This window comes from Hahella sp. HN01 (assembly GCF_018986435.1).
In the GTDB taxonomy this organism is placed as follows: domain Bacteria; phylum Pseudomonadota; class Gammaproteobacteria; order Pseudomonadales; family Oleiphilaceae; genus Hahella.
The window spans coordinates 1-57,671 of the sequence record NZ_JAHMIN010000032.1 but is presented as its reverse complement, the minus strand read 5'-3'; the positions used below and the strand labels follow the sequence as shown (position 1 = coordinate 57,671).

46 protein-coding genes and 1 pseudogene (1 of these 47 running past the window's edge) are annotated in these 57,671 nt (G+C 54.3%); 22 read left to right on the top strand and 25 right to left on the bottom strand.

Translation table 11 applies throughout. The features are described 5' to 3' along the window. The 3 genes from KP814_RS24950 to KP814_RS24940 form a co-directional block, all read right to left on the bottom strand. Positions 1 to 422: the 5' portion of a GNAT family N-acetyltransferase gene (locus tag KP814_RS24950; RefSeq protein ID WP_216739328.1), read on the bottom strand. 67 nt of this gene lie to the left of the window's left edge; 422 of the gene's 489 nt are visible here — the first part of the coding sequence; it begins with the start codon at positions 420 to 422; its stop codon lies beyond the left edge, outside the window. Between the two features lie 163 nt (positions 423 to 585). After that, positions 586 to 1,071 (bottom strand): hypothetical protein, encoded by a 486-nt coding sequence (locus KP814_RS24945; RefSeq protein WP_216739327.1) that lies wholly within the window; start codon positions 1,069 to 1,071, stop codon positions 586 to 588. Positions 1,072 to 1,423: 352 nt separating this feature from the next. Then, complete coding sequence (locus KP814_RS24940; protein WP_216739326.1) at positions 1,424 to 2,443, bottom strand: zinc-binding alcohol dehydrogenase family protein; 1,020 nt, start codon at positions 2,441 to 2,443, stop codon at positions 1,424 to 1,426. A gap of 118 nt (positions 2,444 to 2,561) precedes the next feature. Between KP814_RS24940 and KP814_RS24935 the strand changes: the two genes are divergently transcribed. Then, positions 2,562 to 3,467 (top strand): LysR family transcriptional regulator, encoded by a 906-nt coding sequence (locus KP814_RS24935; protein WP_216739325.1) that lies wholly within the window; start codon positions 2,562 to 2,564, stop codon positions 3,465 to 3,467. Positions 3,468 to 3,812: 345 nt separating this feature from the next. After that, on the top strand, positions 3,813 to 5,543 hold the full coding sequence (locus tag KP814_RS24930; RefSeq protein ID WP_216739324.1) for a BamA/TamA family outer membrane protein: 1,731 nt from the start codon (positions 3,813 to 3,815) through the stop codon (positions 5,541 to 5,543). Positions 5,544 to 5,549: 6 nt separating this feature from the next. On the opposite strand, the gene KP814_RS24925 is transcribed toward KP814_RS24930, so the two are convergent. Next, positions 5,550 to 7,520: a PhoX family phosphatase gene (locus tag KP814_RS24925; RefSeq protein WP_216739323.1), complete on the bottom strand. Its 1,971-nt coding sequence runs from the start codon at positions 7,518 to 7,520 to the stop codon at positions 5,550 to 5,552. Between the two features lie 374 nt (positions 7,521 to 7,894). Between KP814_RS24925 and KP814_RS24920 the strand changes: the two genes are divergently transcribed. Further along, a complete protein-coding gene (locus KP814_RS24920; protein WP_253938622.1) occupies positions 7,895 to 8,734 on the top strand; it encodes a type IV toxin-antitoxin system AbiEi family antitoxin in 840 nt (279 codons plus the stop codon). 8 nt (positions 8,735 to 8,742) lie between these two features. Then, positions 8,743 to 9,657: pseudogene (locus KP814_RS24915) on the top strand (nucleotidyl transferase AbiEii/AbiGii toxin family protein). 136 nt (positions 9,658 to 9,793) lie between these two features. Here the strand turns inward: KP814_RS24915 and KP814_RS24910 are convergent. Then, a complete protein-coding gene (locus KP814_RS24910) occupies positions 9,794 to 10,570 on the bottom strand; it encodes a lipopolysaccharide assembly protein LapB (RefSeq protein ID WP_216739322.1) in 777 nt (258 codons plus the stop codon). 469 nt (positions 10,571 to 11,039) lie between these two features. Here KP814_RS24910 and KP814_RS24905 point away from each other — a divergent pair, with 469 nt between their 5' ends. Then, entirely contained in the window at positions 11,040 to 11,540 is a 501-nt protein-coding gene (locus tag KP814_RS24905; RefSeq protein WP_216739321.1) for a hypothetical protein, read from the top strand. 118 nt (positions 11,541 to 11,658) lie between these two features. On the opposite strand, the gene KP814_RS24900 is transcribed toward KP814_RS24905, so the two are convergent. Beyond that, a complete protein-coding gene (locus KP814_RS24900; protein ID WP_216739320.1) occupies positions 11,659 to 12,315 on the bottom strand; it encodes an SGNH/GDSL hydrolase family protein in 657 nt (218 codons plus the stop codon). A gap of 269 nt (positions 12,316 to 12,584) precedes the next feature. On the opposite strand from KP814_RS24900, the gene KP814_RS24895 reads away from it, so the two are divergent. Continuing rightward, positions 12,585 to 13,061, top strand: a complete 477-nt coding sequence (locus tag KP814_RS24895) for a hypothetical protein (protein WP_216739319.1) — start codon at positions 12,585 to 12,587, stop codon at positions 13,059 to 13,061. A 46-nt stretch (positions 13,062 to 13,107) separates the two neighbouring features. Here KP814_RS24895 and KP814_RS24890 read toward each other — a convergent pair whose 3' ends face one another. The 9 genes from KP814_RS24890 to KP814_RS24850 are packed head-to-tail and all read right to left on the bottom strand — an operon-like array spanning position 13,108 to position 20,266. After that, positions 13,108 to 14,025 carry a leucine-rich repeat domain-containing protein gene (locus tag KP814_RS24890; RefSeq protein ID WP_216739318.1) on the bottom strand — a complete coding sequence of 306 codons (918 nt, stop codon included), beginning with the start codon at positions 14,023 to 14,025 and terminating at the stop codon, positions 13,108 to 13,110. Next, positions 14,018 to 14,506 (bottom strand): CYTH domain-containing protein, encoded by a 489-nt coding sequence (locus tag KP814_RS24885; protein ID WP_216739317.1) that lies wholly within the window; start codon positions 14,504 to 14,506, stop codon positions 14,018 to 14,020. The genes KP814_RS24890 and KP814_RS24885 overlap by 8 nt, the downstream gene beginning before the upstream one ends. Before the next feature lie 2 nt (positions 14,507 to 14,508). Further along, on the bottom strand, positions 14,509 to 15,693 hold the full coding sequence (locus KP814_RS24880) for an MFS transporter (protein WP_216739316.1): 1,185 nt from the start codon (positions 15,691 to 15,693) through the stop codon (positions 14,509 to 14,511). A 16-nt stretch (positions 15,694 to 15,709) separates the two neighbouring features. Continuing rightward, positions 15,710 to 16,423: a TSUP family transporter gene (locus tag KP814_RS24875; RefSeq protein ID WP_216739315.1), complete on the bottom strand. Its 714-nt coding sequence runs from the start codon at positions 16,421 to 16,423 to the stop codon at positions 15,710 to 15,712. Between the two features lie 23 nt (positions 16,424 to 16,446). Next, positions 16,447 to 17,268, bottom strand: a complete 822-nt coding sequence (locus KP814_RS24870) for a symmetrical bis(5'-nucleosyl)-tetraphosphatase (RefSeq protein ID WP_216739314.1) — start codon at positions 17,266 to 17,268, stop codon at positions 16,447 to 16,449. Continuing rightward, entirely contained in the window at positions 17,265 to 18,080 is an 816-nt protein-coding gene (locus KP814_RS24865) for a nucleoside-diphosphate kinase (RefSeq protein WP_216739313.1), read from the bottom strand. The genes KP814_RS24870 and KP814_RS24865 overlap by 4 nt, the downstream gene beginning before the upstream one ends. 5 nt (positions 18,081 to 18,085) lie before the next feature. After that, positions 18,086 to 18,652: a histidine phosphatase family protein gene (locus tag KP814_RS24860; RefSeq protein WP_216739312.1), complete on the bottom strand. Its 567-nt coding sequence runs from the start codon at positions 18,650 to 18,652 to the stop codon at positions 18,086 to 18,088. 49 nt (positions 18,653 to 18,701) lie between these two features. Beyond that, a complete protein-coding gene (locus KP814_RS24855) occupies positions 18,702 to 19,523 on the bottom strand; it encodes a hypothetical protein (protein WP_216739311.1) in 822 nt (273 codons plus the stop codon). Then, positions 19,520 to 20,266, bottom strand: coding sequence for a hypothetical protein (locus KP814_RS24850; RefSeq protein ID WP_216739310.1), 747 nt, complete (start codon positions 20,264 to 20,266; stop codon positions 19,520 to 19,522). The genes KP814_RS24855 and KP814_RS24850 overlap by 4 nt, the downstream gene beginning before the upstream one ends. A 1,030-nt stretch (positions 20,267 to 21,296) precedes the next feature. On the opposite strand from KP814_RS24850, the gene KP814_RS24845 reads away from it, so the two are divergent. Together KP814_RS24845 and KP814_RS24840 are read left to right on the top strand one after the other, a co-directional pair. Next, positions 21,297 to 22,106, top strand: coding sequence for a hypothetical protein (locus KP814_RS24845; protein ID WP_216739309.1), 810 nt, complete (start codon positions 21,297 to 21,299; stop codon positions 22,104 to 22,106). Positions 22,107 to 22,114: 8 nt separating this feature from the next. Continuing rightward, complete coding sequence (locus tag KP814_RS24840; RefSeq protein ID WP_216739308.1) at positions 22,115 to 22,672, top strand: hypothetical protein; 558 nt, start codon at positions 22,115 to 22,117, stop codon at positions 22,670 to 22,672. Positions 22,673 to 22,871: 199 nt separating this feature from the next. On the opposite strand, the gene KP814_RS24835 is transcribed toward KP814_RS24840, so the two are convergent. Further along, positions 22,872 to 24,266, bottom strand: coding sequence for an SEL1-like repeat protein (locus tag KP814_RS24835; protein WP_216739307.1), 1,395 nt, complete (start codon positions 24,264 to 24,266; stop codon positions 22,872 to 22,874). A 1,453-nt stretch (positions 24,267 to 25,719) separates the two neighbouring features. On the opposite strand from KP814_RS24835, the gene KP814_RS24830 reads away from it, so the two are divergent. Further along, positions 25,720 to 26,049 (top strand): hypothetical protein, encoded by a 330-nt coding sequence (locus KP814_RS24830; protein WP_216739306.1) that lies wholly within the window; start codon positions 25,720 to 25,722, stop codon positions 26,047 to 26,049. A gap of 11 nt (positions 26,050 to 26,060) precedes the next feature. After that, a complete protein-coding gene (locus tag KP814_RS24825; protein ID WP_216739305.1) occupies positions 26,061 to 26,723 on the top strand; it encodes a hypothetical protein in 663 nt (220 codons plus the stop codon). A 188-nt stretch (positions 26,724 to 26,911) separates the two neighbouring features. Here the strand turns inward: KP814_RS24825 and KP814_RS24820 are convergent, their stop codons facing one another. From KP814_RS24820 to KP814_RS24790, 7 genes are all read right to left on the bottom strand, one after another. Next, positions 26,912 to 28,744, bottom strand: a complete 1,833-nt coding sequence (locus KP814_RS24820) for a retron Ec67 family RNA-directed DNA polymerase/endonuclease (protein WP_216739304.1) — start codon at positions 28,742 to 28,744, stop codon at positions 26,912 to 26,914. 251 nt (positions 28,745 to 28,995) lie between these two features. Beyond that, positions 28,996 to 32,064: a hypothetical protein gene (locus KP814_RS24815; protein ID WP_216739303.1), complete on the bottom strand. Its 3,069-nt coding sequence runs from the start codon at positions 32,062 to 32,064 to the stop codon at positions 28,996 to 28,998. 278 nt (positions 32,065 to 32,342) lie between these two features. After that, positions 32,343 to 32,900, bottom strand: coding sequence for a hypothetical protein (locus KP814_RS24810; RefSeq protein ID WP_216739302.1), 558 nt, complete (start codon positions 32,898 to 32,900; stop codon positions 32,343 to 32,345). 36 nt (positions 32,901 to 32,936) lie between these two features. After that, positions 32,937 to 33,284 carry a GFA family protein gene (locus KP814_RS24805; RefSeq protein ID WP_216739301.1) on the bottom strand — a complete coding sequence of 116 codons (348 nt, stop codon included), beginning with the start codon at positions 33,282 to 33,284 and terminating at the stop codon, positions 32,937 to 32,939. 32 nt (positions 33,285 to 33,316) lie between these two features. After that, positions 33,317 to 33,697, bottom strand: coding sequence for a hypothetical protein (locus KP814_RS24800; RefSeq protein ID WP_216739300.1), 381 nt, complete (start codon positions 33,695 to 33,697; stop codon positions 33,317 to 33,319). 130 nt (positions 33,698 to 33,827) lie between these two features. Then, positions 33,828 to 36,335 carry an ExeM/NucH family extracellular endonuclease gene (locus KP814_RS24795; RefSeq protein ID WP_216739299.1) on the bottom strand — a complete coding sequence of 836 codons (2,508 nt, stop codon included), beginning with the start codon at positions 36,333 to 36,335 and terminating at the stop codon, positions 33,828 to 33,830. Between the two features lie 376 nt (positions 36,336 to 36,711). Continuing rightward, the gene (locus KP814_RS24790; protein ID WP_216739298.1) at positions 36,712 to 37,632 is read right to left on the bottom strand and encodes a histone deacetylase; all 921 of its coding nucleotides are present in this window, start codon (positions 37,630 to 37,632) and stop codon (positions 36,712 to 36,714) included. A gap of 108 nt (positions 37,633 to 37,740) precedes the next feature. Between KP814_RS24790 and trxC the strand changes: the two genes are divergently transcribed. The 3 genes from trxC to KP814_RS24775 all read left to right on the top strand — a co-directional run bounded on the left by trxC (position 37,741) and on the right by KP814_RS24775 (position 40,174). Then, positions 37,741 to 38,175, top strand: coding sequence for a thioredoxin TrxC (trxC, locus tag KP814_RS24785; protein WP_216739297.1), 435 nt, complete (start codon positions 37,741 to 37,743; stop codon positions 38,173 to 38,175). Between the two features lie 383 nt (positions 38,176 to 38,558). Further along, positions 38,559 to 38,972 carry a carboxypeptidase-like regulatory domain-containing protein gene (locus KP814_RS24780; protein ID WP_216739296.1) on the top strand — a complete coding sequence of 138 codons (414 nt, stop codon included), beginning with the start codon at positions 38,559 to 38,561 and terminating at the stop codon, positions 38,970 to 38,972. A 44-nt stretch (positions 38,973 to 39,016) separates the two neighbouring features. After that, positions 39,017 to 40,174, top strand: coding sequence for a lipase family protein (locus tag KP814_RS24775; RefSeq protein WP_216739295.1), 1,158 nt, complete (start codon positions 39,017 to 39,019; stop codon positions 40,172 to 40,174). Here KP814_RS24775 and KP814_RS24770 read toward each other — a convergent pair. After that, positions 40,171 to 40,524, bottom strand: coding sequence for a hypothetical protein (locus KP814_RS24770; protein WP_216739294.1), 354 nt, complete (start codon positions 40,522 to 40,524; stop codon positions 40,171 to 40,173). The genes KP814_RS24775 and KP814_RS24770 overlap by 4 nt on opposite strands. 217 nt (positions 40,525 to 40,741) lie before the next feature. Here KP814_RS24770 and KP814_RS24765 point away from each other — a divergent pair, with 217 nt between their 5' ends. Next, entirely contained in the window at positions 40,742 to 41,641 is a 900-nt protein-coding gene (locus KP814_RS24765; RefSeq protein WP_216739293.1) for a carbohydrate kinase family protein, read from the top strand. Here KP814_RS24765 and KP814_RS24760 read toward each other — a convergent pair. After that, positions 41,632 to 43,659, bottom strand: a complete 2,028-nt coding sequence (locus tag KP814_RS24760; RefSeq protein WP_216739292.1) for a TonB-dependent receptor domain-containing protein — start codon at positions 43,657 to 43,659, stop codon at positions 41,632 to 41,634. The genes KP814_RS24765 and KP814_RS24760 overlap by 10 nt on opposite strands. A gap of 289 nt (positions 43,660 to 43,948) precedes the next feature. Between KP814_RS24760 and KP814_RS24755 the strand changes: the two genes are divergently transcribed. The 8 genes from KP814_RS24755 to KP814_RS24720 all read left to right on the top strand — a co-directional run bounded on the left by KP814_RS24755 (position 43,949) and on the right by KP814_RS24720 (position 57,523). Further along, positions 43,949 to 44,899, top strand: coding sequence for a hypothetical protein (locus KP814_RS24755; RefSeq protein WP_216739291.1), 951 nt, complete (start codon positions 43,949 to 43,951; stop codon positions 44,897 to 44,899). 348 nt (positions 44,900 to 45,247) lie between these two features. After that, on the top strand, positions 45,248 to 46,462 hold the full coding sequence (gene dhbC, locus KP814_RS24750) for an isochorismate synthase DhbC (RefSeq protein ID WP_216739290.1): 1,215 nt from the start codon (positions 45,248 to 45,250) through the stop codon (positions 46,460 to 46,462). Beyond that, complete coding sequence (locus KP814_RS24745; RefSeq protein ID WP_216739289.1) at positions 46,462 to 48,132, top strand: (2,3-dihydroxybenzoyl)adenylate synthase; 1,671 nt, start codon at positions 46,462 to 46,464, stop codon at positions 48,130 to 48,132. The genes dhbC and KP814_RS24745 overlap by 1 nt, the downstream gene beginning before the upstream one ends. Positions 48,133 to 48,165: 33 nt before the next feature. Then, complete coding sequence (locus KP814_RS24740; RefSeq protein WP_216739288.1) at positions 48,166 to 49,071, top strand: isochorismatase; 906 nt, start codon at positions 48,166 to 48,168, stop codon at positions 49,069 to 49,071. Positions 49,072 to 49,076: 5 nt separating this feature from the next. Beyond that, positions 49,077 to 53,399 (top strand): non-ribosomal peptide synthetase, encoded by a 4,323-nt coding sequence (locus KP814_RS24735; protein WP_216739287.1) that lies wholly within the window; start codon positions 49,077 to 49,079, stop codon positions 53,397 to 53,399. A 23-nt stretch (positions 53,400 to 53,422) separates the two neighbouring features. After that, complete coding sequence (locus KP814_RS24730; RefSeq protein ID WP_216739286.1) at positions 53,423 to 54,706, top strand: aminotransferase class III-fold pyridoxal phosphate-dependent enzyme; 1,284 nt, start codon at positions 53,423 to 53,425, stop codon at positions 54,704 to 54,706. 8 nt (positions 54,707 to 54,714) lie between these two features. Then, on the top strand, positions 54,715 to 56,277 hold the full coding sequence (locus KP814_RS24725) for an amidohydrolase family protein (RefSeq protein WP_253938621.1): 1,563 nt from the start codon (positions 54,715 to 54,717) through the stop codon (positions 56,275 to 56,277). 40 nt (positions 56,278 to 56,317) lie between these two features. Then, positions 56,318 to 57,523: an MFS transporter gene (locus KP814_RS24720; RefSeq protein ID WP_216739284.1), complete on the top strand. Its 1,206-nt coding sequence runs from the start codon at positions 56,318 to 56,320 to the stop codon at positions 57,521 to 57,523. The last annotated feature ends 148 nt before the right edge of the window (positions 57,524 to 57,671 follow it).

Sequence of the window (57,671 nt, the reverse complement as noted above, 5' to 3'; positions counted from 1 at the left end):
CCAGGGAAACGGGTGGAGTCGGAGTAGCCGATCAGAATGGCGCCAAAGGTTTCGTAGAACCCAGCGGCGTTGGGATCGCCCTGAATCATCATCAGGTGATAACCAGATTGATAGGCCCACAGCACCGCATGCTCCATCAGAGCGCGACCGACGCCCTGACGCATATAGTCCGGGCGCACGAACAACGCGTCCATCTCAGTACACACCGGGGACAGCGCGCGCAAAGAATAGAAACCGGCGATTTCGCCGCTGCGGGCGACCGCCGTATATACCGCGTGTCGGGACATGTAGTCTTCGGAATAAGTCAATTCCGCGCGGCAGGCGTCCATAAACGCCTGGGAGTAGCCCCAGACCGCCTTGCTTTCCATGGCGATCTCACTCAATACAACACACTCTTCCGAGAAGGCTCGCCTAATCTTCATTGCCGATACTTCACACCAAACCTTGGCGAATCGTTAGCAAAACAAGCCCCAAGCCGGCCCGTCCGCAGGAAGACGGAGCGGAACGGACCGGCGCAGGCAACTCTTTAATAATTCGGAATTTTTTTGAGGGGACCCTATAGTGACACATCCGGGCCCCGGAGTCTTAACAATATTTATGCTTATTTCGCAATCCTGCCGTCAGCGTGGCGAATCCGGCCAACCCCATCAGCGCCAAAGTAGATGGCTGCGGAACATAGGTCACCGGACCATTGTGATCAATCACCCACAGGTTGCCGCCCAAATGCGAGAACAACCAGCGAATAGAGGCGACGTCTGACAACAGCAATGTGAACCAATACGGTTTGACCACCGGTTCAGCGCCAATGAAACGCGGCGCCCGCGCCTCCACCTGAAACATTTCCTGCACGTAGGCGTCCAGCCAGTCATCCGCCTCTCTCGACGCTTGCGCCTGACGCGGCTCATGCGGTCGATGTTCACTCACTGCAGCGCGACCTTGCTTAGCCATTTCTCCCGCCTGGATTTGCGACGGGGTCCAAGTCGCCTCTTCCGCTTCCCCGATGACGGAAGCCTGCGTCATACCAGTCAATAACAGAGCGCCCAGAAAACCAAGAAGTGTCACCTTTCGCATTAATCGTCTCCTCTTACATTCTGCGGCGCTACAACGGTTCAACAAAAACTGCTGATAAGTTTTCAAGTTTCATACCAGAAAACCTGAATAACACGGGCAATCTGAAAAAGAAAACCAATTGAAATAATTTCTCTTTTAAAAACAATACATTAAAAGAAAATAAAAAAGATGAAACTACAATCAAAGCCAGCTTCGAGACGGGAAAATCCACGGGAAGTCCTAGGCAAGACTTACAAAACCGTTGCAATAAAGTAACTGGACTTTGCGGAAGGCCGCTGAAAACAGCGGAAACGCCCGGCTTAGCCGGGCATGGGACGGTTGCAATACGGAAACGCCGAAGGGACCAAAAGTGTCAGAATCCCTCCAACACGATCTTGCCAATGGCGGCGTCGCTCTCAATCAGGCTGTGGGCGCGCTTCAGATTCTCCGCATTGATCTTGCCCAGATTCTGCTTCAGCGTCGTGCGCACTGCGCCTTCCTCAACCAGCTCCGCCACACGATTCAACAGGCGATGCTGTTCAATCATGTCCGCGGTTTCATAGAGCGAGCGGGTAAACATCATTTCCCAATGCAGAGACAGGCTCTTGCGCTTCAGAGGCATGATATCGATCGGCGTGGAAGGATCGTCGATCAAGGCCAGACGACCCTGCGGCGCCAGCGCCTCTACAATGCTGCTGTAATGCTTTTCTGTATGAGTCAGGCTCGCCACATGAGTCACGCTGTCTATGCCGATGCGCTGTAACTCTTCGTGCAAAGGAAGGCGATGGTCGATGACATGATGCGCGCCCATGGCCAGCGCCCAATCACGGGTTTCCTGACGCGACGCCGTGCCGATGATCACTGCGTCAGTCAGTTTGCGGGCCAACTGCAGCATGATGGAGCCCACGCCGCCAGCGGCGCCGACTACCAGTAAGCGGGCAGGACCGGTTGAATCGTCCTGCTTGCCGATCTCCAGACGTTCAAACAGCATTTCCCAGGCGGTGATCGCCGTTAAAGGTAACGCTGCCGCTTCCGCAAAGCCGATATTGGACGGCTTGCGCCCGACGATGCGCTCATCGACAAGATGCAGTTCGCTGTTTGTGCCGGGACGGGCGATAGAGCCTGCGTAGTAGACTTCGTCGCCGGGCTTGAACAGGCTGACCTGATCTCCCACGGCTTTCACCACACCGGAAGCGTCCCAGCCGATCACCTTGTGAGCGTCTCCTTCCGCAGAAGAACTTCTGCGCACTTTGACGTCTACCGGGTTAACCGCCACCGCCTTGATCTCCACCAACAGGTCGCGGCCTTGAGGCTGCGGGTCAGGCAGGGTGATGTCCAACAGTGATTCCGGATGATCGATAGGCTGCGCTTGCAGATAACCAATAGCTTTCATGTTCGTGCTCCTTTGAAGGTGAATTCGGGGCCGTAATGCGGCGATGAGGCATTCTCTCTCATTGACTGTTAACGAAAAACAGCCTATTAGTTGTTTCTTTTTCAAATATTTTTTGAAAATGTCCTCTATCAACGACCTTACCGTTTTTCACCAGACAGCTTTGCACGGCAGCCTCACCGCCGCCGCCCGCGAGCTGGATATGACCCCCGCCGCCGCCAGCGCCGCCATCAAGCGCCTGGAGCAGAGCCTGGACACCGCCCTGTTCGTGCGCTCCACCCGCAGCCTGCGCCTTACCAGCGAGGGAGAGAGTTACCTGCTCCACTGCCGCGCAGCGCTGAACGCCCTGGATGCGGGACGCCGGGAGTTACTGGCGAAGAAAGGTGAAATCAGCGGGACTCTGCGCATCTCCGCGTCCTCAGATTTTGGGCGCAATCTGCTGATGCCCTGGCTGGACGAGTTTCAGGCGCAATACCCCAATCTCGTGCTGCGCCTGGAGCTGACGGACCGGGTGGCGGACATCAATCGGGAAAACGTGGATATCGCCCTGCGCTATGGCGCGCCGCCGGACTCCAACCATGTCGCCTTCAATATCGTGAACACCCGGCGCATCATCTGCGGTTCGCCAGCGTATTTTGAACGCCATGGCGATCCATTAACGCCGCAGGATCTGCGCCACCATAACTGCCTGCTGTACCTGGTGGATGAGCGCGCCTATGACCAGTGGGGGTTTCACGACGGCGACCAGCGTATTAGCGTCAACGTAAAGGGCGACCGCATCAGCAACGACGCCGAAGCCGTCCACCGCTGGGCCGTCGCCGGCGTCGGTCTGGCCAATAAGTCCATGCTCGACATGAGCGACGACCTGCTCCATGGCCGCGTGCGCGCCACCCTGAGCCAGTATGCCTGCGCGGAAATCAGCATGTATCTGGTGTGTCCAGGGAAGAAACAGGTGACTCCCGCCGCGCTTTTGTTGCGGGACTTTTTACGGGAGAAATGTTCTGCGGCGTTGGCGGCGGTGGAATAGGCGTGTTTCCACTCCTGATTCGGCTTTACGCTCTGGGAAGCCCTTCGACAGGCTCAGGGTGAACGGCTGATTCCGATTGTTGAGACGCAGCGGGTGCGCAGCCCTTCCGCAGGGTCAGGGTGGACGATTGATCCTGATTATTGAGACGCAGCGGGTACGCAGCTCAGGGCGAACGGAGTGGTGGCGTGAATCATACAAACGTGCAGTATTCTAAGGTGCGCTCGGTATTCAGAAGTACGCTCAGTTATCAGACGATAAAGTTGAGGCTCCATCTTGCTGCATAAACCGCTAAGCTTATAAATAAAAACTGCTTATTAATCAGGACTTCCTCTCGATGGATACGCAATGAGCCCAATCTCCCCTCGCCGACCATTCCGCTGGCTCGTCGCCCTTGCGTCGGGTTGCTGCGCCGAACTCACCTGGGCCGAGCAGGAAGCGGCGTTGAGCTGTCAGTATGCGGAAATCCAACCCGGCGAGGTGGACTTCGATAACCCTCGCGAACAACTACGGCAGGAGCTGGGGTTAGCCATTCCCGAGAATGCGCAGATTGGCGAAGTCTATGTCTTCAATCGGGAGATCTTCGACGCCACTGACCCGGAAGAAGATCACTGGATTTACCGCACCGCCAACGCCTTGCATATCCGCACCCGTGAAGAAGCCGCCCGTTACCAGCTTCTGTTCAAAAGCGGCGATCCCTACGACCCGCATGTCCTGCAGCAAAGCGAGCGTGCTCTGCGCGATAAATCCTACCTGTACAACGCCTGGGTGCGGCCCTTTCGCGTGTGCGGGCGAGTCGTGGATGTCGCCGTGGTCACCCGGGACTTATGGACGTTACTGCCTGCGCTGGGCTTCAGTCGTAGCGGCGGCGAGAACACCACCATACTGGGCCTGACCGACGAGAACTTTCTGGGGTATGGCAAGCGTCTGGCGTTCAGCCACAAGAAAGATGAATCCCGCACCGGTTTTACCGTCGATTATCAGGACCCCAACCTGCTGGGCTCCCGCTGGACGTCCCAGTTAACGCTTTCGGAAAACAGCGACGGTTACCGCCGCGCCGCCCAGTTTGTACGGCCCTTCTATAAAGTCGGGGCCAACTGGTCCGGCGGCGTCGCCTACAACCGGGAGCAACTGACGCAAAAACTTTATTACCGGGGCGATAGCGTCAGCGAGTTCAAGCAGCGCCTGGAGAGTTACGGCCTGTTCAGCGGTCATTCCATTGGCGGCGGGGCTTTCAACGACCATCGTCTGCTTTATGGCTATGAGTACGCCCATTACGACTTCTCCGAAGAAGCGGGAGAAACGCCCCCCGATCCCTTTCCTGAGGACCGTATCCTCAGCTATCCCTGGATCGGTTACCAATACAGTGAGGACCTTTACTTCCAGACCTACAACTTCAATCAGATCCAACAGATCGAGGATATTCCCACCGGCCTGCAGTTATATGCGCGACTGGGCTGGTCGTCGGAATCGTTCGGCGCCAGCGAGGATCAGTGGGTGCTGAAAAGCGGAATCAGCCGCGCGCTGCTTGCGGAACGCCTGCAATTCGCGGATATCCAGTTCGATCAGAGCGCTTATTGGAGCCCTTCCGGGGACCGGATGGAAAATATGGTCCTGGGTCTGCAAACCCGTTACCTGCGCACCGAATCCAAGCGTAAGAACAGCTGGTACGCAGCGCTTAATCTGGCTTACAGCAAAGGCCTGACTTCAGACTTGCAGCTCACTCTGGGCGGCGATAACGGCCTGCGTGGTTACCCTTTGCGTTATCAGACGGGGGATCGCAGCTTTCTGCTCACCCTGGAGCGTCGTTACTACTCCAACTGGCATCCGTTCGAATTGTTTCGCCTGGGCGGCGCGGTCTTCGTGGATATGGGACGGGCATGGTTTCCCGGCGAGGATAACGGTCCCAACAGCGGCGTCCTGCACGATGTCGGGATCGGTCTGCGTCTGACTTCCAGCCGTATCCAGGTCACACGCGTCCTGCACCTGGATATCGCCGTCCCGTTGGACCGGGACGAAGGCGGCGGAGAGGAAATCGACGGCGTCCAGTTCCTCATCCGCGGCCGGCAGACGTTCTAGCGCGGCTTAACTGCCGATTACGCCGCCGTCGTCTTTGGTGATGATGACAGTGGAAGCGCGAGGACGCGCGGAGCCGCCGTCCGGCCAGTTGCTGGTGTAGCTGCCGTCGCCGTTTTTGCTGCCCGGATGCTGGACATTGACGAACATGGTTTTCAGGTCCGGCGTCGAGGTCACGCCGGTGACTTCGCAGTCCACCACACCGGTGAAGAAGCGACGGATCTCGCGGGTGGACGGATCGGCGGCGAGCATCTGATCGTTGCCGAATTCTTCTGTGCCACCGGTGTCCGTCTGAATCCACAACACGCCGCGCTTATCGAACCACAGGCCGTCCGGGCTGTTGAACTTGTTGCTGTCGTCCAGCGTCACCAGCGCCGCGCTCTCACCCGGCGTCGCCGTGCCGGCGGGACCGCCCAGCACAAAGATATCCCACTGGAATGCCGTCACGGAATCACTGTTCTCGCGCCAGCGAATGATATGGCCGTACTGATTATTCGGGCGTGGGTTCGCCGCGTCGACCTGGTCTTCCTTACGCTTGCTGTTGTTAGTCAGCGTGAAGTACGCCTCGCCAGTCGTGGGATGCACTGCGCCCCATTCAGGACGATCCATGGGCGTGGCGCCGACTGAGTCCGCCGCGGTGCGGGCGTTGATCAGGATATCCGCCTGATCCGCGAAACCATTAGCGACAGTCAGGCCGTTTACGCCATGAGACAACTCCAGCCATTCGCCGCTGCCGTCATCGTTAAACTTCGCCACGTACAGCTTGCCGTCGTCCAGCAGCGCGCCGCTGGCGGTGTCTGCGTAATAGGCTTGATTGGACACGTACTTATAGATGTATTCGAAACGGGAGTCGTCGCCGGAATAGCAAACGATCGGCTTGCCCTCTTCCACCAGACCAAAAATGATACCTTCATGACCGAAGCGGCCCAGAGCGGTGCGCTTCTGCGGCGTGGAGGTCGGCTCGAACGGATCGATTTCCACAATCCAGCCGTAGGTGTTGGGCTCATTGCGATAGTCGTCCGCAGCGCTGGCGCCTTTGCTGGTGGCGTCGAAACGTTCGTAGACATCCACGCCCGCAACGGTGTCCCAACCATAACGGGAACGGGTTCCCACACCATAACGGGAGAGATTGCGCGGCTTGGGATCATCATCGGTTTTGAAGTAACCCGCCCAATTCTCTTCACAGGCCAGATAGGTGCCCCAGGGCGTATACCCCATGGAGCAGTTGTTCAGAGTGCCCCGCGCCAGAGTTCCCTCATTGCTGTGCTTGGTCACCGCATAGTCGGTTCCGCGCACCGGTCCGCGCAACTCCATGTCGGTAGCGCCGGTCACGCGACGGTTGTACTGGCTGCCGTGGACGATATCCCAAACGCCAGCGGTTTTCTTGATGTGAATAACGCTGACGCCATGGGCGGCCACTTCTTTATGTACTTCCGCTTCAGGACGAACGCCGCCGACTTCGGTCGGGCCGTCAGGGTGCAGGAAGTCCGGCTCGATGTATTCGTGGTTCATCACCAGCAGGCCTTCTTCGGAGTTGGAGCCGCCTTCTTTCACATCGATGGGAAAGTAGTGCATGCCGTCATGGTTCATGCCTACTTGTTGCTCCTGATCGGCGCCGGTGTTGGTTCCGTCGCCCAAATAGTCTGGCAGCGCGCCGGTCAGCGGCGTGCCCCAGGGAACAAACGGCGTCGCCGTGTAGCCTGCGGCCACTTTCACTTCATTGGCCACACTGGTGGCGATCGCGGTGAAGCCCAGCAAAGGGCCCTGGTTGTCATCAGGGTCGCCGCCGTCGTTGTCGTTGCTGCAACCGATCAGCGACATGCCCAGCATGCCCGCCAACGCGGCGCTGACGCCGCCTTTGATGACGGTGCGGCGGGCGATGCGGGTTTCAAGCACGGAAGCGAAAGGGCGGTTTCCGGAAAAGTTGGTGACTGGATCAATTCCGGAGTTGTCGAATTCGAATTTTTTTATGTCGGACATACTCAAACCTCTTCTCATCAGAGTTCACTTCAGAACGCAGTGGGCCAGAAATACCGGAAAGAGGTGACAGCATGGTTACAATTAGATTTCATTACGGGAGAGGCAGTTAGGCGTCCTTCTAGTTCGATATCGACGATACGCCGATTTTATGACGCCCGGCTTGAGTCCGGGCGACATGGAAGATCTTCACTCCGGATAGCGCTATTGCTCTAAAACCATAGAGGTTTAATATTTCATAAATTTACGGCGATAATCGCCGTAAAAGTTAATAAGGGTAAACTCTGTATAGTTGTGCCAGTTTATAAAGCATAGAATTTACGGCGAATATCGCCGTATATTTAGAAAACTATAAACCGACAAAGAGATTTTTGGGCTTGGATAAGGGTGTTACTTTAAAGGAAAGCGTAACGAAAGGCGCCTATAAGCAATTACTTAGAACGCTCCTGCCTTATGGCATGTTAGCCACCAAGAAGTGGCTAGCGGATCAAGGCTTAAGTGCTCATGCGCTAGACAACGCTGTTAAAACCGGCACTTTATTATTGTTGGCTACAGGCGTTTATAGCCAGTATTCCCGCTCTTTGAGCTGGGAAGGTGTAGTCGCCTCTATGCAGCGCATGGAAAAAAGTAAAGGGGATAACGTACCCCCTGTTGTAGTCGGTGGGCTGACAGCCCTTTCTTTGTCTGGCTTATCACAATATCTGTCATTGGGCAGTAAGCTACATATCCATTTATACGCGCCAGGTAAGTTACCAGCGTGGCTAACACGATTGTCGCTACCTGTAGAGCTTGAAGGACACAGCACCATCAAGCTATGGCCTGAAAGCCTGTTAGCCGATAAGACTTTTATCAAAGAATATGAGTGGACAGTGGAATTGCCGCCCGTATATTTCTCATGCCCAGAGAAGGCCATATTAGAGTTGTTGACGGACTTGCCAGAGGCGCTGACGTTTGAGCATGCCGATGAGCTAATGCAGGGACTAGTAAACTTATCACCCAGAAAACTCGATATACTTTTGAAAGCCTGTAAGAGCGTAAAGGTCAAGCGGCTGTTTTTCTGGCTGGCCAAACGTCAAGCCTACCCTTGGTTTAGCAAGCTGGACGTCGAAGACTACGACCTGGGATCGGGAAAGCGCGTTGTCGCTAAAGGCGGCAAACTGGATACAGATTATCTAATCACCGTACCGTCACATATGGTAACGGTAAGTAAAAGTTAGGATCAGGGATGGATAAAAACAGTAATTATTACAAACAAGTGCAGCTATTGATGCAGGTTTTGCCATTTGTCGCCAAACAAAAATGTTTTGCGCTCAAAGGAGGTACAGCAATCAACCTCTTTGTAAGAGAACTTCCGCGCTTGTCTGTTGATATTGATCTGGTCTATCTCCCCATGAAGGACCGTGATGAGGCTTAAAAGGAAATTTGTGATGCATTGGGTGCAATTAGCGCAGATCTAAAAGCAGCGTTTAAAGACATAGAACTAACAGAAGCCTATAAATCAAAACGCGATGCGCTACGTCTGATAGTTGCGCGAAATGGCGTACAAATAAAAGTCGAATTATCGCCGGTATTGCGGGGCACGGTTTACGAGCCACAACTGATGGAAGTGTGCGCTGCAGTAGAAGATGAGTTCGGCTACGTCGAAGTGCCTGTGGTGGCCCTAGCTGATCTCTATGCTGGAAAAATCTGCGCGGCATTAGACAGGCAGCACCCAAGAGATTTGTTTGATGTTAAGTGGCTCTTGGAAAATGAAGGGCTGACAGATGAAATACGAAAAGCCTTGCTTGTTTATCTATCAAGTCACAATCGACCAATAGCCGAATTGCTCAGCCCACAGTATAAGGATATATCGGCCATCTACGCAGGTGAGTTTGCAAACATGGCCGAGACGAATGTCCCTCTGGAAGAACTGCTGGCCGTTAGAGAACGCTTGGTTGAATTGATTCATCAAGGACTAACTGAAAGCGAGAAAGGCTTTCTGCTTTCGTTTAAAAACCGTCAGCCCGATTGGGGGCTACTTAACCTGAAAGGTGTGAGTGAACTTCCAGCCATTCAGTGGAAACAGATAAATCTGGCTAAAATGCCAGATAACAAACATAACCAGGCTTTAGAAAAGCTAAAAGAAGTTCTGGGCATGTGATTTGTGGCGCTAAGACATCCAAGATTTTGCTTTCCAGCAGCTTATTCATGAACGTCAAACCATCCCGAAGCTCAGGCGCAAACTCTCTATTCAGGCCTCAAAAAGCAGCATGCAACACAGAGCGCCGAGGCAAAAACTACTTAAGCCCGTATTTTTCCTGCAACGCCCGAATCGTCTCTGCAGGCAACGCGGACTTTTGGTCATTGAGATAGACAGCGGCTTTGTCGCGACGTTCCATGCCGACCAGGGCCTGCACAATGCGTTCGGACAGTTCAGGGTCTTTTTGCAGTTGCGGATCGCTTTCCTGCGCCGTCACGCCAGCCTGGACGACGGTGAGGTAGTCTTTGGTCTCCAATGCGGCCTTGCTTAGCAGCACGTAGCCTTCCAGCGTGAGTTCGATCTTCAGGGAGGTTGTCACGGCATTCACCGCGTCGTCATAGCGTCCGCTGGCGTAGTAGGACTGCGCCAGGGTCAGTGGAGGAACAGACCAGTCGGGGTAGGCGTTGATGAGTTTGTTCATCAGTGATTCCACCGCCTCGAACGCCCCCTGCTGAATGCCTATCTCGGCGATTTTTATGTAGGGCCAGCGATTGCCGGGATCGAGTTTGACGCTTTGGTTAAACGCCTGCAGCGCTGCTTCGTTTTGTTGCAAGTCCTGGTAGATTTTCCCCAGCCAGTATTCATAACGCCCGTCTGTTTCGCCCAGTTCCGGCTCCAGCGAACGCCAGTAATCCAGCGCCTGTTGCGGCGACTTGATTTCACTCAGCTTCTCCACATAGGCCAGTACTTTTTGTTGATCAACGCCTTTCTCAACGCCAAAGGTCGCCGCTGCCCACAGCAGCGCAAACAAAGCCGCTATTCCGCGCAGACAAGAGACAGCGCCGATGCGGCTCAATGTCATTCTTTTCTTCATGCACTACTCCGTTTGTAAGTTCTCCGCGTTCTGCGAGGGACGTCGCCATTCGACTGGCAACTTGATTATGGATGTGTCCCCTCACCCTTTTCCTACGAATACTATAGCCACGGTTAGAACCGCTCCCGATTATAGGTTTACCTATTCAGTTCAGGCAAAGGCGTCTGGTCTGTCGGCGGTTTCTTTGGCGCTCTGGAAGGCCCTTCGACAGGCTCAGGGCGAACGGGGGTATTTAGTGGCCCGGTGGGCGAGAGTATGTGGGGGTGGGTGTTGTATTGGATCAGTCTTTACTTAGGGTCTTTGGCGCTCTGGGAGGCCCTTCGACGGGCTCAGGGCGAGCGGGGGGTGGTTTATGTCTCCCTTTATTCGCGTTTTTTTCGTCTGGGGTCAGCTGCTGGCTATTCCCCTGCTCGAATAACTTTGGCATAAAGGCGCTGGTTTTAATGGGACAGCTTATCAGGAGTCTGACTTGCACTATGTCGATATGAGTAAAGTGGTGGAAACTTCCGCTTACTTAAAAACGCTTTCACAGGATAAAGACGACTTTTCCGAGCTTCTGCGCGCGGCGGGAGATGAACTCGCTTTCTACAATTGGTGCGAGGGGATTCTGCAGTCTTATATCGGCATGTATACGCCAGGCATTCTGGGGGTGTTTCTTTTTCAGATTCGCCCGACGCGGCCGGAGGTGGATGAATGGGTCTGGGTGATTACCGGCGATTTGCCCACGGCTTATATCACCACGGAAGACGCGCCCAATGCCGCCTGCGCTTTGGATGGCTATATCGGAGCTATGGAGGAGTGGGTGGCGGCGGTGGAGCAAGGCGAATCGGTGCAGAATCTGATTCCAGTGAATGCGCCGCCAACGCCTGAATACGCACAAGCGTTGAAGGTCAGGCTGGAGCTGCTGGACCAGCATATTCTTGCTGACTATCAGGATGATCTCGCGCAAACCGGACCGGCGGAATCATAAAGCAACGTCTGGAAGTGGGGGGAGTTGACGCTCTGGAAGGCCCTTCGACGGGCTCAGGGCGAACGGGTTTATCCCGTATACCCGCCCCGTTTTCTCGCTTGAAGCGAGGCAAGTGTGCTTAGACGTAGACTCTGCTCTCTCCGGTCCCAAACGCATGCAGCGTCACAACCCGCTGAATGACCTTGGCGATTTTCTTCCCGCCTTGGGCGGAGGGTTCAATGGGGGACTTGGCGGAGTAATCTCCCACATCCTGACAAAGGTTGCGCAGATCAATGACAGGGAGCCGTCTGGCGATGGCTTCCTCCAGAATAATCTCATTGAATAACGCCAGCCCGGCCAACGCTTCCGCCCCCAGGCCCGGGGTGTTGTTGTAAACGGTGCAGACCACCAGATTCGGGCTTTTTTCCAGCAGGGCTTCCAGCATGTTGCTGTAGTTGGAGCGAAAGGCGTCGCGCTCCCGGTCCATTGCGCGCATGGCCGCGCCGACGGTGTTGACGCGGGCGTCCAGAATGTTAATCACGCTCAGGGCGTCATTGCCGCCACAGCTCACGATGACGTGAGAGACGTCGTCAGGAAAATCCACCAGTTGCTCCGACACATCCGTGGTGACGCTGCCGTCCACCGCGATCAGGGTCACCTTCACGTCCTCCCCAACCGCCGCCTGCAATTTCTCGACAACAGAGTCGCCTTCATCAACGTAGGATGCGTTATCAAAAATGGAATCGCCGACCAGAACAATATGCACCGGCGTATTTATCGCGCTTGCTTTAGCCATAACCCTGCTCAACTCGTCTCTCAGATGCCCACTACTAAAAGTCTTTTCCTTGTTCTCTGCTAAAAACAGATAGCCCACTATTCCCGGTTTAACCAGCGGCCGGAGGATTTACCCTTCGCGAATGCAGCGTATTTCTCAGAATAAACCGCCAATCACCAAGCTGGCTTTCTATACAGCTCCGCCCTCAACATGGATAATTTTCCGCACAAAGCGAACCGCTTCAACCCGAGTATACGCCGGGAAAGTAGAACAGGAAAAAGTGAAATTTAATGACATCGCCGACGATTGCAAAGCCCATGTGGCTATCCGGAACAGAGTGTAGAGTCGGCATTCTATATCTGGTCGCTATCGCCTATCCGGCGGGGCTGGTTTATGACGCCATGTATCGCGCTTATGACCGCCAGAGCGGCCAGGCCCGATGTTGGAACGGCTTCGACTCCCCCGCCGCAGACGTGTTGGGCTACATGCCCGTCAAAGACGCCTTACAATACCTGACCGGAGCCTATTACATCGAGGAAGACTACCAGGCCGACGCGGCCATATTGCCCTGGCGCGACGGCGAACCAGACGCCAAAGCGCCCCAGATCGCCGCAGCCCCAGGCTCCTACGATATCCTGACCTGGGATGAAGAGTTCGGCTGGAGCACTCCCATCGCTTACTGTCGCGGGCATATCCAACTGGATGCATTTCTGAACACAGTCGCCAGACATATTCCGTTGACCCGCAAGACTTGCTGTCGGCCTTAAGACCCGTTAGCCAGAGTCCAATCAGAAATATTCTGGCGAGCCAGCATTAGCAGTAAACCAGACAGCCTCTTGCTCTGAGTTCGTCGAGCCATTCCGGCATTTTTAGCCGTTCTGACCAGCGCAGATCCAGTTTGCAGAGGTTCTCCAACGACAGGATTGATTCAGGCAGCGTTTCCAGACGATTTTTTCTGAGATCCAACAGACGCAGTTGTTTCAGTTCACCGATGGCGTCTGGCAGGCGCTCAATGGGGTTGTTGCGCAAATCGAGTTCTTCCAGTGACGCGCAGCCTCCAATTTCATCAGGCAAAGCCGTGATCTGATTGCCCTCCAGGAATAACTTACGCAGCTTGGTTGAACGACCAACCGTCTTCGACAGTTCAGTTAAACGATTGTTCTGGAGGTACACTTCTTTCAGCGTTCGGGACAGGAAGAAAGAATCCGGCAAGGCGGCAAGACCGCTGTTATATAGCCTGAACTCCACCAGTGACTCAAAACTGAAATCTTCCGGCAACGCCGCCAGCGGGTTATCGCTCAGGTTAAGGTAAAGCAGCTTATCCAAACGCGTCAGTGAACCCGGCAGCGCAGCAATCTTGTTGTTGCTGGCATATAAAAACTCCACGTCACGACAGTTTGCAATCGAACCCGGAATCTCGCTCAACCTGTTATGCGCGATATCGATTAACTTCAACTTGGTCAGATTGCCAATCTCACTGGAAATCGCGGCTAACTGATTCTTACTGACGTTCAAATCTTCAAGCTGAGTCAGACTCCAGATTTCAGACGCAATCTCCGCGATTTGATTATCGAAGACGCTGAATTTTTTCAGGTTAGCAGCGAGTCCAATAGCATTTGGGATTTCGCTAATCCTATTTCCGTTCAAACTAATTTCCCGTAAGGCGGAATAGTCTTCTATGACGGGAAACGATTGCAGCGATTCATTATTAACTGAAATGACGTTATTCACTTTTAGAGTTCCATGAGCTAAAAGGCGTATGGGAAAGGTAAGCGTTACGATAACGTCGGTCTTCAGTTACCTCAAGCCCCAGCCAGTCTGGGGAAATAAAGGGCTCATCAACACTATCAAGCTCTATTTCCGCCATCATTAATCCCTCATTCTCACCATGAAATACATCGACGGACCACTCTTTATCCGCTACAGACACTATATATCTGGTTTTCTCTATCAGAGAGCTATCTATAGCGGACACAAATAAGCGGTCTCCATCCGCAGCAGGAATGGCGTACTCAAACTCCTGACGTACGATGCCAGACTGATTGACTTTTATGGTGAGGTAATACTTTTCGTCTTTATTACGCAAACGCACTTCCTTAGTGTCGTCCAGAAACATATAACCCTGCCGGATTTTATGTACTGATTTGACCTGCATAAGATGCGGCTCAAAGCGCTCGACAAGAAACTTCCTTTCAATTTCCAAGTTATCCATTTTCATCCCTCCTGGGTTGCGACTTCTCTTAATTTCACTTCAAGCCTTACATACGAGAGCAGGCTGAATATCAGGGCTGCAACCGCCACCGCGGCAAAAAGATACTTTAAATTATCCCAATCGCCATTAGCGACAAACAGAGAAGCGACAATAGGGCCAAAAAACGAGCCAAAGTTGCCAGTATGAATATAGCCAGACTTAATCTCGATCATGTCATGCTCATTGAAGGCTACCAATGTCACCAGGGAGAAAACTGCGCCTTCAAACACGCCAAGAAACAGAAAATGGATGCAGTAATGGAGCGGAGATAAATTATCCGTATCAAACAGGTAGGCCGCGTTAACGCCAATAAAAACCGCCGAAATAGCGATCATCAATAGCGGAGAGACGTTCCTGCTGATCAAATAAGAAGTCACCAGGACGGAGAGAACCCCAAGGAGGGTGCATATGAAAATAATTGAGGTCGCATAATCAATGCCTTCCGAGGCGTTCTCGGAAAGGAAAGAAGTAATCATGGACACACTTGAGATGTACATCAGCGTAAAGCACAGAAACACTATCATGATGAGCTGATAAGGTCTGTGCGTCAGCAGCCTCTTGTATATGGACAGTCCAAAACCGTCCGTATTCGCCTGGACGGGCGCAGCCTCGGCAGGTTTGTGGTAAACGCTCAGGTAGGCCGCCAGTAAGCAAAGGAGCATGAGTGAGTGCGCCAGGAACACGGCATCCCATGAAAAAATCGAGATAATATAAGGAAAAATAACGTTGGCGGCGGCGAAACCGACCCCAAACACAGCCCCCCATAACGCCATCACGACATTGGTGTTGTTCTTACACACTTTGAACAGGAGCGTAGGAATGGCGATCATCATCAGGATATTAGTGATCCCCTCAACTACCCTCAGAAAAACGAAAGCATATGATTCTGTTGTGAAGTACATCGCCAACGAAGCCAGAGACGCGACCACCAGAGACCGGGTCACAATGACTTCTACGCTTAGTTTTTTAACAAGACTCGCCAGATAAGCTCCAAAGAAAATGCCTATAAAGCTGATCATAGAAAGAATTGAGTTGGCTTCGACGATAGTCATTCCCATGTCTGATGAAAGATAGGGAACAATAATTGGGAACTTCGAGTATTGAAATACAACAACCACTCCCAACAAGAACAAAAAGGCAACCTTCACAAAAGAAACTCCTTTTCTACTTAGTAAACAGTAGGACTAACCCATACGCCATGCACAAACCAGTCACCAAATGATTGTATAGGCCGCTCTTTATATTATTATAAATCAGCTTTCCTACGCTMAAATAAACAGCAACCGCCATGACTGGATAATAGTAATTTAGAGAGCGAATATCCTCGCCCAGGATAGTGAAGATAACAGTTAGCTGCGCTATAGCAAAGATCAAATATCCATACGCTATATTGCTACGCACTTTTCCCTTATCACTGTATAGATTTGAAGCAAGTATGGTAAGCAAAGCGCCTCCCATATTAGTCAATCCATGTATCAGCCCCATAATTGGAATATATGAGAAGAGAAAACGCGAAGCAAGACGGCCCATGAAAGCAGATGCTTTAACAGATAATCTCGAAATAGCCGTCAACACCATTCCCACACCAATCAGCGAGTATAGTACACTGGGCCCATCAAAACTAGCGGAAAAATATATCCCAATAGCAATGGTGGGAATAGATAATAATGGAAGGGTTAATTTCAGTTTATCGATCTGACGCCATGAAGTGCTTACTTGCACCGCACTGATGACTAAAGAGCAAGGTAAAAGTATAATTAACGTCTCTATAAATCCATAGCCCAGCATGAGTAGCGTAGGCGTCCCAAAAACTAACAAACCAACGCCCAATATAGATTGCACGATAGAAAATATTAAAACAACAATAACAATATCCATAACCACACTCCTTTATTTTACATCTATGCATCCGCTTTATAGTCACTCGCCACTTTGGTGACACTTAAATCATCCAAGTTAATTGCGCATAGATTTCCTCCCCAAACACAACCGTCGTCACAACATATGTAATAATCACCAATGGTCAAACCCAGCGCCGCCCAGTGACCAAATACAATCTTGTATCCTGCGTTTCTCTTCACATCTCTACACGCATACCAAGGGTAGAGATAATTGGGTTGAGATCCTGGCGCACTATTGAATAGGGTATTCATTTGGCCATTTTCATCTACAAACTTGACCCTGGTTAGCGCCTGTGCGGTATATATAAGATTTGATTCAAAGTCATTGTTCAGATGATCAGGCAACCCAATGCTATACATCTTGCGGAGAAGCCATTCATACCCATGCTCCGCTACGGATTTCTCCAGTAACATCACCTTTTTCCTGAGCTGACTGACCGGCCAGTTAAGCGGTACGCCCGCGTGCACCACAATGACGGCGCAGCCCTCATCCCAATGAGTAAATTTGGAGTCCTCAAGCCAGGCGACATAGTCCTTAACTCTATGGCTGCGCAACAGCCTCTCCGTGTTATCCAGCTTCTTCGGTGGAGCCAACCCATAGTGCGTCGCCAGAAATTTCAAGTCATGGTTGCCAAGCACCTTAACCACTGCATCGCCATACTCCATAAGCCGTTCTATTACTTCTTCGGAGTCGGGACCTCTACCAACCAGGTCTCCAGTAAGAATGAGCTTGTCGTGGAGTCGGTTGAACTTAATTTCACGGAGCAAACGGTCCAACTCATTCGCACACCCATGAATGTCTCCGATGATATAAGTGCTCATGATTCCCTAACTTCCACTGTACTCCAGACTTTTAACTCTCTCATTAAATCTACCTCCCTGATCCCTTCCTGCTCACAGCCAGACAGATGTATGGCGTTTCTTGATATATTTATATCAATCCCGAATTTATCTTTATTTCTATACAGAAATCCTCTTAAGGAGTCTGGGTGACTTTCTTCCGGGTTCGTACTTCCTTGAAGAAAAAACTTCAATATTTCAAAGGGCGAATCCGAATGAAAAGTAAAGAAGATAGAGCGGCTTTTATCCGATATAAAATGACTAAGCTGAAGCGGGTAAAATCCATTGGCCAGAACTATTCTTCTTCCATCCAGGTCTGCTTCAACAACATAAAGTCCCTCTTCAATACGAACGGCTGGCTCACCACAACGCCAAAGCGCCATTATGTGTTGGCTAGAGTAGCCTAAACTTTGTAACGACAGACTTCCGTATACCTCGCACTCGGAGCCGGATAGCGCAACAATGCGCGTGTACAGCTCTTGATTTGCAGCGAACACATTGGGGGACATGGATGCGTATACATAGGCTTTCTCATATACGCCATTTATCAAGTTATGTTCTTTTAAATATCTGCCTGGGAGAATATGACAGCTGTCAATGCAAACACTGTATTTATCACAAAGCAGGTGGAAGTATGAAAATACCGCTTCGGTATTAATCAAACTATTCGCCAATTCCGGCTTCAAAATTATCAATCCATTTGAATCATCGAAGCCTGATTTTTTGTGTAAATGAGATTTATGCTTGCACTTTATCTCCCTGAAACAACTCTGCAAAAATCCATTTTCACTCATAAAATTTAAGTCACCATTTCCAATGGAAGATGATTACACTCATTAAGCGCATCCATGTGCCATCTAGAGCGACGCCATGTAAGTGTTGTTAATGAGCAATTGTTTATCTTGTAGCAAACGGTGTCTGTACTATGAATCACTCTCAGAATAGTTTTAATCACTCCTCCATGAGTAAATAGAAAGACATCCTTACTTTCATTATTCGTAAGCTGTTTGAACACATCTTCAACAGTGCGCCTGAAATACAGATATTTTTGGCTATCGGAAAGTAACCGCTCATGTTCCGCCGGATGTGCGAAACCTGGCAGCTCGCTCGCCACATGAAAACTTGCTTCCTTCAATCCGGTAGCAATCGAGTAATTAACGCCAGCCGCGTTTATTGTCTGCACAGACCGAATCAACGGACTGCTATAAAACACGTTCTCCGTTTGGTTATCGTTAACGATTGCGGACAGCCTTCCCCCGAGCAGCAGCGATTGCCTGACGCCGAGTTCAGTAAGGGCGCTATCCTTACTGGCGCTCTCTCCTGTTTGCCACTTGGATTGACCATGCCTGATAAGATGTATTTTCATTATCTTCCCAAAGGTCAGCCGGACACGCATCGTGTCCGGCTATCGCCAGTTACTCTATTCCTAACGCTTCAGCCGCGCGCTGATACTTGATGTCATAGATAACCTTTGTTGAGAAACGCTGCTTCAAGCTATCCACCAGATAGTCAATCAGCTCGATAATGCGCACATCTTCAGAGATTTCTTTTTTGATTCTTGGGTATATGGAGATTTCCACTTCCTGGAAGAAAGCCTTTCGTTCTCCATTAATATCCTTTCTGTAATCCATGACTCTGGATCGATCCAATGAGCAACGGAGTACGTCATACTCGTCAATTCGAACAAAGAACGTAGAACGGTTACCAAAGAGAACAACAGCTGGCTCCAGCTCATCGCCAGCGATATTAAACTCTCTGAACAAATACTTACCTGGCTGATCAAGCTCTTGATCCTTGAGTAAGTCTTTTACAATTTTGACGGACTCAGGACTGTATGGAGCCTCCTGAATTTGCTTTTTCTTCTCGTCCTGAAAAACATGACGCCGATCCAGCCTGTTACCATGCTCATTTTCCGGCATTTTAAAAGCGCAGAAAGCATGAGTGACTTTATTGCATGAAGTCCGTAAAAGCGCACCTGTCGGCAAGAGCTTATAATCTTTGGTGTCGTAGTAGACGGCGGTATTTAGAGGCGGATTCTCCCTGACGCCTTCCTTTTCCAGAAAGCGCACGCCGTTGATGTGTTTCGCCGCATCTTCAGCCACGAAGTCCAGCCATTCAAAATACTGCTCATCCGTCACGCCGTTCATATCAACTTTTACAGCAAGTTGATTAAATACGTTATGGCCCTTTTTTACTTCAAATACTGGTTGAGAGTTATCTATCTTCAGACTTTTCATGCTGATTCCAAAATCCTTCTTAGTTTATTTTCCAATTGCGCCGGGCTCATCATAGGAGTGTTATGCTCCTTGCCACGATCGGGGTAGAACGTGTTATAGGTATTTGTGAACTCCCTTTCTCTTGGGCCGCGCAGCACAAAGGTGCATAACGCTTCACCTTTTTCAGGAAAATTAACTCTGTGTGTAACGAGGTAATTCAGATAGTAGGTTTGTCCCTTAACATATTCCGTTTTAGCGATCTTGTTCAGTTGGGCTTCGCTTTCAAAATCACAGGTATGAATATTTCCTGTCTTTGAAGGCATATACTTATATTTACGGAATGTTTTCAGCTCTACTGACTCTTCATCCGCCTCAATGAAATTATCAGAAGAGAGTTTTCCTCTGAAAATATGAGACCAAAAGCTGAATCGATGATTATGAACCAACTCTTCATGCCTTTTAGAGTCGTCCAGATTTGGGTTCCAATTGTGTAGGGTCAACCTGTACCCTCTTGGGTCAGGGTTATCTACTAGTACTATTTTGTCGAAGTGATTGACGTGCTCGTATGAACGGCCCGCGATTTTCTCCAACAATTCTTCAGAGTCCAGAATCTCCAGCAGCATACGCTCTGGGATATTTTCTTTAACAAGCCCCTTCATAAAATCCAGGTTAGACTTTATGGCCTCGTCATTACTCACATCCTTTGGTAGGTCAAGTAGTCTTTCGGCTACTTCATCTATAATTGATAGCTCTGTTAACTGCACAATATTCCCTTAACTTAACATTGGCGCTTTATTATTTAAAAAAATAAAACGCTAGCTTACCTACATCCATATTCAAAAATATGGCGTCCATAGATATCCGCATCAGCAGCGGACGGAGTGTATTAGATATAAATTCCTTATATAAAAAGGAATTCAATATGTATTATTATCATCTCCTTCGTGAAGCGTAATGTCCCTGCTTCGTCAATGAGTGCATTATATAAAAGCGTAACGACACATCAGTGCAATGACGCTAAATTTATGTGATTTTTGTTATTATTTTTTATGCATCTTTATGCCTTCATCTATATAAATGAAGGCAAGCATTCGAGATGTACAGGATTTGGAAGGAGCAGCACAAAACTTGCCCAAGCTTGTTGCTTCCTCAAGGAGGAACCAGCAAAAAGGCTAGAACGACTTATTAGAATTAAGCACTGAGTCTGTCAGCCACGTGACGATGTTTTTCAGGCGAACGTCACCCCGGAACGAATCTTAGTAAAATCTCTCCAACTTTCCCGATGCAGCGCAAATCAAAGCGTGGACTTCACTCGCTGACGGCCGATGCGTGTAGCCAATACCTATCAAGAGCAGAACCGAAGACGCTGACATCAATACCGTCAGCCCAGCTCCTACGCCAAAGAGAGCAACCAATGTTCCCGCCAGTATTGGAACTGCCATAGTTCCAAACGTATTAATCCGTTGAATGAGACTGTTAGCACGAGAAAAAAAACGCAAGAACAATAAGCCGCAACATGCTGGTGTTAACCGGCATCCGAATTATTTCTTCAGACAATCAATCTATTACTTTCACCAAACATGCCCCCATCTCCTTTCATCACCCACAGATTTAAATACCACAACAATATATCCGCACAGAGATTCGATAATAAATTACTGAATAGTTCAAAAGCTGGCTTTCTATACATTGTATTTTAAAGGCAACATAATAGGGCTTTCCATTTATGATAAGCCCAATGAATATCGATGCGATGGGCTCCGAAAATACTATGAAGCGTTACCCTTTTCACTAATGAAGAATTCTTTCAGTCCAAAGTGGAAGCAAGGCGAACCTGAGCAAGGAGGGGTTTATTACGTACTCGCCGTTCAGTATCCAGCAGGCCTCGTTTACGACATTAGTTTCCGGCAGACTGACCCTGGTGGCGACAGCTATTGGGTCGGTTTCGACTCTTGCGCTGCGAGAACACTTGCCTGGATGCCCGTCGCTGAGGCTATTGCGCTGCTTACAAGCGTACTCGATCCATCAGAGAAGGAAGAAAGCCCGGGGGCTATCATCCAGTGGCGATACGGAGAGCCTGACCGTAACATCTCCTCTCTGGCGGCCCTCAGATATATGTACGATGTCATAAAATGGGATGATGATTACGGCTGGAGCGTACCCTTATCCCACTGTGACGCTCACATTCCGCTTCGGGATTTTCTCGTGGAAGTGAGTAAACACATTCCGTATAACCTGGCGGATAGTAATCATAGCGCCACCATGAAAGCCGTGTTTCTTCCCGACGAACTCATTGCACAATTAAAAGCCATCGCCGAGAGCGAAAACTATCCTGAAGTGACGCGTATTCTAAACAAGCCCCCACCCAGTGATATGGAAACGGCTGACACTATGACTGCGATTAGCCTTACCCGTGAGGAAGCTCAAGCGCTGGCAAATGTAGCGATAGTTGAGCATATGAAGGCGGAGTTGAAGTATCCCTACTGGAGTGATGACCATCCCAAGTATGATGAGGCTCATGAAAACGAGTTCTTTGAAATCCAGGCAGGCTTATTTGGGAAGCTCATTCATTACTTAAATGAATTTGGTATCAAAACAAGATAATGACATCAATGAAAGCCGTTAGTTTTTCTGTTCTCATGCTTGTTACGCCTGTCGCTTTTTGTGCTGAAGAAGCCCAGTGCCACTATAAAGCTTCGTTTGTTAAGGAGGCGGCCGTAACAGATAGCAGTGTGGCGCTTTCACACTGGAGCACAGAACGAGACAGAAAAAGTGATGAATATATAAAAAAGCTTTATCTTGTGTATAAAAATGGCGATATCGCCGTTATAGAACACAAATACTGTGACATGTATAACTTTGAGGTCAGCTATTCTTTCTCCAGCCAGAATCCAGCCCCCACAAGCCAGTCCATTGGGCAAATCATCGAAAAGCATGCTCAATACGCTCAGCTCACGCCAACCTATTCGCCCTCGCTGAGCAGCATAGTGACATCGGAGTTGGAGAAAAACGCTTTTGATGGTCAAAAGCCTCTCTCACTTGGGTTGCCTCAAGAACCACTCACCTTCGACGACTTTGTCGAATACAGCGTTTCCTTTTTGCCGAATAAAGAAAGCAACATCCTGCAATCAAGCCTGAGCTTTTATATGGGCATTGGCGGAGCTGATTAAGCCCGATTTTGGGGGTATGAAGTGGCGGCTCTGGGGCGCTGTTGGATGACGCTTTGCTTATCCAACCTACGGTGATTGGGAGTTAGAGACTACGTAGTGCTCGTCAGCGGATTGGATAAGCCCAAATAAAGAAAAACGCCCTGCCTATCGTAGAGGTTCAGGGCGTTTTCAGGATTGAGCAATGTCAGCGGCTTAGTAGTTAACTCCCGCTTGGCAGTGGGGCGCCAATGGGTTGCATGTCGAGGAGGATATTTTTTGCTTCTTCTTTCCATTGCAGAGGCAACGAATAGTTGGGGAATCTGAGCGCTAGAACCGCCCCCTCATTGAGTAGAGCGCGCACGTTTTCCGGCATTTCCTGGTCCAGTTCAGCGCAGCCTTCGGCGTTTACTAAACCACTGAAAGCAAGCGATTCAACTTCGCCCAGTGCTTTGTGCGCTTCCAAACGCCAGCTCGAATTTTCTCCGATGTTGAATTGCTCTCCATGAGGCTGACTGAATCCCAGTCCGCAGGCCTTTAGAATGATCGGCAGTGCGGGGAGAGGCTTAGCTGTTCGTTTTTGATCACGCAAGAATTTCCCCCACATCAAGCGGGCTTCAGGCGAGTTCAGCGATATGTAGTTATAATCATCCGGCTTGCGTAGGGCCTCCAGCCGTTTGAGGCCTTGTTCCAGCTTATCTATGTCGGTTTCGTATCTGAGTTCCTCTTCCAACAGACTTCTGGCGGGCTGGCGGGCCGCTTCCAGCCCTAGCAGGGCGGCTTTCTCGTAGTGAATCAACGCCTGTTCTCTATCGCGCTCTTCCTGACCCCATCCCATTTCCGCGATGCGAGCCAGATGATAGTGGGCCACCGGCTCGTCCTGCGCCGCGCTTTTGCTGAAGGCGGATTGGGCTTCCGCGTAGTTTTTCTCATCAAGCATTAGCACCCCGTAGTTGGTCCATGCCTGCCTGAGGCCTCTGTCCATCCCCTTCTGCAGCCACTCCACCGCCTGCTTTCTCAAGGCGGACGAGTCAAAACCATCACGTTCTCCCGGCAATAGATGCCTGGACATCTGGTAAGCGCGCACATATTGCCGGGAAGCTTCGAAGTCATATCCTGCGTCCGGCGTCAATTCATGCGCCTGGGCGTAGTAATCGCCGGACTTGAGAATATTGGGAAGCACGCCCGCCACGGCGTACACAGAGGTAGGATCGGGCTCGTTATACGCAGCCGCGAGGTTAATATAGGTAGGCATCTTCAACCCCCGCTCCAATGCTTCCTGCAAAAGCGGAATAGCGGCCTTGGGTCGCTTGGCGTCAATCTCCATCACGCCCAGATTATGGCTGGCTCGCGCAGAGCCTTTCTCACGAGCCTGTTGATAAAAAACACGAGCCTGCTCGCGGTCCTCCTTAACGCCTTTTCCCAAGTCGTAAGCTTTACCAAGCAAAAACAGAGCGTCTGCGTCGCCCTTGGCCGCCGCTTCATGAGCCTGAGAAAAGAATTCTTCATACTGCCCGCTCTTGAACAACTCTTCCGACGTTGCAGCTAGGGCGGAACGCCCGCCGGCGCCACTAATCAGTAATCCACACAGCAGTCCGGCCAAATAGTGTTTTTTCATATGAGGTTGTAAAAGTATTACTCGTTGAGTGATGGGAGATCAGGCTCCAGAAAATGGAGAAGCGCTGTGATGTTATCCGAGCGTCTTCCCGAAAGAAATATAGCGATAACAACGCCTAAAGTCCGTCGTGGAAAGAAACAAACAGGCATCACCGGAAGGCGAAAAACGTATCGCGACAAGTGAGAAAAACTGTTGGATGGCGCTTCGCTTATCCAACCTACGGTGACTGGGGGTTCAGAGCATCAATGCTTTACGCCGTAGCTCTCGCCAAGCGGATTGGATAAGTCCGAATTCACAAATATGCCTTGGAAGGTATCTAGTTCCGTTCTGAATATTGGGAAACAGCCAGCCTTGGATTCGTCGAAGGCGATTCGTAAATTGGCGCCCAGTTTGGCGAAAAAAACTATCATTTTTCTTTCCCCGAACACAAGATGAGATGATCTAAGCGCTATATCCATATATAAATCTAACAATATATTATTAGCTAGTTACCAAGCTGGCTTTCTATACATTGTATTTTAAAGACAACATAATAACGCTTTCTATTTATGATAAGCCCGGTGATCAATGGGCCGCAAAAATATTACAAATTATCACCTATTTCGCTAATGATAGTTTCTTACAGTCCAAAATGGATGCAAGGCGACCCCGAGCGAGGAGGGGCTTATTATATTCTCGCCGTCCAGTATCCAGCAGGCCTCGTTTACGACATTAGTTTCCGGCAGACTGACCCTAGTGGCGACAGTTATTGGATCGGTTTCGATTCTTGCACGGCGAGAATACTTGCCTGGATGCCCGTCTCTGAGGCTATTGAGCTGCTTACAGGCGTATGCGATCCATCAGATAAGAAAGAAAGTCCGGGAGCTATCATCCAGTGGCGATACGGAGAGCCTGACCGTAACATCTCCTCTCTGGTGGCCCTCAGGTATATGTACGATGTCATAAGATGGGATGAGGATTACGGCTGGAGCGTACCCTTATCCCACTGTGACGCTCACATTCCCCTTCATGACTTTCTCGTGGAAGTGAGTAAGCACATACCATACAACTTAGTGGATGAGTTTCAATAACAGAGTTAAATAATTATGAGCGCAGTATTTTCCTCCTTCGAACTCATTGTTCATCTACTAGCTAGTAAAAGAGTGCAAACTATCAGGAACTTACGCGCATTCTCAGTAGACTTTCACCATAATGCAGAGCTAAAGTTCTCATATTCGAATGGTGGCTATCCCAATGAAGAGGAGTTTCGTGAGGAATAAAGGGGATTATTGGACATAATAGTAACAAGCTCCGTAATACTGGCATAAAGCCTTAACTTTTTAAGCGACACCAATTGTCGCATTAATGTATAGAATGCTATGTATTGACTTATATGGTATATGGACCTCTGGTCACTCGCGTCTATACAATGGAAACAGATCAGACTTATTGTCATTAATTAGAGGAGAAGTCTATGAGACTTGTATCAGCTTGGATTATTCATCATAAAGCTTCTATGAGTGAGCATTCACCCATGAATTTAGATGGCTCCGAGTATATAGTCGGTATTGTAGTTGTTCCCGCATCTTCGATGAGAGAAGCACTTGACGTTTTTGACGAATACCTTAGCGAAAATGAAATGCAGGTCATGGATATATGGAAATGCGAGAAGTATGACCCAAGCAACTTCAAAGAACTAACAGAAGAGAGCAAAGAAATAAGGGATGTTTCCATAGAAGTACTTGAGTCAGGGGAAGCAGAATTCGTAACCGGTGAAAGCTCTAAGGTTTTTGAAGATAAGTAAAGGAGATAATGGTGAGTAATAATGGAGCAATGTCTATTGCAGAAGGAAGGTACGAGTATAAAGTTGATGTCTCTTTAATTCTTAATAATGGTAAAAGAAAAAAAGACTTTATACTTAGAACTTGTCTAGATTCGTATTCGCTTTGGAAAGCCAAATATGCTAAGAGTGGCTCGCCTTTCCAGACATTTATAAAAGGAACTTTAAAGGAAGCAGCAATTATTGACAATGAGGTTTGGGTTTTCGGCGTAGATGCAACAAAGGCGAATGATATTGTTATTGCAGTTAAAACAGCCATGAACTACTTCAGAGTATCCGCGGAAAGCATTATACAGGACATCTATGTAAAGAACTTAAACTCTGAAGGCGAAGATTCAATACTTAAGCAAGCATTAGTAGATGCAAACAAAAACCTTTATTCTAATGTTTGTAAAGCTATCAGAGCAGCCGCTGCGGAACTCGGCTGTAGCAACTCTCTCAACTTTTGGGTATTTAGCAATCATACAAACATAAAGATACCCAAAGGGAGCCTTCATGATGCTCTTAGACAAGGTGGAGCAGAGTCTGTTGCTAGCGATGCTGAAGAAAACTTGCACCGGTTTTATGTTGGAAGCAACTCTGGCGGAAGAGGACCTAAATTTAAAACAAGCCTTCACTTGGCGGTACTAAAGGTTTAGTTAAGTGATCATGACGGCTAATCTATAATCAATATAATAGAAGTAAACTTACAAAAAACCTTCTCTTATTAACATATAGATTAGCCCATTGAAAATTTCAGATATGGCATCCAGCACTATCGCAGGGCGCTTCCCCTATTCCACTCATCCGTTCTTTTATTTTGTCAAATGGTTACAAACGAAACTATCTACTTGATAGTTTCATAATGATCTATCACCGCTACAACTCTGTCTAAAAGAGATGTGAATTTTGAAAAATCGATAGACTTCCTTTGAAATTTTACGATGTTTCTGGCGAAAGCTTCTTTACTCAAATCCTTGGTTTCGTCTCTATTATCCACTGTATTAAAGTATTTTCCGTTAAATTTTCTAAGTCTATCCTCGTCCTTAAAGAAAAATTCAATATCCGTATCTTTATCGGCTTCAGATCGAGGGGTAAGAACCAAATATAAGTTCTTCATTAAGTGAGTGAAATCAGCTTTTCTAACATCTTTTACTTTTTCAATTTTAGGTGGAAAAACACTTGCCTCACCCAATCCATTCACTCTACTTATAATATCTTTTGGACCGCTATCATTATCAACAAATACAATAACAGGGTGCCTTGGTTTCGGGGCTTTATACATCTCAAAATTATCTTTATAGCTGTCAATAAAACCTTTTAAATAGTCCGCCCCTCCATAAAGCTCAAGTAGAAAACGCGTTCTTTCTGTATAGCTGACAAAATGGCATAGTAGTTGATAAGGATTCTCTATTGCCAATTTTGGATATGACGCGGCCAAAGACTGAATGGCAGATTTTAGATATATATTATCTGTTTTTCCTTCTGTAAGGATAGTCGGCTTGTCATTTGCGTAAAATAGCCTATAAAATAAAAATTGACTAAATGTTTTTTCTCGAGCGCTGAATAAATAGCGCCGAGCCTTCAGTGAATCTCTACCTTTTACTTCTCTCTTTAACTGATACTTAGGGTTCAATGCCGGTTTTTGCCTTAGTCTATTATAATGGTCAAGCTGATCGATAAAGTTAAGCTTACCCTCTAATGCATTAATATTTCCTTCAATATCTTTACCATCAACCACCATCGTAAAGGCTCCAATATTAAACAACCAATGGCACTGAGCCCGAACTGTTCGCCAATACTCTTTCTTCACGTTGGGCTTTTGATTTACTACCAGCCCTGTCACATCCTGCCGTGAGTCTCTATATAGTATCCGTGTTTTTCTATCATTCAAGGAAAATCCAGAACGCTGGATCTCGGATTTTAGCCGCTTCCCAGGAGTATATATGCCATCATCTTCTCGCATAAGCTGAGGAGGAAAAATTCGTTCTCGTGTCGAAAACGTAATATCATCGGCATAGCGGCTATAAGTGCATGAATACTTTTTAGCTAGCCGAGCCAGCCTGATGTCAAGAGAATGAGCTATAAGATTGGTAATAACAGGAGAGCATGGGCTACCTTGGGGAAGCTGGTTGTCATAACAGGCTATCTGGGCAATTGTCGTCGCTATAGTAGGGTCAAGTTTGAAGTATTCATTTTTAATAAAAAAACCACGAACTCGACCAAAGTTAAAACTCTGAAAAAAATCCTTCAAGTCAATATTTAAGACATTCTTTTTTCCGAGATGCATCATAGAGTTAGTAATAATTGAGCGCTGACGCTCAAATCCATGTGATAGCGACGGCTGTTTTACTCTCGCACTATTGCATTTAACCTTGAGTGTCTTCGAATGCTCGGCTTTTGGTGAAACCAACTCTGATTTTGGGAATTTCTCTTTATTAATTTCATCAAGGCAGTCTAAGAGAAGAGTAGACAAAGCGGACTGGATATATTTCAGCTCTTTTTGGGGAGCTTTTATATATCTTTTACCTCCCGCCTTTTTTGGAATCGAGAACTTACAATACTGGCTACTCACACCACGTACATAGAGAGTGTACGTCAAGAAAGAGGGGCGAATACCTAATAAATTTGCAAGCTGAGGTCTACTCACCACAGCCCTTAGATTTTCCAGTCTACTCATATTCTTTCTTTAATTTAAGAAGGCTTATGGGCACTCTTACGCACAGACCAAGTACTATTCAGTCACGTGTAAAAGCCTGTCAAGAGCAATTCTCTCGGACATTGTTTTCACAGATCGCGAATCGCGACCCAAAATCTGCCCATAAGCCCATTTTTAAAGTAGTAGAGCCTTACTGAGAATTCAATTTCTCTTCCTTTTTGACTTCTTCTTAGCCAGCGCCATCATTTTTTACGTCCTAAATAAAGGGAGTATCAAAACCCACTAACCTTCATACTCTTCAACACCAACTTCCAGTTCTCCATCTGGGTTCCTTCCAGGTTCAGTCTGCTGACCATGTAGTACAGACGCTGTGTGGCCGCGCCGTTGGGGGCGGTGGTGAAGCGTTGTTTTAGCCAGTAGGGGGGGATGGATTGGTAGTAGAGGGTGGCTTTTACGCTGAGGGCGCCGGTGTTGACGCCGGATGGCAGGGTGACTTTGTAGGTCAGTGCGTCCTGGCCTTTGAAGCCGGGGCCCTGGTCCTGGTAGTCCGGGTCGTCGCCGACGCCGTGGGGGTCGGTGGAGGCCATGAATTGCTCCATCACCTGCCCTTCGGGTTTGAATACGGTGGAGACGCGCCAGCCTTTGGGTAGCAGGCGGTTGTCTTTGGGGCTGTAGACGCGGTGGACGAAGCTGGTGGTGAATTCGTGTTGCGCGTTCTGGTTCAGCTCTTCGTAGATCTGCACCTGATTCTCACGGGTGATCAGCTGATAGTGCGGCTGATAGGCGTCCGGGCTGGGCAGGAACTCGGTTTTCAGGGGAATGCCTTTGCCGTCCACGATCACGCCAACGGAATTGGTGCGGCCGGAGCCCCACACCACTTTGTCGCCGTCCATCACCAGAAACTCCAGGAAGGCGCGGCGGAAGGCCACGCCGCTGGGGAAGCGGTGGCCGGTTTTGTTGGTGAGGGTGACGTTGGCGGTGAGCACGCCGTTGCTGACGCCCTCCACTTTCACGTCGATGTCCACCGTCTCCTTCTGCGCCTGCAGAATCATATTGTCGATGGCCAGATCCACGCCGTTGTCAGCGCCGGTCATGTAGTCGGTTTTATCTACGCCGAGAATCTCAGGGAACTGGTCGAACATCTCCAGCAGGAACACATTCAGACCTACATGCTCGTGACGGTTGTAGTCCGGACGCAGGGGGATATCGATGTCTTCCAGCGGCAGGGTGTGCTCTGCGGCTGGATAGTTGGCGTCCTGAATCGTGGCGACCTGGGTGACGAGCTGATCAATATCGATGCTGCCGTCCAGAGTTTCAAATCCGCCCGGCATATGGCAGCCCTGACAGCTCTTGAAGTCCGAGTTGGGGTCGTTTTCACCTTGGGCGAAAGCGCTGTTCTGCCATTCCAGGAAGGTAGCCTGCTCGATGGTATGAGAGTAATCCTTAAACGCCGGATTGGTTTCGGCTGCGTCCAGCACCGGGTAGGGATTCTGGGTCATGCCGATATTGGGCAGGTTAATGGTGTGGCAGGTGCCGCACATCTGCGAATCCTTCATGAAGCCGTTGTGCACGGGCTTCACGCCCAGCACGTCTTCCATGGGGCGGGTGGAAACATCCTTGAACGGGCCGTAATACTCATCATCCGGTCCGCGTTCGAAGCGCCCGGTGGAATTGTGGAACAGGCCAAACGCCAGTTCTTTCGGCGTCAGGGGCGTCAGCCAACCTGGATTGGTGGGATTCCAGCTCGACACCTGCTCGGCGGAAGGCTCGTTGATGTGATGACACACCACGCAGCTAATGCCTTCCCGCGCCAGCTCGCCATATTTGTGATAGGCGTAGTCCGCGGGTTTCGGCTCCGCGGCGGAGAGCACCTGGGTGAGATAGAAATAATCCACCTTGAAGTTGGGATCGAGGGCCGGATCGACCGCAGCGTCGATTTCCAACTGACGCTGCCCCATGGCGCCGTGGCAGCTCAGACAGGTGTTGGTGATGGCGGTTTGCGTATCGGCGACGCTGCCTTTCAAGGGCGTCGGGGTCATCATTCCGTCCGCCGCCACATACGCCATTTCGCTTTCCAACTGCGCATGGAAAATGGGATCGCGTCCGGCCAGCCCCATGGGCGACCAACGCCACTCCCCGTACTCGGAGACATTAAAGCCTTCGCCGTAATTAGGACCGGTCTGCAGAAACATGGTGACGCCATATGGCAAGCCGCCCAGGCCGCCATGACAACCCAGGCAGTTACTGGAGGTGATGAACGCTTCCGCGCCATCGGGACCGGGCACGACATGGTCGGCCCACTGCGACGGGAAAGGTCTCACCTTTAGATAGACGCTGCGCGCCAACTCCGGAAACTGCTTCAGGAACGCGCTGTTCGGATTAGGCAGGGCTTCGTTCTTCATCGGCAGCGCGGAGAGCTCCGCCTGCCCCATATGCTGGCTGAGGAAGGCCTGCAGACCGGGTACTTCAGAGTCTTCCCAGGGGCGTTGCAATTCAGGAATTTCAAACACCGACTGGGCGTAGGGATCGTCTTTCAACAAAGACAGGGGGTAACTGCTCAGATGATCGGGACTGCGCCAGGACGTATCGACGAAAAAGCGCAGGGGATATTCTTCCGGCAAGAAGCCTTCAACATTGCGCAGTGCGCTGAAGGTGAACATATTTTCCGCCGAACCGTGACAGCGCAGGCAGGGCGCGCCGAAACTGGAGTACGGCGCGTGGCTGTAGTTGTCCAACTGGCTGTCCACCGCTTCCGCAATGGTCTGCCCTTCTCCCGCGCCGCTGGGTCCCGCCCAGAACCAGCCATCCTTGGAGCCGGCTTTATCACGCACCATCACCGACCAGGCGGTGAGCAGCTTGCCGAGCATGGCTTCATAGGCGTCGGGGTCGGCCTGATATTTGGGGTCTTTGGCGAGGTCTTGATAGAGCACGCCGGGCGCGGTGTACATCTCCTTGACGATCATGGCGCCGTCGGGGATATCGCCCTGGCGGCCGCCCTCCAGCCAGCGCATGACCTCCGGCGAGTAGAAGATGCGCACGGCGGGATGGGTGCCGAAATATTCGTTGCGGATGAAGGGGCCGGTGTCGCGCACGCCCTTGTCGTGCTTCCAGCCGAGCTTTTTGTAATCGAATTTCAGTAGCCAGGTGTAGAGGACTTTTTCGTAGTCCCGCAGAGGCATGCTGGTGGGTAACGGGAGATCGGCGGGTTGACCGTCGGACTGACTGGCGGATTGCGACCTGGGCGGGGAGCTGGCTCCCGACTCCGGCGTACGACAGCTGGTGAGCAGCAACGACAGGCAAACAGAAACGCCGCCGACGAGGGTCAGAACATCCTTACGCATAGCAACCTCCTCGCTATGTGAGCGCAACGCGACGGTCAACGCCGACGTCACGGCTCCTTTGCACCCATGGCAAACACTTTTTATCCCGACAACGCGCCGTTGCGGGGCCAGTCGCGCTTCATCCGATGCATCCCCCCTCCAGGATGTCGGCGACCTGACATTACAAAAGTTTTAGACCATGTTTGAGATTACGCAAGGCGGGAGATAACGGGGAAAAGGTGGGGAGGCCCCGCCGCGCAGAGCGAAGAAAATGCGCGGCGAACGGCCTGGGGAGGCGCTTACTCGTAGTCGACGGCGGACGGATTTCTTTCGAAATAGCGTTTGTAGAAATTTATGTAGTTGTTGTTGACTTTCATGGCGGTGATTTCGTCATAGCCCAGTTCCGTCGCTTCGTCGTCCCACAGTCCTTCACCGTCGAAGCCGTTGGCGAGCACGTAGTCGTCGCTCACTTCCGCCAGTTTACCCATCAGGAACATGGGGTCCTGGGGATTTTCGTCTTCCAGAATCAGGTAATCATAGCGTTGTGCCAGGGTGGACAAGGTCGTGCGCCAGTTGCTCAGGTCGCATTGGATGTCGAACTCCACCTTCTCGTAGAGCCCCTCTTCCTTCAGCATTTGCGTTTGCAGGATGTTGATTGCACCCATGTAGACGTCGGTGATGTCGCCCATGCGAATCACCATCAAACCGTCGAGGTTGAAGTCATACACGTACTGCAACAGCACCAGCTCATCGGAGTAATCCAGCACGAACGCCTGCAGGCAGTTTTCGTCCACTTCATCCCTCTCGATGGAGACCAGGGTTCCGTTTTCTTTGGCTTCTTTGATTTCTTCCAGCATAAGTTTTCTCAATGTTAGCGAGGACAGGCGCGTGAGTTATTTCGAGCGCCCGTCGTAGTGATTCACTTTTAACGCGTCCAGATCCACCCCTTCCAGACAGCGGGCGTTAATCGCCGCCATCTTGGCGCCGGAGGGGTCGGTTCCCTCTCCGAAGGGATGAATGCCGCAGCTAGGGCAAAACCGATGCTGGATAACGTGTGTGTTGAAGGTATAGGTGCTCATGGCGTTCTCCCCGGACGTCAGCGTCAACTGCGACCGCGGCACAAACCACAACAACGACCCTTTACGGGAACAAATGGAACAATTACACGCCAAAACTTCCGTCAGTTGGCCTTCGACTTCAAACGCGATATTGCCGCAATGACAACTGCCTTTGTAGTTCATAGTGGCTCCTTGGGTTGTGTTGCGATCAATCTCTATTCAGTTTTCCAGCCAGACGTTGCGCAACGCCCGGATGTACACGGAATGAGGTTCGTCTTCATCCACATTTCGTCTTTATCCAAATAAAGAACGCCATCCTCCTGCAAAACGCCTTCCTGAACAAGTGTTGCGATGACAGCATCGGTGCGATCGGGGTAGGCGAGATAATCTTTACGCTGACCGGAGCGAAACGGCCAGTCGTCATAGGTGTCGGAAACAAACTGAATGTCGTCGCCGATGTTATTCATCAGATACCAGCACACCAGGGACGCCGAGACGGGATGGCCGACGATTTCATTTTGCGTACTGACGGGAAGATGGGCGAACGTGATGCGTTCTTTCTTGGTCTGGTTGATAAGTTCGTAACCGACGGACATAGGCGCTCTCGTAAAGATTGTTCTGGCAGGCGGAGCTTCCCCCACCCCGCTTCCGCAGAAGACGAGGAGGAGGAAAGCTGTTTCAGCGCATCGCGCCGACGCTTAGCCTAACAATCCAGGCGCATGCCGACTACAGCAAGCGCAGGAAGGCGAACACGTCCAGGAAGCTGATGCGGCCGTCTTCGTTCAGGTCGTACTGACGGTTGTCGTCATTGACCGGACGGAACAGTTGCTTCAGCAGCATCAACAGGTCGCGGCCGTCTACGTCGCCATCGCCGTCGAAGTCGCCTTTCACTTCCTCTTTGACGCCATCGAGACTGATTTCCACGATGACCGGGTCATGGTCGGAAGAGCGATACGCATCCGGGCTGTACAGGTTCAGCACCTGAGCGTCGGTTTTGAACTCTACGTTGTAGTCCAGCACCTTCGGCTCATCGCCGTTGATGTGCCACTCGGAAACGCCAACCACTTGCGGAGCGAGCGATGCGCTGGCCAAAGCGTGATCCAGATAGCCGGTTTCACCGGAGAAAACGTAGGAATAGGCTTCGTCACCGATCAGTTCCGCAGGCATGTTGTGATAGCCCTGCGCCTGCAGCGCCGTGATGGGGTCTTCCTTGGCGTAGGCGTTAAGGTCGCCGATGATCAGCACGTCCGCGTCTTCGGCGCCGGTAGGATCGCTCGCCAGCCAGTCCGCCAGCGCCACCGCGGCTTCGCTACGCTTGGCGTTGTAACAGCCCTGGCCGTCGCCTTGATCCTGGTTGTCGCCTTCCGCGTTGGTGCAGCCTTTGGATTTGAAGTGGTTGACCACCACCGTGATCTTGCCGTCGTTGTCGTTCAGGCTGAACGTCTGCGCCAGAGGCTGACGGTTGAAGTCATCGAACGGATAGCTGCTCAAGGTCTTGGCGGCGCCGGCAGGCGTCACTTTGTCGGCCCTGTAGATCATGCCCACTGCGATTGCGTCGCCGCCCAGGGACGACAGCCCCGGATTGACGATGGCGTAATTGCCGCCCGCCGCATTCAGACGGTTGACCAGATCCTGAATTGCGGAGTCTGCGCCATAGCCGTCGTTTTCAATCTCCATCAGACCCACAACATCCGCGTCCATGGCCATTAAGGCCGCTACGGTTTTCGCCGCCTGACGCTCCAGCTCTTCCGCTGTGGAAGCGCCGCGAGCCGTCGGGAAGCCGCCGCCCTGGCCATCGCCATTGAAGAAGTTGAGCACGTTGAAACTGGCCACTTTCAGGTTGCCAGCGCCCGTGGTCGCAGGCGCCTCAGTGCGGGGATTTTCCGCCACAAACGCTGGCGTAACGGTGGGATACATGCGGTATACGGAGAAGCTGTAACTGATGACGCCGGTGATTTCGTTCACCTTGTCGCCCACACGCAGGGTGTTCAGCGCGCTCAGTTCCGGCGCGGGGAATGGAATCACCGCCGGATTCTGTTTGGTGCTGCCGTCGTCCAACACCAACTGGTTCAGGGCGTTGGCCGCCGCCACCGCCGCCGCAGCTTCTCCCGGAGTCGCTAAATGCGTAGGGATATAACGACGGCCATTACCCAGCAAGACCTCGCCGTAGCGGCCCAGGTTGTAGACTTCGTTGACAGTCCAGGGCTGCGCGGAAGTCACCAGCATTCCTTCCACTTTCTCCAGCGCGTCGGCGCTGTCCAAAGGCAGGGACACCTGCGCCGGAGTCACCCGGTTGTCGCCGCCACACACTTTGATCGCCTGCACCGCGTTGACTTCCGTCAGGTCATGGTATTCGGTCACCGTGCCCAGCACCCGCACCTTCTGGCCCACGCTCACGTCCAGCACAGAAGCGTCCGCGTACACTAATACGCCTTCAGAGGTCTTGTCGTTGCCGTCCTGATCCGCGTCTTCTTCCTGTACGAAGAAGCCCTTCTGTTCATCCGCGCCTTGCAGGTCCGCGGTCACGACCGCTTCCAGCACTACCTGCTGGCCGTTCAATGGCGAACTGGCGCCGTCGCCCTGAATCGCGCTGATCAAAGTGGCGGGATCGCCGCACTCGCCGATTTCACCTGGCTCGCCGCCCGGATCGGTGGGACCATCGCCATATGCGCCCAGGCCGTCAAAGGTGTCGTTGGGATAACCGTCCCATTGCAGGGTGGGATCGTAGGCGTCGTAGGGATCGCTGTCCCCAGCTTCCACGTCGGATTTGCGACGCATCGTGTTGTTAGCGGTGCTGACGTCGCCAGCGCCCCACTCACTGCCGGGGTCCACGCCGATCTGGCCGATGGAGTCCACCGCCGCGCCGCCTTTCAGCAACAGGATGGCGTCATCGCCGTTGAAAAAGCCGCCGCCGCTGGTTAGATCCGCCTGCGCCAGAATCGCCGGATCGGCGCTGCTGTGGGCGATGACGTAGACGTCTCCCGCCGCCAGGGTTCCACTGAGATTCAACGTCACGCCTGCACTGGAGGAGCCGTTAAAATACATCTGCACTTCATAGGCGCTCAGGTCAACGTCGGCGCTGGTTCCGTTATAGATTTCCAATGCTTTGTTGTTGCTGGAGCCTTCCACATACTCAGAGAAAAAGAGGTCCGCCGCTGCGTGGGCCGCGCCGGTATGGAGCATCGCCATACCCAATAACAACGCGGATACCTTGAACCTTGGCTTGGTAGTCATGTTTGTTCCCTTTTTACTTTATTTTTTATCGAGTTATCCCCACCCGTTTTCTCTAACGGGCAGGCTTAGTCTAGCTTATCGGCGGACGGTGATTATGCGATCTGATCCGGATTCCGGATATTTACCTTGAGACGCGGACGCAGATAGTTGCGACCGCCAGGCGCTCCAGCCTGGAAATCATCGAACCGTCGGGGAGGAAGTCGTTTCCGGGAAAACCTGTCTAATGAAACAGGAAACCGGTGACAGGTTTACGCGAAACAGATGACAAAAATGTGACGAACTATCTGCAAAATCAGAGGATTAAGAGAGGTGGGATTAGAGCGGCGGCTGGAAGAAGATAGCGGACGAATAAAACAAAGGACGGCCTGGCCGTCCCCTATAACGCATATTCCTGATAAAGACGGTCCGCCACGCCATGCATGATGCCATGACGGGCGGCCAGACGTTTGCGGTCCTTGTCATAGCCGCCGCCGATCACGCAGGCCACCGGCACATCACGCTCCAGACACTGGCGGATAACATACTCATCCCGCTCCGCGATATCCGCGTCTTTGAGATGCAAATGTCCCAGCACATCGTCGTCGTGCACGTCAACGCCAGCGTCGTACAGCACAAAGTCCGGCTGGGTCAGGTCGAAGATATAAGGCAGCCAATGCTCCATGGTCTGCATGTAGGCGCGGCCGTCGGAGCCGCGATCCAGCTCGATATCGAAGTCGCTGTGGGCCTTGCGATAGGGGAAGTTCTGGCGGCAGTGGAACGAACAGGTGAAGATATCGGCGTCATCCGTCAGAATGCGCGCCGTGCCGTCGCCCTGATGCACGTCGCAGTCGATGATCAGCACCCGCGAAGCTTCGCCCCCGCGCACCAAAACCCGCGCCGCCACCGCCAGATCGTTGAACACGCAAAAGCCGCTGCCGTGATCGTAATGCGCATGATGGGTGCCGCCCGCCAAGTGCGCCACCAACCCGTATTTCAGCGCCAGTCGCGCAGTCAGCAAAGTGCCGCCCACCGCCCGGAAAGTTCGCGTGCAGACGCCTTCCGACCAGGGCAAGCCAATCTGGCGCATGTGCTTTGGGGACAATTCTCCGTAACGAAAATCGCGCACGTAATCCGCGCAGTGCGCCAGGGCGATGTCTTCCTGAGTCGCCGCTTCCGGCGCAAACAGATTGGCGTCCGTCAGCACGCCCTCAGCGCGCAGAAACTCCGCCAACAAGCGAAACTTCTCCATGGGAAAACGATGACCGGCGGGAATTTCAGGACTGTATTCGGGGTGATAAACCAGCGGAACCTTTGCCATACAACCAATATCATCTCTTGCGGGCGGCGCATGCGCCCAAATCAACTTGAAACACCCTCGTCCTTCCCCCATCTAGCATAGAGTTCAAACATTCAGGGCGATAAAGAAATGAGCGATACATTACAGGTTGTCTGTCCCCATTGCGACACCACCAATCGGGTTCCCGCAGCCAAACTCACCGCCGGCGGCAAATGCGGCCGTTGCAAGCAACCGCTGTTCGCTGGACATCCCGTCGCCCTCGGACAGAATAATTTCGGCAAGCACCTGCAGACAAGCGACCTGCCTCTGCTGGTGGACTTCTGGGCGCCCTGGTGCGGCCCCTGCAAAATGTTCGCGCCGATTTTCGAGCAGGCCGCCGCGCAATTAGAGCCTGCAGTGCGTTGCGTGAAAGTGGATACGGAGAGCAACCCGCAACTGGCTCAACAATTCCAGATCCGCAGCATCCCCACCCTGGCGATCTTCAAAAAAGGCGTGGAAGTCGCCCGCATTTCCGGCGCACTACAGGGTCCGCAACTGGTTCAGTGGGTGCGGGAGAATTTGTAAGCCACTCCCTCGCAATTTCACACTTCCCCTTCGCTCCTGTTTTTTGACGGGAGCCTTGTCTCCCCTTTCCAAGCTTAAAAAACCGCCTGTCTAACTATTGATCTAACTGGTCAAAAAATATTTCTTTTTTCATATTTCTGAAAAATCAATCAGTTATATTTTCTCGTAAAAAAATACGGAATATTTTGACGCATTTCATAAAAAGTCAGCGCTTACTATTGCATTGTCCCGCGGGAACGCATATCCAATGTCTGCAGGCTGTTTTATCGCCAGCGCACATTGAGAAACTAAACTAATAAGAAGAACTCAGAGTCGTGACTACCAAAAATATTATCTGGATGGTTGCCGTTCTATCGATATGTCTGTCTAGCAAAGGATGGTCTATGTCTATTTTCGATATCGGAAAGGTCTGTCTCGCTTCGCAAATGTCGGCTGTCGTCACCCTCAACGGCGAACCCATCGCCGGCGCCCAGGTGCAACGTACGCTGACCTGGGGCAATGACGAAAACGCCGTCGAAGAAACTTCCACCGACGCCCAGGGCCGCTTCCAATTTCCCGCATATTATTCCCGCACTGTATCCAAATACTTACCAGGCCAGCCCGTCATTCATCAGAAAATGATCATTCGCCATGACGGTCAGGAATACCTCGCCTGGACGACCAGCAAACTGAATTTCGATGAAGATTCCGAACTCGGCAAGGACGTCAAGATTCGTCTTAAATGCGACCTCGCCGACGAGGAGTCAGTCAAGGAAGGTCGCTCCTATGTAGTCAAGGGCATATGCCAATTGGAATGACCGCATAACCAAAACAAAAGTAGTCATTACAGGGGAAATCAGTCGTGGCAGTTCTAACTCCATCTGAAGCGGCGTACGCTGCAGAGCGTTCGTACCGCATCATTCATGAACGAGACGTCAGTCTTTTCGGTAATAAGCTGACGGGAAAATTCGCCCTCAACAATGAGTCGCGCTTCGAAGGCGTCGCCGGCGCGTCCATTTTCAAATATCGGTCCGGTTTCGGCCTCGCCGCCCGGGGCGTGAGCGATACCTGTAACGAGTTCCGCGACGACGCATTTATCGTCACCCGCGGCACCGACGCCACCAACTTCCGGGACATACTGACGGACGCGCACACCTCCGTGCAGCGCTCCAGCAGCGGCAACTTCGTGCATACCGGATTCAACACCACCTACAAGTCTTTCGAACAGGACATCCGCAAGTTCTTTCAAGGCTACAATCCGCGGCGGGTGCATTGCGTCGGGCACAGCCTGGGCGGCGCATTGGCGTCATTGATTGCGGAGTGGCTGGTGGAAAACAACGTGGCGGAGCCGGTGCTGTACACCTTCGGCAGCCCAAGGGTGGGCTCATCCGGCTTCGCCTCCAACCTGACCCGCCAGGTGAACGCCGCGAATATCTATCGCGTCGCCCACAGCACCGACCCGGTGCCCTGGGTGCCGACCTGGCCGTTCTATCACGTGCCTAACCCGGGAACGGAATGCTTCATCGATTGCGGGATGAACTTCGCCTCCAAGAACCACCTGATGGACCACTATATCGATTCCGTGGAAGGTAAAACCTGGGAGTCCCTGAAAATCAGACAACCCAGCGCCAGCCTGACGGACGACGTCGAGAAGTGGCTGAAGTCAGACGGCCCCATCTCCTTTACCGTGAACTCCTTCAATATGATCAACAAAGCGTTGATCTGGGTATTGAAGAAAGTGCTGCACGGCGTGGGCATTGGCCTCAACGTCGCCCTGGCGGCGGGTCTGACCGTCATGGACCAGTTAGCGATGCTGCTGGATCAGGCGGTGCGCATGGGCAAAGAGATGGCGGGACTAGTGGAGCGTCTGATTCTGAAGATGCTCAATGCGGTGGGTTACGCGATTTCCAAAGTGGAAAGCATCACCGTGAATTTCCTGCGCTGGACCCTGAAGGTATTCACCTCCTTCATGTACAACCTGGCCCGCAGAGCGGCGGACGCCGTACGCCTGAGACTCTAGTCCGCCCGCGTCACCGATGCGTCCGTCCCTGTGGACGGGCGCGTTAACGCATACAGGCTGGCGTCTACTTTGCCGGCGTTGGCGTAGATGCGCAGGTTACCGCCCATGGCGTTCACTTCCGTATTGGTGGGATTCTGGTACAACGCCGCACGGAACTGCGGGTATTGAATATCCGGGTCGCGCAAGAGCCCGTGACGAAGACAGAATTCGAATAATCCAGGAAGAGAAAACACCAGCTCATCCCCCTCCTCCCGCAGCGCGCCGTCAAACGCCACAATCCAGCCGGACAGGATGGCGTCTCCATGCAGATATCGGCGAAATACCGCCAAAATGTCAGAAAATAAAGCCATTTTCTCCCCTTTTCTCTCTCATCCTCTCGATGTCCGCTAATGACGCTCAGTTCCTCCCCCGCACTCCTCCGGCGAATCCCTGGCGACGAGGGAGCAGACCTGTCGTTTTTGCGGTTATTCTGCCCAAAACACGGCGGCTATTTTGCCCAAAAGGCGAAGCCTTGTCCGCCAACGAATAATAACTCCATATTCCCTTTTACCTTCAGGCGGTAACCCTATGTCCAAGTCCGTATTGGTCGTCGGCGGCGCATCTTTCAACACTCTGATTCATTTGGATAACTTCCCGCAACCCCAGCCTCAGACCCTGCTCGCCAAAGGCAGCTATCAGGCGGTCGGCGGCACTGGCGCCGGCAAAGCGTTCAACCTTAAACAGTTGGGCATGGATGTGCGTCTGCACATGATTCTCGGCAAAGACGAAGCCGGCCACGCCATTCTGCGGGAATGTCGCCGCCGCGATCTGCCCTGCATCGTTGAACTGATCGATCAACCCACGGAACAGCACACCAACCTGATGGCTGCGGACGGCGGGCGCATTTCCATCTTCACGCATCCTTCCGCGGACGAGGCGCCGCTGCATTGGAGCGATCTGGACCCGGCGCTGAAGCAATGCGATATCGCCGCCGTCAGCATTCTCAACTACACCCGGCCTGTGTTGGCGCGAGCGAGGGAGCTGGGCAAACCGCTGTGGATCGATCTGCATGATTACGACGGCGTTAATCCCTATCACGATGAGTTTATTAAAGCGGCGGACGCGCTGTTTCTGTCCAGCGATAATTTTCCAGACTACCGCGTGTTCATGGCGCAACAAGTGGCCGACGGCAAGGACTTTGTCGTCTGCACCCATGGCGCGCGCGGCAGCACGGCGTTGGACGCTGAGGGGAACTGGTATGAGCAGGATATTGCGGAAGGGTTTGAGCTGGTGGACAGCAACGGCGCCGGCGACGCCTTCTTCAGCGGATTTCTTTATGGCTATTGTCAGGACTGGGACATGCGCCGCCGTTTACGGGCGGGAACCCTGGCGGCGGCGTTCTGCATTACGTCCACGCAGCTGGCGTCGGACCTGCTCTCAGCGGCGGCGCTGGAGCAGGACCATCTGTCCGCGCAGGATCAGAACTGAGCTTTCAATGACAGGTAATAACGGCGACCGTCTTCATTGATCTCATAGCTCTGCTCGCGATCCACCTGTTTGTCCGCCAGGTTCAGCACGCCGGCGCCGACGGAGAAATAGTCGTTGATCGCGTACAGGGATTGCAGATCGAAGGTGACGTATTCCTGCAGTTTGATCATCTCGGAGCCATCCCGGGAAATATAAGCGTACTGCTCGCCCACATAATTGCCGGTCAGCCCCAGATCCCACTGTTCATTGACGGACCAACCCAGTTTCACCGTGCCGGAGTGGCGCGGACGATATAGCAGAGGCTTGGCGTCCTGACCGTCGCTGACATCCTTGGCGTCCAGGTAGGTGTAGCTGGCGCGCACATCCAGATCCGTCGTCAGGTTATAGCGGAATGACGCCTCGACGCCTTCCGTCTTCACTTTGCTGACGTTCTGGTAAGCGAATATCGGCCGCCCGTCAGGCAGGAAGCCGACAAAGTTGTCGAAGGTCGGGGCGAGATCCGGGTCACGGGTGCGGCTGGAGATGTCGATCATGTCTTCGATGTCGTTGCGGAAGACAGTAAGCCCGCCGCCCCATTCGGAATAGTCGAAGCGCACGCCGATTTCCTTGCTTTCGCTGGTTTCCGGCTTCAGTTCGTCGGAACCGACGATATAGCATCCCGCCGTGGCGCTGCCACAGGAAGCGGAGCCCCAGTTAGGGCTGTTCTGCAATAGCGTCGGCGCGCGGAACGCCTTGCCCCAGCCGCCTTTCACGCTGATTTCATCGCTCAGCAGATACACCAGATACGCCCGTGGGCTGTTGTGGTTGCCGAAGTTTTCATGATGATCCAGACGGTTGCCTAAAGTCAGCAACAGGTCGTCCCGCAACATAAACTCGTCTTCAATGAACAGCGCCTGTTGTCTGACATCAGTGGAATCGGATTCGCCGAAGGAATCCGTCCCCGGTCTGCCCGTCAGCGTGGAGGGATCTTTCAGTTTTTGATAGCGCGCTTCCGCCCCCAGGGTCAGGGTTTGCGCCCAAGCGTCGATAGGCAATGTCACCCGGCCGTCGATGCTGGCGTTGTGCGCCTTGTTGGGGTTGCTCTGGCCGCTGATGTTGCCGGTGTTGTTCTCGATGCGATCGCCATACAGCTTGATTTCAGTATCGCCGAAGCTCCATTTGCCTTTGTGGGTCAGCGCCACGCCGAGGCGGTCGAGATCCTGTTCATCGTGCTCCCGGGAGGAGCTTTCCAGCGCCAGGCTGACATTCTGCGTATCGCTGGCGGCCCATGTCAGTTCGCCGTTCAGCGCGTGGTTGTCGTTCCTAGCGAAACCATCCAGCGGTTCGCCGCCGCTTTCCGGGTCTGGGTTCACTGCGCCGTCAGCTTCGCGGCGGTCCACACTGCCGTAGACCTTCACACCCAGACTTTTCTCCGCCAACGGGCCGCTGACATAAAACCCCAGCTTGCGGCTGTCGCCGGCGGCGCTGTCTTCCTGCACAACCGTATCCACCGTAACCGAGCCATGCCACTGCTCGCTCACCGGTTTGGTAATGATGTTAATCACCCCGCCGATAGCGTCTGAGCCATACAGCGAAGACATGGGACCGCGAATCACTTCGACTCTGTCGATGGCTTCAACGGGAATCCAACCGGTGTCGAAGTCATTGCCGCGAAATACCGCCGAGGTGCTGTCCACGCGACGTCCATCGATCAGCATCAACACATAGGCGCGATCCAGGCCGCGCAGTTGCAGAGTGCGGCGGTTGGCGTTGCCGCTCACAGTGACGCCCTCGATCTCCCCCAATGCATCCACCAGATCATGCACTGGTTTCGCTTGCAGTTCCTCACCGCTGATAACACTGACGCTGGCTGGCGCCGTCGCTTCATCCTGGCCTTTGCCGGAGGCGGTCACCACCACCGGCTGCAATAACTGGGCGCTCCCCTGCGATTCCGCCGCAGTGGCGGAGGCGGCGGCAAGACCGCAGGTTCCGTACAACGCCAGAGAGCGAACGAGCATACGATGCGAACTGTTTTTCATGACTGCTGTTACCGATAAAAACTGAAATGGAATATTGCGAAGCAAACCGCGCCGGGGCGCGTCTTCGGAGGCGACGTCGGAATGACAGCGGAAATCAGGTGACTCCAGAAATGGAAGTGCGTCAGAATCCGCAAGCGCTGCGGGAAGCGGAGTGACGGCGCGCTGTCCTTACGAGCGGGGCCAGACTATTGCAAATGAGAATCATTGTCAAATGACAATAAATCGTCTTACAGGTAGACTCTTTTCTCCTGTAGAACAAGCGACTAGCCCCCGAGGTATCAGACGACTCGTGACCCCTTACGCCTCCACACTTCCTGTCCACGAACCCGCAACCCCTGCGTTGGCGGCGTTGTTGAGGCGACACCAGATCGTCGGAATCGGCGACGCCCATGGCGTAGAGGCGATCCTGCAATGGCTTATCGACAGCTTGCTGTGTCCGGATATCGCAACGTGTCTGGACACCATCGTCGTCGAGTTCGCCGCCGCTCGCAGTCAGCCTCTGTTGGACGCCTATATCGCCGGCGAACCTGGACTTGATAACAAGATCGACGCAGTTTGCGGCGATACCCTGCACTTTTGCGCCTGGTTCGCAGATGTTTACCGACGCTTTTTCCACGCGGTGCGACAGATTAATCAGCGCCTGCCCACACCCCGTGTGCGCGTACTGGCGGCGGACCCGCCTATCGACTGGCGCGCCGCCGACGCTGGGCGCCAATGGCGAGAGGCCAACCAGCGACGGGAAGCCCACTATCAGGCTTTGATAGAGCGGGAGGTCATTGCGCGCAATCGACGCGCGCTGCTGGTCTTTGGGGCGTTTCATTTGCTGCGCAATTGTCCTGCCGGCAGCCAGCTGGCATTGAACGGACCGCCCCTGGCCAGTCGTCTGCGCGGCGTCGAACCTGCGCAGTGTTTCTATCTCTGGCCGCACTTTGGTCATCGGCCGGAGGTCGATGCGGTAAGGGAACGTGAAGGATGGTCTGCGCCGGCGCTGGTACGCAATGACCTCAGCGAGCTTGGCGCTTTGCCGTTTGGCGCGCTCAGCAACCGGGCTCCTTCTCTCGTCGAGCGACCTGTGCGGGAACTGTTCGACGGCTACCTGTTTCTCGGCTCGGTCCGTAAGCAGACCCACTTCCCTCGTCAGAAAGACGATCCGGGCTGGCAGGCTGAAATACGCCGCCGCGCCAACCTGCTACCAACACCAGATCGCGAGCGCTTTTTAGACGCCATCGCCGCAACCTAGGACGGTCAAAAAACGTTTTCTTACCTGACTCTGTCAAACAATCCCTGCTATCAGTGTTGGCTGATCACGACTAACGATCTATTGCAAATAATAATCAATATCAAATAATATTGATTTTCTTTCGCGAAGGCGGACGGTCTGTCCGCACCCCTTGCGAGGCGCGCCGCTCCTGTCTGGCGGTACGTAAATCAGGCCTGAACTTGTCATTTTCCATCCTATGGGACAAGAAAATTTCTCTTCAAATGAGAATTATTTTCATTTAGATTATATTTTACATTTCTTAACGCGGGGCGGCTCACCTGTTCTGAGGAGCAGCCTGTCTGATAACCAGTCACCTAAGGAGCAGGCATGAATGACTTGACGTTGCATCTGGAACCACAGGCGGATGATCAAGCGTTTCTCCAATTGCTGAAAAAACATCTGACGGAAACTCCTTTTTTCTTCTCCTCACCCCGGCAAACCCTGATGACCGCCGGCGTCTTCGCCCGTCTGGGCGCGGGAGACCTGAATGAAGCCATCCCCGCCGCCCTGCGCGAGGCCAGGGAACAGGGAATCGAAGATCCTATGGTGGTCGGCGCTGCTCCTTTCCTGCCTGGGGAAGCGCCCATGTTGACCGTGCCGACCCGGTCCTGGCGTCGTCGCGACGTGGTTTCCGGACGCACCGGCGTCATCACCGATTTCGGGACTTATGAGGCGAAAGAAGTGCCGTCCGGCGCGGGCTACAAGCAAAGCGTGAACAGCGCTTTGGAGCATATCCGCCGCGGCGACATCAGCAAAGTAGTGCTGGCGCGCTCTCTGGAGCTGCGCGCTGAGCGCCCGATCGACATCGTGCAGTTGCTTACCAATCTGCGCCGCGCCAATCCGAAAGGATATAACTTCGCCGCCAATCTGGCGGATGCGGCCCATCCCCGTCGTTTTCTGGTGGGCGCCAGCCCGGAACTGTTAGTGTCGCGCAGCGGCATGCGCGTGTTCGCCAATCCGCTGGCGGGTTCCGTCGCGCGCAGCCCGGATCGTAAGGAAGACGCCCGCCGCGCTGGAGCGCTGCTGCAATCGGAAAAAGACCTGCATGAACATGCCGTGGTAATCGACGCCGTGGCCAAAGCGCTGGCGCCGTTCTGTCGCAACCTGGATGTGCCCAGCACGCCTTCGTTGACGCAAACGCCGACCCTGTGGCACCTGTCCACGGAAATCACCGGCGAGCTGATCGATCCGGCCATTACTTCCTATGCTTTGGCGCAGGCGCTGCATCCTACGCCCGCCGTGTGCGGTTATCCCACAGAGCGCGCTCGGGAATTGATTGGTGAACTGGAGCCCTTTAATCGGGGCTTTTTCACAGGCATGGTCGGCTGGAGCGACGCCTCCGGCGACGGTGAGTGGGCCGTCACCATCCGCTGTGCGGAAGTGGAAGACCGTCTGCTACGCCTTTACGCAGGCGCAGGCGTCGTCGAAGGCTCCGACCCTCAGAAAGAGCTGGACGAAACCTCCACCAAGTTAAAAACCATGTTGAACGCCATCGGCCTCGACAGCCACGCATCCACACCTGTCCGCGTGGAGATCGCCTGATGTCCGCGAGCATGGAGCAGCCGCAAATCGAACTGACGCCCTGGCCTGCTGCAGAGGCTGAGCTGTATCGCGCCGCCGGCTACTGGACCGGCGACGACCTGGGAACCATTCTGAGCCGCGGCGCTCAGGCGTTCGGCGACCGCACCGCGGTGATCGCCGGCGAGCGTTCCTGGACTTATGGCGATCTTAACGCCAGAGCGGATCAGTTGGCATCAGGATTAAATACCCTCGGAATTACTCCGGGTTCCAAGGTCGTGGTGCAACTGCCTAACATCGGCGAATTCATTGAAGTGATTTTTGCGCTGTTTCGCCTGGGGGCGGCGCCGATCATGGCCCTGCCCACCCACCGCTACGCCGAGATCAGTTACTTTTGCGAATTCGCCGACGCTGTGGCCTACATCGCCCCGGCCAAAAGCGGCGGATTCGACTATCGCGATATCGGCGGGAAACTGAAAGACGAGCGTCTCGTGCAGCATGTCATCATCGCCGGCGATGCGGGCGACTTCGTCCCTCTCGACGGTTTATATCAAGCGCCCGGCGCGTTACCGGAGATTGATCCGTCCGCCATCGCGCTGATGCAGTTGTCCGGCGGCACCACCGGCATGTCCAAGCTGATCCCGCGCACTCACGACGACTATCTGTACAGCGTGCGCGCCAGCGCCGAGATTTGCGAGTTGTCGCCGCAGACCGTGTATCTCTCTGTGCTGCCCGCCGCGCATAACTTCCCGCTCAGTTCTCCCGGCGTCCTGGGCGTCCTGTATGCGGGAGGAACCGTGGTGCTGTCCGAGTCCGGCGCGCCGGATATCGCGTTTCCATTGATCGCCCGTCACCGGGTCACCATGACCGCCATGGTGCCGCCACTGGCTCTGGCCTGGATGACCGCCTGCGACAATCTGAAGAACGCCGGCTCGCCGCCAGATCTATCCAGCCTGCAGGTATTGCAGGTGGGCGGCGCCAAGTTTACCGAAGAAGCCGCACGCCGCGTCACACCGGTCCTCGGCTGCAAGCTGCAGCAGGTATTCGGCATGGCGGAAGGGTTGGTGAACTACACCCGCCTGGATGACGACATCGACACCGTCGTCACCACCCAAGGTCGCCCCATTTCGCCAGCGGATGAAGTGCGCATCGTGGACGAGGACGACCAGCCGGTAGCGCCCGGCGCTACCGGGCTGTTGCTGACCCGCGGCCCCTACACCATTCGCGGCTATTTCAAGGCGGCGGAGCACAACGCCAAATCTTTCACCGCCGACGGTTTCTATCGCACCGGCGATGTGGTGCGCCTGACTGACGCCGGGTATCTGGTGGTGGAAGGTCGCGCCAAAGACCAGATCAACCGTGGCGGCGAAAAAGTCGCCGCGGACGAGCTGGAGAACCATTTGCTGGCGCATCCGCTGGTGCATGACGCCGCCGTGGTGGCGATGCCGGACCCCTACCTTGGCGAGCGCACCTGCGCCTACGTCATTCCGCAGACTCATGCCGCCGCGCCGGGGCAACGCCCGCGCCCGCAGGATCTGCTCAAATTTCTGCGCGAGCGCGATCTCGCCGTGTTCAAGATCCCGGACCGCATCGAGTTCGTCGACGCCTTCCCCAAAACCCGTCTGGGCAAAGTGGACAAGAAGGCGTTGCGGCAGATGATCGCGGATAAGATCGCACCGCCCACCATGGCTTAAACCAGAACAAGATTTAGGTTGATAAGGACCCCTATGGCTATTCCAAAAATCGCTGACTATTCCCTGGCGAACGCATCCGCCCTGCCAAGCAACAAGACCGACTGGACCATTGATCCGTCGCGGGCGGTGCTGCTGGTGCACGACATGCAGCGTTATTTCGTTAACTTCTACAATCTGGACGGAGAGCCTATGGGCCCTCTGCTCGCCAATATCCAGACGCTGAAGGCGGCCTGCAAAAAAGCAGGCGTGCCCGTGGTGTACACCGCCCAGCCTGGCGACCAGACGCCGGAAGACCGCGCGCTGCTGACGGATTTCTGGGGAACTGGTCTGGCGGCCGATCCCAACCTGACCGATATCGTGGCGGAGCTGGCGCCGGAAGGCGACGACATCGAATACGTGAAATGGCGCTACAGCGCGTTCAAACGCACGCCCCTGCTGGATTACATGCGTGAAAACGGCAAAGACCAGCTGATCATCTGCGGCGTGTACGCTCACATCGGCGTGCTGGCGACCTCACTGGAAGCCTTCATGCTCGACATCAAGCCTTTCGTGGTGGCGGACGCCGTCGCCGACTTTTCCGAGCAGGAACAGAAAATGGCGCTGAACTATGTGGCGCAGCGCTGTGGCCACGTCGACGCGCTGGAAGTGGTGCTGGCGGCGCTGAACGGCGCAACCGCCAACGCCGCACCCTCGACCGCCGAGCCATTGAGCCTGGAAGTCCTGCGTCGCGACGTCGCCGCCATCTTGATGATGAGCCCGGAAGACGTGGACCCGGAAGAGAACCTGATGTACATGGGCCTGGACTCCATCCGCGTCATGTCTCTGCTGGAAAACTGGCGCGCTCGCGGCGCTGACATCACCTTCGTGGATCTGGCGGAGTCGCTGACCATCAATGAATGGTGGCGCACCATCGAGCCGCGCCTGACGACGGAGGCCTGAGATTGATGACCACTCCGGCCGAGACGTCGACCAAAGGATTGTCCGCCGCGCAGAACGGGATATGGCTGGGTCAGCAGATCAACCCCGCCAGCCCCATGTACAACGCGGCTGAATATGTGGAATTACGCGGACAGCTGCGCATCGAGCGGTTTGAGCGCGCGTTGCGCCAGGCGCTGATCGAAGCGCCCGCGCTGCACGCTACCTTCCATTCCGGCGCCAGGGAAACGGCGCAACGTCTGCACGCGCCGGAGTTCGTCCTGGTGCAGAAAGATTACAGCCATTTCGAAGCGCCGCTGGAGCAGGCGCGCCTGTGGATGCTGAGCGATCTGGCCGCCACTGTGGACCTGTCGCAAGGGCCGCTGTTCACCCAGGCTTTGATCAAACTCGGCGACGACCACTACTGCTGGCATCAACGCATCCATCACATCGCCTGTGACGGCTTCGCCTTCGCCCTGTTGTCGCAACGGGTGGCGGAAATCTACAACGCCCTGGCGGCCAACCCGGAAACAGACCCCGCCACAGTGGGACGCGCCTTTGGCGACTACGATAAAGTGCTGGAGGAAGACCTGCGCTATCGCCAATCCCCAGCGTTCGCCAAGGACCGGGATTTCTGGGCGGACTATCTGGAAGGCCAAACGCCCCCCGTCAGCCTCAGCCGCTCCAATGCGCCCATCGCCGACATGGCGACACGGATGGAGCGCAGTCTGCCGGCGGAGCTGATCAAGCGGCTGCAAACCGCGGCCAGCGCAATCGGAGCCACTTGGTCGGATGCGCTCACCGCCGCCACCGCCTATCTGATCCATCGCCGCACCGGCGCCCGCGAAGTCACGCTGGGCGCGCCGGTCATGGGACGCATGGGCTCCGCATCCCTGCGCGTGCCCGCCATGGTGATGAATATTATTCCGCTGCGTCTGCAGATCGCTGGCGTGGAGTCCTTTAAAGATCTGGTGCAACTCGCCGCGCAGCAAACCCGCATGACGCGCCTGCATCAGCGCTACCGCTATGAACAACTGCGTCGCGACCTCAATCGCGTGGGCGGCGATCAACGCCTGTTCGGCCCGGTAGTGAACATCATGCCGTTTGACCGTCATGTGGAGTTTCAGGGTTGCGTTTCCCGCACTCACAATCTTTGCGCCGGTCCGGTGGAGGACTTGTCCTTCGCTTTCATTCTGAACAAGGACGGCGGTCTGCGTTTCGATCTGGACGCCAACCCGAACCGTTACAGTCAAACTGATCTGCAGGACATTCAGCAGCAAATGCTGACATTGCTGGAGCAGGCCGCGGCCGATATGGAGCAGCCCATTCAGGTTGATCGCGCCGCCCTATCCTGGCTGCAAGGCCCCGCCACCAGCCAGGCGCCGCAGCCTGTTCTCAACGCGCTGCGTCAACGCATTCTGACGACGCCGCAAGCCATCGCCCTGCAGGCGAACGGACGCTGCCTCAGCTATGAAGAGCTGGGCCAGCGCGTCGCCGGACTCGCTGAACGCCTGCGACAATCTGGGGTGAATCCGGGAGATATCGTCGCCCTGGCGCTACCTCGCAGCGAAGGCGCTATCGTAACGGCGCTGGCGACCTGGGCCGCCGAAGCCGCATTCGTTTTTCTGGACCCGGCTGCGCCCATCGCCCGCAATCGTTTGATCATTGAAGACGCCCGCCCCGCTTTGGTGGTGACGGAGGCCTCGGACTCCGAGTTAAACGTCGACGCCAACTCGCCGGTAGTGAGCCTGGCGGCGTTATCCCAAGACGCGGTCAGCAACGCAGCGCTATGGTCTGAGTCGACAACACAAGCGGGGCCCGCTTACCTGATCTACACCTCCGGCTCCACCGGCGCGCCGAAAGGCGTGGTTATCGGACATCAGGCTCTGGCGGAGTTCGTCGCCGGCGCCATCGACGCTTACGCCGTCACCGCCTCGGATCGGGTGCTGCAGTTTGCGCCGCTGCACTTTGACGCCTGCATCGAAGAGATTTTCGTCACCTTGGCGCAGGGAGCGCGCCTTATTCTGCGCAATGACGCCATGTTGGAATCCGCTCCGCGCTTTCTGGAGCAATGCCGTCAATGGGGCGTCACCCTGTTGGATCTGCCCACCGCATACTGGCATGAGCTGGCGTTCGGCTGCGCCACCGCATCGCTGGAACTCCCATCCAGTCTGCGCGCCGTCATTATTGGCGGCGAAGCGGTATTACCGGAGCGGGTGGCGCAGTGGCGCGGCTGTTTCGGCGATCGCATCGCCCTGTACAACACTTACGGCCCCAGTGAAGCCACGGTAGTCGCCACCAGCGCGGACCTCAGCGCTGACGCCAGCGTCATCAGCATCGGCCAGCCTCTGGGCGGACGCGCTGTCGCTGTAGTCAATCCACAGATGGAGCTACTGCCGCGGGGCGAAGAAGGCGAGCTGTTGTTGCTCGGCGGCGGATTGGCCGACGGCTACCTCAACCTGCCGGAAAAAACGGCGGAATGCTTTATCCAGATGCATTTCCCCTGGGCCAAACAGCCGCAGCGCGCTTATCGCAGCGGCGATCGCGCGCGCATCAACGCACAGGGCAATGTCGAGTTTCTGGGACGTTTGGATGATCAAATCAAGATCAGCGGCCATCGCATCGACCCTTTGGAAATCGAGTCTGCGCTCAGCGCCCTGCCCGGCGTGCAGGAAGCCGCCGTCACCCTGAGTCAGCAAGGCAATGGCGTGAAGTGTCTGGTGGCGCATCTGGCGGGACAGTCCTACGCCATCGCCGAATTGCGTCAAGCGCTTAAATCCAGGCTGCCGGCGGCGATGACGCCATCCGCACTGGTCATGCATGAACGCCTGCCCAAAAACGCCGCCGGCAAGGTGGATCGCAAACAGCTCAACGCTATCGAAACAGCGTCCGCGAGCGACTCGCCTCAAACTAAAGTCAGCGCGGAACAGCAGCTCATCATTGAGGTCTGGCGCGACGTATTGGGCCAAAGCGCCATCAAGCCGGAAGACGACTTCTTTCTGCTGGGCGGTCAGTCCCTGCAGTCCATTCAGGTGGCCAACAGACTGAGCGCGCGCATTGGGCGGGAAGTACCGGTCACTTTGATTTTTCAAAGCCCGACTGTCGCCGCGCTGGCTCAGGCGTTGTTTGCAACGGATGACGAGCAACCACAATCACGGGACCTGCGGGAACAGATTCTGGCGGACTGCGACGCTTTCGCCCAATCCCTGCCGCCGGCGCCGACTGTTGCATTCGACCTGAACGCAGCGCCCAGACAGATATTGCTCACCGGGGCCACGGGATTCGTCGGCGCGCAACTGCTGCATCAACTGCTCTATCAAACTGACGCCGATATTCTGTGCGCCGTGCGCGGCGCCACCGACGCCGAAGCCTTCTATCGTCTGGAGCAGGCGATGTCGGAACAGGGCTTGCCCTGCAGCGCGTTTCGGCGGGTGCGGGTACTGCTGGCGGATATGGAAAAGCCGCGCTTGGGACTGTCCGTGGCGGACTTCGAACAGCTCGCCCAGCACATAGACGCGGTCATCCATAACGCCGCCGTCACCAGCGTCATGCGTGATTACCAATCCCTGCGCGCCGCCAATGCATTAAGCACCGGCGAGTTATTGAAGCTGGCCGCCGTGCGGGGCGTTCCCCTGCATCTGGTGTCCACCATCGCCGTGGCGCCGCCGGCGTCCGCCACCCCCAGCCTGCGCGAGGACTTCACGCCCATTCATGACGGGCTGGGCGATGGCTATCAACAGAGCAAGTGGGCCTCCGAACGCATGGCGGAAATCGCCCGCGACAAAGGCTATTCCGTCAATCTGTATCGACTCGCCCGGGTCACCGGCGCGTCCGATTTTGGCTACATCAACGCCAAAGACCTGGTGTGGAGCATCATTCAGGCGGGGATGCGCAGCGACGCATTGCCGGATCTGCCCATCAGCGAGCCCTGGACGCCAGTGGACACGGTGGCGCAATTCATCGTCGCCGACGCTATGTCCCGCCCGGGCGGCGGCGTGTACAACGTCACCCCGCCCCAGGACGTCAGTCTGACGCGCATTTTCGGCTGGCTGCGGGAATACGGTTTCGACTTCGACACCCTGCCGCTGCCCCAGTGGAGCCAGCGCGTCAAAGAAAGAGGCGCGGAAGAGGATCAGGCGATCCTGGGCTTTTTTGAACAACGCAGTCATGACGCTGGCGCGCCCAGTTTCGAGCCCGGCGGCATCGACAACGGCAAATTTCGACAACGTATGGAAGAGCTGGGCCTGACGATGCCTGTCATCGATCAGCCCCTGTTCCACCGCTATCTGCAGTACGCCATTGAATCGGGCCTGTTGCGCACCGCAAACCGGACCGCTGTGAATAAACCCTAATTGATCTCATCACGAGGATAACTATGACATTGCCGGTAACTCCCAACGGGGAAACGCTGAACCTGACCAAGTCCTTCGAACTCGCCAAAGAGAGCGAGAAGCTGGTGGCGGGATTCACCCAGTCCATGATGAAAAAGCCGGAGCAATTCGCTCCCGGTCATTTCCCGGTTTACATCGCCAGCGGCCAGGGCGCCATCGTCACTGACGTCGACGGCAATGAATACATCGATTTTATCTGCGGTCTCGCCGCCAACACGCTGGGACACAATCATCCCACTGTCGTCAGCGCCATCAGCGAAAACCTGTCCAAGGGCTTGATTCACTCCCTGCCGACCCCGGTGGAAGTCAAAGCGGCGCAAACCCTGACCGACATCATTCCCGGCGCGGAAATGGCGCGCTTCTTCAAGACCGGCGCTGACGCCAACTCCGCCGCCGTGCGTCTGGCCCGCCATATCACCGGTAAAGAAGAAATCATCACCGTCGGCTACAACGGCTGGCACGATCAGTACATGTTCGACACCCCCGGCGTGCCGGAAGTCATTCGTCAGTACACCCACCGCATGCCGCTGTTCACGCCCATGGACGAACAACCAGTGCTGGATCTGATCGCCGAGCGCGGCGACAAACTGGCGGCGGTATTGCTGTCGGTTCCTTACAACCGCGTGCTGACCGGCGAGTTCCTGCGTCAGGTGCGCAAAGCCTGTAATGACAAAGGCGTGTTGCTGGTGATGGACGAAGTGGTCACCGGTTTCCGTCTCGCTCTGGGCGGCGCGCAGGAATACTTCGACGTCTCCGCCGATCTGGTCACCCTGTCGAAAGGCATCGCCGCCGGCATGTCGTTGTCCGCGGTGGTCGGCTCCGCCAAGCACATGAAGCGCATGGAAGAGCTGCAGGTTTCCACCACCTTCGGTGGTGAAATGCTGTCCCTGGAAGTGTGCGACGCTGTGTTGAACGAGTATCGCCGTTCGGATTTCGTCGGCCGTATCGCCGCACTGGGCGTACGCCTGAAGGAAGGCGTCAATAAAGTCTCAGCTGCACTGGGAACGCCATTGCAGGTGGTGGGCTATGACCCTATCCCCATGTTCCTGTTCTCCAAAAATCCAGTGGAGCATGTGAAGCTCGCCGAGCCTTTTCTGGCGGAAATGGCGAAGCGCGGCGTCCTGCTGCGTCGTGAAGTCAACTTCATCTGCGGCGTGCATACGGAAGAGCAGATCGACTTCACCATCAACGCGGTGGAAGCCTCACTGCAAGCCATGCTGAACGCCGGCCTGTTCGCCAAAGCGAATGAAGGGGCGGCGGCTCAATGATCTGCTGCATGAAACATGCGGGGGCGGCGTCCTGGCTGCATAAGCTGATGCTGTCCCAGGCCTCCCGTCCTGCGCCGCTCGCCGCCCAAGCGGCGGGTCCGGCGCAAGGCGAAGCGTTCAACGGGCTGGCGGCGGAACCCCGCGCCCGTGACGGCGGCCCGCAATCCGGCGAGGGCGTGCGCACTCTGATCAAAGGCGGCTTTCTGTACGCCGGCGATGACGCTAATACGGTAATCGAAAACAGCTGGGTGCTGGTGGTGGGCGATCGCATCGCCGCCATCGGTTCCGCCGAGCAGCCTGCGCCGGAGTGCGATCAGGTCATCGACGCCGCCGGCAAGCTAGTGCTGCCGGGACTGATCAATCCGCACTGGCATGAAAGTTTCGTTGCGCCTAACTTCGAGCGCCCGGACGATGCCGGCCTGGAGCCGACCCCCTACTCTAATGGCGGCGATATTGAAGCCTTAGGCTCCATGTTCGCCTTCATCTCCACCGTGGGACAGAAGCTGACCCATGCGGAAGGCGTCGCCATCGCGCGCTGGAGCATGTGGACCCAGTTGCGCTCTGGAACCACGGCGCTGGGCGACGTGGGTTCCGCCAACACCGCCGACGCCATGGCGCAGGCGGCGCTCGATCTGGGCATGCGCATCCGCGTCAGTCGCTGGGGATCGGACATCATGATTCCCAACGGCGCCAAAGAGTTTCGCCGCATCGCCGACACTCAGGCGCAGGCGGACGACTGGGCGGCGTTGATGGAAACCTGGAACGACCACGCTTCAGGTCTGATCGGCGGCATGCCTTCCGTCATGGGCGCTTTCGGCAGTTCCGACGAACAATTGATCGCCCTGCGCGATATCGCCGACCGTTATCAGGCGCCCTACGCCACCCACCTGGCGCCGCTGCGTAATGAAACCGCCGCCGTGCAGGCGGTGTTCGGCCGCACGCCTGTGGGCCGCTTCGACGCTTTGGGCATGCTCACCGATCGTCTACTGGCGGTGCACACCGCCTACGCCAGTGAAGACGAATATCGTCGCCTGCTGGAAACCGGCGTCAATATCTGCCACTCCCCCGCCCATTACGGCATGTTGGGCGAAGCCACCGTCAGCGAAACCGGCCAGATTGGACGCTTCATCAGGGACGGCGGACATGTGTCCTGCAGCACGGACGGCGATATCTCCTATATCGGCGGCATGCCGGAGGCCATGCGCGCCGCGCATCTGGGCCACAACGAAGCGCAGAACTGCAATACCGCCTGCCCGCCAACCCTGGCGCTGCGCATGGCCACCCTGAACGGCGCCCGCGCTTTGGGCTGGCGCGACCGCATCGGCTCCATCGAAGTCGGCAAGCAGGCGGATCTCGTGGTCATCGATATCGACGACTGGCGCTATCGCCTCGGCAATCATCCGCTGCGCACCTTCCTGGTGGCTGGCGGCAGCCGGGACGTGGAGGCCGTCATGGTGGCCGGCCGCATTGTGGTGCGGGAAGGCCGCAGCGCCCTGTTCGACGAAGCCGAACTGCTGACGGATTACCGTCTGGCGGTGGCGTCGGCGCGTGCGCGCATACAACGCAAATAAACAGGATGTTTAACGCAACATGTCAGAGAAGGAAACCGCTATGACCACGTCCCCAACGGCAGCGCCGACAATGAACGGCCGAAGTCTTTTTCTACTCCTGGCCAGCACCATGACGGTGATGGCCGGCGCCACTCTGGCCCCGGCGCTGCCGGGTATGGAGGCCGCCTTTGCGCAAGAGGAAAGCGCGGAATTCTGGGTCAAAATGATCCTGTCCGCGCCCGGCCTGTTGATCGCCTGCTGCGCGCCTATGGTGGGCTGGCTGCTGGATCACTGGAAGAAAAAGCAGGTACTGATTCTGGCGCTCTGTCTGTATGGCGTTTCCGGCGTGTCCGGTTACTTCCTGCATGACTCGCTGATCGCCATTTTGCTGGGACGCATCGCTCTGGGCGTGGCGGTGGCGGGCGTCATGGTCGCCTGCACCACGCTGGCCGGAGACTATTTCGCCGGTCCTCATCTGGCGCGATATATGGGCGTGCAAGCGGCGTTCGGCGGTTTCGGCGGCGTACTGTTTCTGGGCATGGCCGGCCTGTTGGCGGATATCGACTGGACAGCGCCGTTCCTGATCTACCTGTTCGCATTCATCGTGCTGCCGGGCGCCATGTTGTTTCTGGACGAGCCTGAGCGCAAAGCGATTCCCGGCGGCGACCTGGGCGGCGCGGCCCCAGCGCCTCCCGGCGGCCCCCTCGCTCTAAGCTACGTCCTGGCGGCGTTTGAAGTATTAGCGCTGTATATGGCGCCGCTGCATTATCCGTTCTATGTGGCCCAGTTCGGCGTGACGGACGGCTCAGAAATCGGCTTCGCAATCGCTGGCATGTTGCTGCTCACGGCGACGGTGTCCATGTACTACCGCAAATTCGGCGGCCTGTTCCCGTTCCCGGTATTGCATGGCGCCGGCTGGCTATTGATCGCCATTGGATGGGGATTGCTGGGCTTCGCTCCCAGTTACGGCGTCGCCCTGGCGGGCATGGCGGCGGCGGGTGTCGGCTTCGGGATGATTCGTCCGAACCTGATTGTCTGGCTGTTTTCTTATACTCCACCGATGCTGCGCGGCCGCATTATCGGCGGCGTCACCACCTGTTTCTTTATTGGTCAGTTCCTGTGCCCGCTGTTAACCCAGCCGTTGATCGACCATTACGGTATTTCCGCCACTTTCGCCGTCGCCGGAGGCGTATCGCTGATTTTAGCGGCGCTGTTGCTGGCGGCGAGTCTGAAAGCTGCGCCGGCGCCGTCTGCAGCTAAACCCTGATCACTCGCGGAGAGACAGACGGTTCGCCGCACTCTCCGTTACAAGTCAACCATTTCTATTTGCTAAGAGTTCCACCAAAGCGGAGAGTCATCTCCGCTTTGGTGGAACTCTTAGCAAATAGAAATGGTTGACTTGTAACGGGTAACGG

Coding starts and splice junctions, on each gene's coding strand:
- KP814_RS24790 (WP_216739298.1), bottom strand. CDS start 37,632: ATGGCAAAGGTTCCGCTGGTTTATCACCCCGAATACAGTCCTGAAATT.
- KP814_RS24765 (WP_216739293.1), top strand. CDS start 40,742: ATGTCCAAGTCCGTATTGGTCGTCGGCGGCGCATCTTTCAACACTCTG.
- KP814_RS24815 (WP_216739303.1), bottom strand. CDS start 32,064: ATGCGTAAGGATGTTCTGACCCTCGTCGGCGGCGTTTCTGTTTGCCTG.
- KP814_RS24870 (WP_216739314.1), bottom strand. CDS start 17,268: ATGAGCACTTATATCATCGGAGACATTCATGGGTGTGCGAATGAGTTG.
- KP814_RS24770 (WP_216739294.1), bottom strand. CDS start 40,524: ATGGCTTTATTTTCTGACATTTTGGCGGTATTTCGCCGATATCTGCAT.
- KP814_RS24735 (WP_216739287.1), top strand. CDS start 49,077: ATGACCACTCCGGCCGAGACGTCGACCAAAGGATTGTCCGCCGCGCAG.
- KP814_RS24910 (WP_216739322.1), bottom strand. CDS start 10,570: ATGAAGAAAAGAATGACATTGAGCCGCATCGGCGCTGTCTCTTGTCTG.
- KP814_RS24720 (WP_216739284.1), top strand. CDS start 56,318: ATGACCACGTCCCCAACGGCAGCGCCGACAATGAACGGCCGAAGTCTT.
- KP814_RS24805 (WP_216739301.1), bottom strand. CDS start 33,284: ATGAACTACAAAGGCAGTTGTCATTGCGGCAATATCGCGTTTGAAGTC.
- KP814_RS24935 (WP_216739325.1), top strand. CDS start 2,562: ATGTCCTCTATCAACGACCTTACCGTTTTTCACCAGACAGCTTTGCAC.
- KP814_RS24845 (WP_216739309.1), top strand. CDS start 21,297: ATGAAGAATTCTTTCAGTCCAAAGTGGAAGCAAGGCGAACCTGAGCAA.
- KP814_RS24800 (WP_216739300.1), bottom strand. CDS start 33,697: ATGTCCGTCGGTTACGAACTTATCAACCAGACCAAGAAAGAACGCATC.
- dhbC (WP_216739290.1), top strand. CDS start 45,248: ATGAATGACTTGACGTTGCATCTGGAACCACAGGCGGATGATCAAGCG.
- KP814_RS24795 (WP_216739299.1), bottom strand. CDS start 36,335: ATGACTACCAAGCCAAGGTTCAAGGTATCCGCGTTGTTATTGGGTATG.
- KP814_RS24930 (WP_216739324.1), top strand. CDS start 3,813: ATGAGCCCAATCTCCCCTCGCCGACCATTCCGCTGGCTCGTCGCCCTT.
- KP814_RS24900 (WP_216739320.1), bottom strand. CDS start 12,315: ATGGCTAAAGCAAGCGCGATAAATACGCCGGTGCATATTGTTCTGGTC.
- KP814_RS24740 (WP_216739288.1), top strand. CDS start 48,166: ATGGCTATTCCAAAAATCGCTGACTATTCCCTGGCGAACGCATCCGCC.
- KP814_RS24830 (WP_216739306.1), top strand. CDS start 25,720: ATGAGACTTGTATCAGCTTGGATTATTCATCATAAAGCTTCTATGAGT.
- trxC (WP_216739297.1), top strand. CDS start 37,741: ATGAGCGATACATTACAGGTTGTCTGTCCCCATTGCGACACCACCAAT.
- KP814_RS24945 (WP_216739327.1), bottom strand. CDS start 1,071: ATGCGAAAGGTGACACTTCTTGGTTTTCTGGGCGCTCTGTTATTGACT.
- KP814_RS24885 (WP_216739317.1), bottom strand. CDS start 14,506: ATGGATAACTTGGAAATTGAAAGGAAGTTTCTTGTCGAGCGCTTTGAG.
- KP814_RS24780 (WP_216739296.1), top strand. CDS start 38,559: ATGTCTATTTTCGATATCGGAAAGGTCTGTCTCGCTTCGCAAATGTCG.
- KP814_RS24895 (WP_216739319.1), top strand. CDS start 12,585: ATGACATCGCCGACGATTGCAAAGCCCATGTGGCTATCCGGAACAGAG.
- KP814_RS24810 (WP_216739302.1), bottom strand. CDS start 32,900: ATGCTGGAAGAAATCAAAGAAGCCAAAGAAAACGGAACCCTGGTCTCC.
- KP814_RS24730 (WP_216739286.1), top strand. CDS start 53,423: ATGACATTGCCGGTAACTCCCAACGGGGAAACGCTGAACCTGACCAAG.
- KP814_RS24745 (WP_216739289.1), top strand. CDS start 46,462: ATGTCCGCGAGCATGGAGCAGCCGCAAATCGAACTGACGCCCTGGCCT.
- KP814_RS24865 (WP_216739313.1), bottom strand. CDS start 18,080: ATGAGTGAAAATGGATTTTTGCAGAGTTGTTTCAGGGAGATAAAGTGC.
- KP814_RS24835 (WP_216739307.1), bottom strand. CDS start 24,266: ATGAAAAAACACTATTTGGCCGGACTGCTGTGTGGATTACTGATTAGT.
- KP814_RS24725 (WP_253938621.1), top strand. CDS start 54,715: ATGAAACATGCGGGGGCGGCGTCCTGGCTGCATAAGCTGATGCTGTCC.
- KP814_RS24860 (WP_216739312.1), bottom strand. CDS start 18,652: ATGAAAATACATCTTATCAGGCATGGTCAATCCAAGTGGCAAACAGGA.
- KP814_RS24840 (WP_216739308.1), top strand. CDS start 22,115: ATGAAAGCCGTTAGTTTTTCTGTTCTCATGCTTGTTACGCCTGTCGCT.
- KP814_RS24855 (WP_216739311.1), bottom strand. CDS start 19,523: ATGAAAAGTCTGAAGATAGATAACTCTCAACCAGTATTTGAAGTAAAA.
- KP814_RS24820 (WP_216739304.1), bottom strand. CDS start 28,744: ATGAGTAGACTGGAAAATCTAAGGGCTGTGGTGAGTAGACCTCAGCTT.
- KP814_RS24940 (WP_216739326.1), bottom strand. CDS start 2,443: ATGAAAGCTATTGGTTATCTGCAAGCGCAGCCTATCGATCATCCGGAA.
- KP814_RS24760 (WP_216739292.1), bottom strand. CDS start 43,659: ATGAAAAACAGTTCGCATCGTATGCTCGTTCGCTCTCTGGCGTTGTAC.
- KP814_RS24925 (WP_216739323.1), bottom strand. CDS start 7,520: ATGTCCGACATAAAAAAATTCGAATTCGACAACTCCGGAATTGATCCA.